The sequence below is a fragment of the Pseudoflavonifractor sp. 524-17 genome (genome assembly GCF_009935845.1).
GTDB lineage: Bacteria > Bacillota > Clostridia > Oscillospirales > Oscillospiraceae > Pseudoflavonifractor_A.
Genome location: NZ_QWEK01000014.1, coordinates 55,755 through 112,522, shown reverse-complemented (window position 1 = coordinate 112,522; position 56,768 = coordinate 55,755). Strand labels below are relative to the sequence as shown.

Sequence of the window (56,768 nt, the reverse complement as noted above, 5' to 3'; positions counted from 1 at the left end):
CTTCAAAAAATCATCGGCCAGGACGCATTACAGGGGCTTTCTCAGTCCTCTGTCAATAATGACAAAATACTTATGAAAGCGCTGCATAAGTACGCGATGGAACGTGACATTGTTTCAAAGGATTATTCTGCCTTTGTCGAAATGCCATCTGTAGGCGCGAGATAGGAAAAAGGCGCGTACTTTGACCATTGGAGAGAGATAGGGTCTTTGGGACTTATCACACAAGCCAGCAGATGGCCAAGTTTTTACTGCGTTTATACGACAGCGGCTACACCCTTGGTATCGTAGACCGGGAGACATTCAAATTTGAGCTGCGTTCCCCGGTGTTCCCATACGCGAAGGGTTCCGCTCACAATCAGGCTCCGGCCAAGTAAGGATTTATCCCGGCTGGACCGCGGCCATTTGAAGGTGGGCCATTTTACAGAGCGGACATCTACTACAACACCATCGGCCTTTGGACGGCACCAAAGCCGGAAACTCTGGAGCAGGAATATATATAGCCTACTATCAGGCCATGCAGAAGCATAAAAGGACAGCGTAGCCGAAGCTAGGCCGTTCAAATAGGTAACTTGTCATTTATGGCCCCCGCCTTGGGGCAACTTCCTTATGGGAGCTGCTTCGAGGGAAGGCCCTGACTGAAGCGGAGCGCGGTCAGCGCTAGAGGTTGGCAAACACGTCCATCTGCTTTTGCAGCTCGCCCACAATCTCCTGGTTGGTGTCCATCCCCGCGGTGATGCCGGCCATATCGTTCACCAGCATATGGGTGCTGCCGGCCGCGCCGGTGATACCGGAGGCCGCGCCGTCAATGGCGGCGGAGATGCTGGAGATGGAGGCGGCGATCTCATCCATAGCGTTTTTTAGCCGGCCCGCCCTGTCGTTGAACTCCTCCATAGCGTGACCAATATAGGCCGAGTCCTCCCGGTACTGCCGGCCGGCCTGGACAGTGCGCTCCAGCTGGTCTATGACGGCCTGGCTCAGATAATCGGCCAGCTCCCGGGCGCTGCTGGCCAGGTATTCCACCGCCCCCGTGACCACGCCGCTGACCTCCTGGATGTTGCTGGCAGTTTCGGTACAGGAGTTGGCCAGCTTTTGCACCTCTTGGGCCACAACGGAAAATCCGGCGCCCGCCGCGCCGGCCCGGGCGGCCTCGATGGAGGCGTTGACGGCAATGAGGTTGGTGGAGGATGAGATATCAAGAATGTCCTTGGTCAGCGCACGGATCCGCTCTACATTCCGGCTCTTTTCAATGGCCTGATCCAGCATGTCCATGATATCTGCCGTCTTGGACCGGATCAGCTCCTTCTCGCTGTGGGCGGAACGCTCCATCTCCTCGGCCCGCCCCCGCATTTCCGCAGAGTATGCCGTAATGGCGGAGCACTCCTCCGCCATGCTCTGGGTATCCCCCTGGGTGCTGGCGGCATTGGTGCTGATGGCGGAGGTGCTGCCTGCGATCTCCTCCAGGGCGGCGGAGAGCTGATCCGTGAGGCCGGAGAGATTCCGGACGCTGCTATTGGAGGTCTTGGTCCGCTTGCGCACATCGCCCACTACGCCGCTGATGCGCTCGGAGCTGTCCTTGAGCGTGCCCATGGCGTCCTGAATGGGAGTGAGCACATATCTGCGGATGATCCGAAACGCCACCGCCACCAGGAAGACCCCCACAATCAGGGTAAAGGCGCTGGTGATGAGGGAAATGATGTAAACCAGAGTGAGCGTTCCCCTGGCCGCCGCTGCCCGGCTGCTGACGGACGCGGAGAGCGTATCAACAGCCTCCTCCGCCACGCCGCCCCAGCCGGCCACGTCGCCATTGGCCATGGCGTAGGCGTCCTGGGTTTTGCTGTCCGCGCTGGCGCAGACCAGATGGACCAGCGCGTGCTTGAATTCCGTATAGGCGCTCAGCAGAGATTGATAGGCGCCCTCGTCCTCATGGGAGAGGAAGCGCTCGTAGGCGCTCAGCTTTTCGTCCAGAGCCGCCTCCTCCGCCTTGATCTCCTGAACCAGCTGGATCATGGTGGCATGATCCGCCGCCACAATGTGGGACAGGGCCAGGCGGTGTATGTTCATAATGGACTGCCGGATATCCTCCAGCCGCTCCTCGCTGACCATGTACTCATCCACAATGGTTCCTGCGTTGGCGTGGACATTGTTGATGCTGAATACCGCCAAAATGTTGGATAGTAGCGCAATCAGGCCCAACAGAACAATGGGCAGGGCCAGACGTTGCTGTAGTGTCAGTCTGCCGTTCATACCGTTTCCCCCCATATCCGTTTTGTTTTACCGCTCGCTCACGCCCTCAACCAGCCGGTCCAGCTGGATCTGGAGGGATGCGCCGGAGGGGTTCCCCTGAGCCATGCTGCCGGAAAACTCGGCCACAGGGTCCCAGAATTTTCCGCCAACCCGCTGGAGCTGGGAGTAATTGGACTGCTCCAGCAGGGCCGCGATAGCCGGAGACGCCTGGACCTCCGGAGAGTTGGCCGCGTTGATATTGGCCGGCCCCTGGCCCCGCAGCGCAAAGCGCAGGCGCTGGTTCTCCTCGCTGACAATCCACTCCGCCAGCCGCGCCGCCCAATCTGGGTGGCGGGAGTAGGCATTCACGCCGATGAGCTTGCAGCCGGAGAAGGAAGCCATCTGCACCTGCTGTCCCGCGCAGGTGTAGGTGGGCAGCTTGGCCGCCCCCATATTCTCCCCCCACGCCTCCTTCACCGCCACCGCGTTCCACACGCCGCTGACGCCGGCGATGACAGAGCCGTCCTGTACGCCGGATAGGAACTCCGTGTCCGTCCGGTTGGAGAAGGCCGGGCTGGCCGCGATGTCCAGCATGGCCTGGGCCACATCCACCCCGCGGATGGGGCCGTCTGTGCTGTTCCAGGTGCAGTAGTTGGTCAGGCCGTCCTCGTTCAGCCCTACTTCCAATCCGGTATTGCCGAAGAAGGCGTAGACATACCACGCGGAGGACCAATCCATGGCCACCAGCCGCCCGGCCTGGGCGGCCGTCTCCAATATCCGGTCCAGACGCTGGACGTCCGCCTGTGTGAAATAGGATTTGTTGTAGTACAAGAAATAGCCGTTATCCGCGGTGAGGGGATAGGCGTAGAGCGTGTTCCCCACACTGGCCGCCTCCACCGCGGCGGGGAGGGATGCGCTTTGAATGGCGGCTCCGTCCGGGATCGGGTCCAGCCCGCCGGCAGCGGCCAGCGCGGACACCTGGTCATCAGCGAAGGCGAACACGTCCGCGCCCCCCTCCAGATCGCCCAGCAGAACGTCCTTGCAGTTGGACTCGCTTTGAGGCTGGTAGGTGATCCGGAAGCTGGCCTGGCCGGCGTAATGGGCCTGGAATGAAGCGAAGATCTCCTGGAGCAATGCCTCATCTTCCTCCGCGCCCCACACTGTCAGCGCAATGGTCTCGTCTGCCGGCGGGGTATCCTTGGGGAGCTGCTCCTGCTTTTCACAGGCGGACAGCAGGGATAATAAGCAGGCGGATAATACAAAAACGAAAAGCCGTCTCATCATAGTCTACCATTCCTCCCATAAATTCGGAGGTATTATAGCATGTTATGCGATTAATTTCAACCAGAAAACCGGTAAGAATATCGGACCGGAGGGCGGCGTCATTTAGTTAAGCGCCACCTCAGCCGCCAACGCGCCAGCAACTATTTTTGGTATGGCGCGGATGGGAGTAGTATGCCTGTGCTCGCTACGTTAATGCTCGTCCTCTTTTCACCGGTGGTAAAATTATCTTGACAGAAGGACAACAACGTGTTATATTTTAAATGTCAACATCGTGTTATATATAGAGGAGGCGATTGCTGTGATACAACAAATATCCGATGCTGAACTGGAGATTATGAAAATCGTGTGGGGGAACCGGTCGGAGGTGACGCTGTTTCCCTATATCATGGACGGGCTGGCTGCCAGGGGGAAGCCGTGTCAAAAGAATACCCTGATTGTACTTTTGTCGCGGCTGATGAACAAGGGGTTTCTGAGCGCCAAGAAAATCGGACGCCGCAACGAATATACCACGCTTGTTTCGGAAACAGAGTACCAGACAGCACAGACGAAAAATTTCCTGGACAAGATTTATGAGGGCAGCGCAAAAGGTCTGGTTTCCAATCTGATTATGGGCGACCTGCTGACGGACGAGGAATACGAGGACTTGAAAAAGCTGTTGGAGAAGGGGAAAGAGCAGCAATGAACACAGTTTTGAAAATCTTCCTCTCTATGTCTTTTTCCGGCGGCTTGCTCATTCTGGTCTTGCTTTTAGGAAAGCAATGTTTGAAAAATAAAATCAGCCGGCAATGGCAGTATTACATTTGGCTTGTTGTCATTTTGCGTCTGCTGCTCCCATTCAGGTCGGAAGTAAATCTGCTGGGAAAGACCTATCAAACGGTCGATCAGGTAATCACCCAGGCCGCTCCTTTGCCGCCACAGCAACCTGCGATAAATACTCCGGGAAATATGCGTGCTCCTGCTGTCGATTTGGAGCAAAATAATGAAAATGCAAATAGTCCGTCAGAGGATTTGACCGCCGTCCGCCCGCTGCAAGATATTGGGATGCTGTTTATCAATCACCTCTGGCTGGCTTGGCTGGTGGTTGCGCTGGCACTGCTGATAGGAAAATTAACTGCCTATCAGGGCTTTATGCGGTATATCCATGCTGGATTGATCCCGGTTTCTGACATTGAACTTTTAGACCGGCTTTCTATCGCGGCGGAGCAGGCTGGCATTCAAAAACCGATAGAGCTAGGTATCAATCCGCTGATTTCTTCTCCGCTGCTGACTGGCTTTTTTTGCCCGTGTATCATATTGCCAAATGCGGACATTTCCGAAAAGGACTTTCGGTATACCGTCCTGCACGAACTGACGCACTACAAGCGGCGGGATATGTTCTATAAGTGGCTGGTACAGATTACCGTCTGCCTGCATTGGTTTAATCCCCTTGTGCATCTTATGAGCCGGGAGATTACTAAGGCTTGTGAGTTTTCCTGCGATGAAGCTGTCCTTACGAAAACTGGAGGCGGCAGCGCATCGGACTACGGGAAAACCTTGCTTGACGCTATGGCGGCAGTTGGGACATATAAAGAAAATTTCGGCGCTGTTACTTTAAGCGAAAATAAGGAGTTATTGAAAGAAAGGTTAGGTGCAATTATGAATTTTGAAAAGAAGTCAAAGACAGTACGGCTTTTGACTGGCGCGCTGACTCTGTGTATGATTTTGGGCGCGGCGTTCATCGGCATTTACCCTACTGCCGCCGCATCCGATCAGCCGTCCAGTAAGCCGCCAGTGTCCGGGAAGCAGAACGCTACACAGGCCGAAGCCAGCGATCAGAGCGGCAAGAACTATACCGCCCAAGCAGAGCGATACTATGAGGCTGATAGTTTGCCGCTGTTTGAAATCACTTTCCCACGGTTGGACGAAAATGCTCAAAAGAAGTGGCTTGAAAAATTCTATGCTGAGGGCGACTTTGCTTTCTTCTCTGTTGCTGTGCGTAGACTTGACACAAATTCTTCTCTCTTTGCCGACTTCGCAGAAAAGGCATATACCGATGAAGAAATTGCGTTTTTCTCCACTCTGACGGACTGCATGGACAAAGCAGAACTGGAGTTTTGGCTGGATCGGGCGTTGGAAGATGACAGATGGGATTTCCAATCCATGCTTTTTAATAGGCTGGACAAGAGCGATGAATTTGATGAACGGAAAGATAAAAAGGAAAAAGAATGGGAGGCAGCGCAGAAGGCGGAATACCAAGCCGCAGGCATTACAATGGACGGCAAGGATTATTATTATAAAGGGCGGTTGGTCAATATCTTTCTGGATATCCGGGCCAACAAATCTTTTTGCATACTGAATATGAACCCGGCGGGAACCGTCAATATCAAAATCATCCGTGATACGGATAACAAAATTGTAAGCGCTGCTTATATGACTGAGGCAGAGGTAACGGAACTGCTGGAAGATATGAGCGATGATGATGACGATTAGCAGGAAAGTGTTGGGGGTAGAGTTTAGCATCCCCAGGTTATTCCCGTCAATTATGAAATGATGGCAGATGGGGAGATCGTTTGGCTGGGAGAGTACACATTGTCCGGAGGGGACAGGATTTGGTATGATGTTTCAGCGGAAACAGGAAACGGTTTGCAGGTTGGCTTTGCCAAACCTGGAGACACCGATTTGAACACGACCTATTACTCGGCAGCGAACTTGCGCCAGGAAGGGGAAATGCTGAAATGTACTTCCAGTTTTACCTTTGCGCCGCCGGTAAAACCCGGAACCTATAAGCTGTTTCTCCGGGCAACAGATGGTGCTTTAGGAACTGTAAAGGGCAGTATTTCGATTGGATTTGTAGCAGATGTATCTTGATTTTCTCGATTGCCAGAGCAGCGGCATAATAAAAAAACCGTTGTTTTGGCGGCTGGGATCTGTGTGCCCAAACAAAATTGCAGGTGGCCTTGCGGCGGTTTTGAAATAACAAATTTCAAGGCCGCCGCTTTCTTGTAAAGCGAAAATTACCGGTGTCAGTGCCAGTGATAAAATGTAAGAAAACGCCGAGGAAAAAATGGCCAGACAATGTAGATACATTACACAAAGGAGAGAACGACATGGACTATGGCCAGGGCCCCAGCCGCGCCAACCGGGGCAAGCACTACGTCCAGGGCCACTACAGCCGGGCGGACGGGCGCTCTGAGATGGTAGGCCCCCCGCCCAGCCGCAGATTTCGGCTTACGCTGAGACGGCCGCTCCCATAGTGGATACCTTGGACCAGTACGGCGACAGTGATTTTCTCCGCGCCGTGTCGGGGAAACCGCCCTCTAAAGCGTGGATGGTCATGGATGAGCTCATGGATACCCTCCGCGTGGTGAATCCAAGAGCCTAAGCGGTGTGATGAGAAAGATAGGCAGGATTTAAATAAGCCTGGGGTCGCTTCCGGGTGGAAAAAGTTCCACCACCTTTTCCACCGCCAAACAGCCCAAATGCGCCAGTAAATACCTACCTGCACCCCGCCCAAGTAAGAAATAAAAACCGCTGAATCCCTTGAGATACAAGGCTTTCAGCGGTTTTTTATGGAGCAGGTGAAGGGAATCGAACCCTCGTGTTCAGCTTGGGAAGCTGACATTCTGCCATTGAACTACACCTGCACAAAAATTTTACTTTACAGAACAGCTTACGCAAAATAGTATAGCATACTGCGCTGCCTTTTGCAAGAGCTTTTTGCTCTGTTTCCAAAAATATTTTGCTTAACCAATGATAGTGAGAAGCAGTATTAGTATACGCTCAGCAGAAAAAAGACTATATGCCACCCTCTCAGGCTGAGGTGCAAGGCTATGAGCGTATTTCCAAGTATTCAAAGAGTGTGCTGCCCACCGCAGTCATGCAGAGCGTAGGCTGGAGCTGGTGAGTATTTTATACGTGACGAACTATAAAAAGTCAAGAGGAAATCGACAAAAATTTTTGTGAGTAAAAAGGCATAACAAAGCAAGCCCCTCAATGGGGCCAAAAATTTGAGAAGAGAATTTGTCAGCGAATGAACGTGGGGGCATAAGGGATGTTTTTGGTCTGGAGGGTGTAAATTACAGGCAGCAGTTCATGAGAGCGCGTCTGAGCTTTGAGGAGCCGTATTTCACCATGTGGCCGGTGGATTCGGACTGGCCAGACTGGAAATAAGCGGGGGTACACTCCCGGTTATCTTAACTTTTTCGCACTTTTGCAATTTGTATATATTTGCCGCGTTAGTACAGATTATATACAAAAATCGCTCAAATCATTGCGGCGCAATCAGTTGAGAAATATATATTTTAACGTTTTTTTAATGTTATTTCCCTGTTGGCTTCAAGATTTTAATATTATAATAGACGCAACAAGACCAGACAAAGAAGCGGAGGCGTCTGTTATGACAAGAGAGACTTATTTGCAGGAGCTGTGGAGCGCTCTGGTGGGGAGAATTTCTCAGGAGGAGCTGGAGCGCATCATGGCCTACTATGAGCAGTGCCTGGACGAGGCGGGCCCCCAGGGGGAGGCAGAGCGGATGGCCCAGTGGGGCAGTCCTGCGGAGCTGGCCGCCCGGCTGGCGGGGAGTGGTCTGCCGGTGCTCCGCCGCCGCCCCAGCGGGCGGGCGAAGGCGGCGGTGCTGGCGGGTCTGTGCGGCCTGCTGGTGTTGTCCGGCGCGGCGGGCTGGCGGCACTGGTCCCGCATCGCGGGGTGGGGGCGTTTCGGCTTTGGGGCGTCTGTCAGTACGCCAGCGGAGTCTATGCCTATTGCGATAACAGAGGTAATGGAGGGGACGGGGACAGCGCAGGAGGACGTAGTTTACTATGAGGAGTGGGGCCTCCCAAAGCCAGAGGAAGGACTGGCTCCCTTTGACCGGCTGGACGTGGACATCGAAATCGGGGACATTATCATCGTCCAGGACGGTGGGAACTACTTCGATATTCTGGTGGACACCGGGAACTCCAGCCGGTACCGCATCACCTACGAGAATAAGGATGGGGTGCTCACCGTGCGCAGCCAATCCGATAAGGGCCTGAATCTGTCGGAAATTCCCCGGGGAACGGTCTACATTATCGTACCCTACGGAACCAGGCTGAACCAGGCTGACCTGCGGACCGAGCTGGGCAGCATCAACGGGGAGTGCCTGTTTACCGGTACGCTGACAGCCAAGACAGAGCTGGGAGATATCAATCTGTCCAATTTTGAGACGGACAGCGGAGAGATTTCCACGGAAAAGGGGTGCGTTACCCTGTGCGACTACACCGGCGGCACAACCAAGGTGAAAAATGAACTGGGGGATATCTATCTCAGCGGTACATTCCTGGGAGAGACCGTGGCGGAGACCGAGCTGGGCGCTGTGATGGTGGATGTCGCCGGCGCCCGGGAAGATTATCTGCTGGATTTGGCCACGGATTGGGGGGATATCTCAATAGACGGCGAGCCAGTATCTGGGGGCCAGAGGAAGCAGGGCAGCGGCAGCAATTACATTCGGGCTGCCGCCGAACTGGGCGACATCTATCTGAATTTCGGCAGCTAAACAAGAAAGGATCCGGCGGAACCAGAGAAAAGTCTGGTTCCGCCGGGCTTTTTTCAGTCAGAGCGGCCGAAGGTCTGGAATTGCTCCTTGGTGCCGCGGAAGACATTGAGGTCGATGAGAGGCTGACGGCCGTCATAGCCCTCCAGGCGGGCGGTGTGGCTGTACTGCCAGAAGGTCCAGCGGTGGAGCAGAGGAGCGACGACGGGGCTGCTGATCCACAGGGGATAATCCCGGTATTCCGCCCCGGTGAGATAGAGTTGATAGGAGCGGTAGGTGGCGTAGAGGATGGGTTTTGTACCATAATAGTCCTCCAGCCGGGCCAGCAGGGGATCTAAAATGGACTTGACCAGGGCGGGGTCCGGCGGGGTCTGCAAGTATTTCCCATAAAACTCCAGGTCGATCACCGGCGGCAGGGCCCCTGGGGTGAGGGGAACTGCGGCGATGAAATTGTCCGCCTGCCGCTCGCCGGGGCTGTCATAGCTGAAGAAGTGGTAGGCGCCGGGGCGGACCCCTGCGGCCAGCGCGCCGGACCAGTTCTCTGAAAAACGCACGTCCTGAAGGCCGCTGCCCTCGGTGGCCTTGATGAAGGCGAAGTCCACGCCCTGTCCGGCCAGGACCGGCCAGTCCACCGCCCCCTGGTAGGTGGATACATCCACGCCGAAGACCTGCCACCGGCGGGGCGGGGCCTCATAAGGCAACAGAATATACCCCCGCCAGCGCAGAAAGGCCAAAGCCGAAGCCAGCAGCACAATCAGCACGGCGGCCAGCAGCAGCAGACGGCCCAGTATTCGCAAAAGTTTCTTCCAGATAGGCAAGACAGACGGCGCCCCCTTTGTCAATCGGCGGTATGGTCCGCAGCGGCCCTGTCCGGTGCGGCCTGGGGGTCGTATTCGGTCAGTGCCTGGGAGATATAGTGTTCCCCGTAGAGGATGTCATAAACCAGAGCGCGGTAGAGGGAGACCGTTTCACTGCTTGCGTCGGTGGGGGCGTCCCAAGCGTTGCCCTGTCCGTCCACAAAGAGCCGGTCCCGATAGAGCCGCATGTCCTGTCCGGTCTGCTGCACCCAGATGAACCACAGGGGCTTCCAGAGCCCGGCCCAGTCCAGAAGCCAGGCCCCCGTCTGGGTGACGCTGAGCTCCTCCGGGGCCTCCAGCGCCGCGCCGTAGTTGTTCCACACCACGTAGTCGGTCAGATGCATCTCCTTAAGCTGGGCAGCGTCCCAGTCCTCCGTGTTGGGGGAGGGGGTGACCCCCAGCGCAGTATAGAGGGTGCTGTCTTCCTCTAGGTAGAGTCCCGGCAGGTGGTCCCCCAAAAAGAGGAGGAGCACCGGCTCATCGCACTGGGAGAAGTAGTCCACCAGCCTGCCCAGGGCGGCGTCGGCGTCGTGAAGGCCGTGGACCAGGGCGTCCAGGGCGCCCAGGGCGTCCCCGGTGAGGGTGGGGCAGGCATAGTCTACCCTGGAGGGCGTGTCGTATTTGCCATTAAAATAGGGCTGGTGGTTTTCCATGGACAGGCCATAGAGGAAGAGGGGGCCGTCTCCTCTGGCCTCAAACTGGGCGATGAGCTGGTCCGCCAGGGTATCGTCGGAGAGGTATCCCCCGGCGTAGCGGCGCTCCACGGTGAAGTCCTGGTCGTAGACAGTGGTGTCAAAGCCGATGGCAGGCATGTTGCCGGAGCGGTTGTAGAGGCTGTCGTTGTAGGAGTGGACCATGACTGTCTGATAGCCCTGTCCGGCCAGTGCCTTGACCAGGGAGGGGACACGGTGATAGGCGGTTTCGTCGGAGAGAGTGGTCAGACTCTCCGACAAGCCGGGGAAGGCCGAGGGAATGCCGGTGAAGAGCTCCATCTCCACATTGCCGGTCCCCCCGGCATAGGCCGCGGACAGGAAGCGGCCCCCGGCGGATTCCTCCAGCAGGGCGTGGTAATTGGGAATCGGATCGGTATAGAACTGGAGGTTGGGAAGTCTTGTGATGTCAAAAAAGCTCTCAGATACCACCAGAACGATGTGGGGCGGCGTCTGTTCTTCGGGGGCTGTCTGAAGGGCCTGGAGCTGCCGGAGAATACGTTCCATGTTGTTCCGGCTGTAGGTATCCGGCTTCTCCATAGCGCTGCTGCACAAGGCGCTGTAGATGCCGGCAAGCAGGCCCAGGCGTTGGTTGCGGCCGCCCTGGCTCTCATTTTCCGGTCCGGCCAGCAGGGCGGCGGCGCCGGGAAAGAAGAGCAGGTTGCCCAGCAGGGACAGACTGAGCCCAGCCGCCGCCAGCCGGCGGCCCGGCGGCTGAGGGAGCGGGCGCCGGGACAGAAAAAGGGCGGCAATGAGAAGGAGCGCCGCTCCAGTCAGCCCCTGCCAGGTGGCGCGCCCCAGTTCCATACCGGGACGGAGAAAGGCGGCAATCTGGCCGGCCTGGCCGGTCATCGTGAGATCACTGGCCAGAATAGGGGTGCCGTTGACGGTTTCTTTCAGGTGGTTTGCCACCGAGAAGAGGATGCAGGGCAAGGTAATTGCCAGGGTTCCCCAGAAGACCCGCCGGGTCAGGGCAGTGAGAACGGCCTGAAGAAAAAAGAGCGCGCCGTAAGTAAAGAAAACCGCCTGTGTGTGCCGGTCCAGCCAGTCCAGGGCCTCTTGGGCATCTTGCAGCGTGATGAGCTGGCAGAGATAGGTCACCAGCAGGGGAGCGGCGCAGAAAAAGACAGCCATCAGCCAAGGGGGCGTCCTCCAGCGTCTGAGAGAGAGCTTTATGGTATTCACAAAGAGAGGGCCGTCCTTTCCGATGGAGTTGGCGAAAATCAGCGGGAGAAGACCAGCGGGGGCCTGCGGACCGGGCCTTCGGCGGGACAGGCGGCGGGGATGCCCAAGGTCATGGGACAGACCAGCTCAAAGCCCTCCGGCACCTGATGAGCGGCCTTGAAGGCGGGGGAGTTAAAGTAGTACTCGCCAAAGCCGATCCAGCAGCTCTCAATGCCCATGCTCCGGCCGGCCAGCATAATGTTGGCGGCGGCCAGGGTGCAGTCATAGCGGTAGTAATGAGACTTGGTGTCGCCGTAGACGATGATCAGATTGGAAGCGTGGTTGAGTACGCTGAAATTGTTGTTTTCCAGGCCGGGGCGGTACTGCTGGAGATGGGGCAGGCTGTCCAGCCGGGCCAGGAGATCGGCCTTGATAGCCTGGTTATGGGCCTCAATTTTCTCCTGCCCTTGGATCACCACAAAGCCCCAAGGCTGCTGGTTGCTGCCGGTGGCGGCCATGGTGCCCAGCCGGAGAAGCTGGTCGATAATGGCTGGCTCCAGGATCTGATTGGTATAGCTGCGAATGCTTCTGCGGGTGGAAATAGCTTCAATGACGTCCATAAAATGATTCCTCCATGAACCGTTTGAGCGGTAGTAAGCGGCGAAAATAATGGCGCTGAGACAGCTTGATTATAGCTTGAATTGCAAATTTTGTCAATCAAAAGGGCGGGCCGTTCTTTTCAGGACGGCCCGCGGGAACGGAGAAATCAGCGCTTTTTGACGGGAGCGGAGTGGATGGACACGCCGAAGGCGGCCTCCACCGCCTCGCTGATGCCCTCGGCGAAGGTGGGGTGGGGACGGATAGGGGTCATGAGCTGCTCGGCGGTGAGGCCCAGAGTAACCGCCGTATTGAGTTCACTGATCAGGTCGGTAGCCCGGTGGCACAGGAGCTGGGCGCCCAGAATCACATGGGTGTCGGCGTGGAAGACCAGCTTTATGAAGCTGCGCCCGCCCCCCTCGATAACGGTGCGGCCGTTGCCGCCCATGACGTATTTGCCGGTGAGGACGGGGATGTTCTGGGCCTTAGCCTCGTCGGCGGTGAGGCCGGTCTGGGCGATCTCGGGGGAGGTGTAGACACAGGAGGGAATGGGGGCGCTGGCCCGGCTGGGCTGGTGGCCGTAGAGCAGCTCCACGGCGCGGACGCCCTCGGCCTCGGCCTTGTGGGCCAGCTGAATGCCGCCGATGGCGTCGCCAATGGCCAGAATGGAGGGAATAGAAGTCTCATACTTCTCATTGACCGCCAGCATCCCCCGGTTCATCTCCGGCTCCACGCCGTCGAAGAGGCCGGCCGTGTTGGCCCGGCGGCCCATGGCGGCCAGGACCGTCTGGCCGGAGGCGGACTGCTCCTCGCCCTTATAGGTGAAGTGGACAGTAACCTGGCCCTCCGCCTGCGTCAGCTTGGACACCATGGCGGAGGTGTAGATCTCCACCCCCTGCTTTTTCAGCTGCATGGTCATGGACTGGGAGATCTCCCGGTCCAGATTGGCCAGGATGCGCTCCAGCGCCTCCACAATGACGATGCGGCAGCCCATGGCGGCCCAGACGGTGGCCAGCTCCACGCCAATGACGCCGCCGCCGATGATGACCATGGTCTCCCGGGGGGAGATGTCGTCCAGCAGCTCGTCGCTGGTGACGACGCCCGGCAGGTCCAGTCCGGGGATGGGGGGGCGGGAGGGAATGGAGCCCGCAGCCACCAGAATATGGCCGGCCTCATAGGTCTCCCCGCCGGCGGTGACGGTGTTGGGGCCGGTGATCACAGCCTTGGCGTGAATGAGATCGATTTTGTTGGACTTGAGCAGAGAGGCCATGCCGCCGCGCAGCGTCTCCACCACCTCGTTTTTCCGGGCGGCGAGTCCGGGCCAGTCGGGAGCGGCGCTGGTCACGGTGATGCCGGGAATGCCCTCCTTGAGCTCCTGGTAGAGCTGGGAGGAGTGCATCAGGGCCTTGGTGGGGATGCACCCCCGGTTGAGGCAGGTGCCGCCGGGCTCCCGGGCCTCAAAGACGGCGGCTTTTTTGCCCAGCTGAGCGGCTTTGACGGCGGCGGCGAAGCCGCCGGGACCGCCGCCGATGACAATCAGATCGTAATTCATAGTCTGTTACCTCCACATATCGTCTGGATAGAAATTTGGATAGGACAGGGCGGAAAAAGCGGCGTCCGCAGGGAACGGACGCCGCTTTGTGGTCGGTGCTTATAAGTACAGATTACGCGTCGAACTGGTAGCGTACCACCGGATTGCGGGCGGCCTTGGTCTCGTCGGGGCGGCCGATGACCGTATCGTGAGGCGCGGTATGGCAGGCATCGGGATTTTCATAGGCGGTTTTGAGAATGCCGGCCATTACCTCGCACACCTCGTCGATGACCTCCCGGGACTCGGTCTCGGTGGGCTCGAACATGAGCGCCTCGTGGACGATGAGGGGGAAGTACATCGTGGGGGGATGGATGCCGTGGTCCAGCATACTCTTGGCCACGTCCAGGGCGGAGACGCCGGTCTCCTTCTTCAGCTTGGCCAGATCCAGCACAAACTCGTGCATACAGATGCCGGGGTAGGCGCACACGTAGCCGGCCTGCTCCATCTTCTGCTTCATGTAGTTGGCGTTGAGGACGGCGGTCTGGGCGGCCTCGCGGACGCCGGAGTTGCCAAGCGTCATCAGGTAGGCCACCGCCCGCAGGACTACCAGGAAGTTGCCGTAGAAATTCTTCACCTGACCAATGGACTGGGGAGAGGCGGTCTCGCCCAGGGCGGAGGCGGGGAGGAAGGGCTTCAAAATGTCCTTGCAGCCCACCGCGCCGGAGCCGGGACCGCCGCCGCCGTGGGGGGTGGAGAAGGTCTTGTGCAGGTTCAGGTGGCACACGTCAAAGCCCATATCGCCGGGGCGGGCCACGCCCATAACGGCGTTCAGATTGGCGCCGTCGTAGTAGCATAGGCCGCCGGCATCGTGGATGATCTGGGTGATCTCCAGAATATTTTTATCGATCTTGCCGATGGTGTTGGGATTGGTGAGCATAAGGCCGGCGGTATCCGGACCCACCGCGGCCCGCAGGGCGTCCAGATCCACCATGCCGTCGGGGGTGGAGGCGATGGAGCGCACATTGTAGCCGCACATGGCGGCGGTGGCGGGGTTGGTGCCGTGGGCGGAGTCAGGGACGATAATGGTCTTGCGGCCGGCGTCCCCCCGGGAGGCGTGATAGGCCTTGATGAGCAGGATACCGGTAAACTCGCCGTGGGCGCCCGCAGCGGGCTGGAAGGTCATGGCGTCCATACCGGTGATGCCGCACAGATATTTCTCCGCCAAGGCGTAGACCGTCTGGCAGCCGGGGGTGGTGTGCTTGGGCTGGAGAGGGTGGATATCGGTAAACTTAAACAGATTGGCGATAACCTCATTGATCTTGGGGTTGTACTTCATAGTACAGGAGCCCAGAGGATAAAAGCCGTCGCACACACCGAAGGAACGGCGGGCCAGCAGGTTATAGTGGCGGGAGAGATCGTTCTCGCTCACCTCGGGAAGACGGGGGGCCTGCTTGCGCTGGAACGCGGCGGGGATGTCTGCCTCGGGGATCTCGGGCTCCCGGGAGGCCAGAGGGGAGTAATAGGGGGTGAGGACCTGATTGCCGCGGCCGGGCTTGCTCAGCTCAAAAATCAGTTTCATTTTCCGTAAGCCTCCTTGATGATGGCCACAGCTTCGTCCAAGTCGGCCTTGGTGCAGAACTCGGTGACGCACCACAGCACGCCGTCCTTTACCGGCAGGCCGCCCAGGATGCCCTTGAGCTCCAAGGCGTTGAGTACGCGGTAGGAGTCAGGCAGGGTGGTGACAAATTCATGGAAGAACTCGCCGGAGTGAACCAGCTTTATCCCCTCGATTTTGCACAGCTCATTGGCCAGATAGTGGGCCTTGGAATAGCTCTGCTGGCCTACCTCTGCCAGACCCCGGGGGCCCATCTCAGCCAGGTAGACCGAGGCGGTCAGGGCGCACAGGGCCTGATTGGAGCAGATATTGGAGCTGGCCTTCTCCCGGCGGATGTGCTGCTCCCGGGCCTGCATGGTGAGGACGAAAGCCCGCTCTCCCTTGTCGTCAGTGGTCTCGCCCACAATGCGGCCGGGAAGCTTGCGCATCATGGCGGTGGTGCAGGCCATGAAGCCCAGGTAGGGGCCGCCCCAGGACAGGGGCAGGCCGAGGGGCTGAGCCTCGCCCACGGCCACGTCGGCGCCGTAGTCCCGGGGGGACTTGAGCACGCCCAAGGTGGCGGGGTTGACGCCCATGACGAACTTGGCGCCGGCGGCGTGGACCGCCTCGCCCAACGCGCCGCAGTCCTCCAGCATTCCGAAGAAGTTGGGCTGCTGGACATAGAAGCAGGCGGAGTCGTCGGCCAGGAGGGATTTTAGAGCGTCCAGATCGGTAACGCCGTCCTTGGCGGGAACCATGACCACTTCGGTATTAGAGCCGAAGCAATAGGTCTTGATGACGCCGATGACATCGGGGTGAGAGGTCTCGGACACCAGGATTTTACTGCGCTTGCGGTCCCTGCACATGGCCGCGGCCTCGGCGGCGGCTGTGCCGCCGTCGTAGACGGAGGCGTTGGACACATCCATGCCGGTGAGCTCGCAGATCATGGTCTGGTACTCGAAGATGGACTGGAGGATGCCCTGGCTCACCTCGGCCTGGTAGGGCGTGTAGGCGGTGACGAAAATCTCATTGCTGGTAATGCGGGTGACGGCGGCGGGGATATAGTGGCGCTCGGCGCCGGCGCCCCGCAGAATGGTGCGGAAGCGGACGTTCTGGTCGGCCAGGGACTCCATGGTCCGGCGGATCTCCAGCTCAGACTTGGGGTTGGGCAGGTTGAGGGGGCCTTTGATCATCACCTCTTCCGGCACATCCACAAAGAGGTCGTCCATAGACTTCATGCCCAGCTCGGCCAGCATTGCCTGACGCTCGTCAGATGTGGAACACAGATAGCTCGACATGACTGATTACTCCTTCTCGGCGGCGCAGTGGGCCTCGTAAGCGGCGGCGTCCAGCAGCTCTTCCTCCTCAGTGACGTTCTCAACCTTGATGAACCAGGCGCCGTAGCAGTCGGCGTTGACCTTGGCGGGATCGTCCATCAGCTCCTCATTGACGGCTACTACAGTGCCGGAAACGGGGGAGAGGACATCGGAGACCGCCTTGACGGACTCCACATCGGAGAACGCCTCGCCCATGGTGACGGAGTCGCCCTCCTGGGGCAGGTTGACAAAGACGATATCGCCCAGCTCATCCTGAGCGAAGTCGGACAGGCCGATGACATAGGTGCCGCCTTCTTTGCGCACCCACTCGTGGGACTTGGCGTACAGCAGATCAGAAGGGAAGTTCATGGTAATTTCTCCTTTTATCATTAAAATTTAAGAATTCATGAGCAGGAACAGGGAAAGGGGTTACTGGGGACGCTTGTAGAAGGGGGTCTTGATGACCTCGCACTCCACCCTGCGGCCGCGGACATCCACGGACAGCTTGGTGCCCGGCTCCTTATAGGCCACGGGAACCATGGCCATACCCACAGCTTCCCCCAGGAAGGGGCAGTGAGTGCCGGAGGAGACGAAACCGACTTTCTCATCGCCGGCGTATACATCGCAGTGCTCCCGGATGATGCCCCGGCCGGTGACCTTCAGGCCCACCTTGCGGCGGGAGACGGGGCGGGCCTGCTCCAGCGCGGCCTTGCCGATGAAATCGGGCTTATCCATCTTGACAAAGATGCCCAGAACAGCCTCGTAGGGGTTGATCTCGCTGGTGAGCTCGTGGCCGTAAAGGGGCATGCCCGCCTCCAGGCGGAGGGTGTCCCGGGCGCCCAGGCCGCAGGGGATGAGCCCCTCATCCTTGCCGGCGGCCAGCAGTTTCTCCCACAGGGCGGGGGCGTCGGCGGCGGCGCAGTAGATCTCAAAGCCGTCCTCGCCGGTGTAGCCGGTGCGGGAGACAATGGCCTGGATGCCGTCCACCTCGCCCCGGGCGATGAAGGTGTAGTTGCCGCTGGGGATGGTCTTGGACAGCTTGGAGAGCACCGCCTCCGCCTTGGGCCCCTGGAGGGCCACCTGGGCCACAGAGTCGGAGATATTCTCCATGGTGCACTCCCCGGTGAGGTGGGAGGAGATCCACTGGGCGTCCTTGTCGCAGTTGGAGGCGTTGACCACAATGAGATAGGCCTCGTCAGAGCACTTGTAGACGATGAGGTCATCCACCACGCCGCCGTTGTCGTAGCACATCAGGCTGTAGCGGGCGAAGCCGTCCTGAAGGTCGGTATAGTCATTGGTGAGCAGGTTGTTCAGGTTCTTGAGCGCGTCCTTGCCCCGCAGGAGCAGCTCGCCCATGTGGGACACGTCGAACAGGCCGCAGGCGGTGCGCACCGCCATATGCTCGGCCACCACGCCGCTGTACTGCACCGGCAGAAGCCAGCCCGCGAAGGGGACAATTTTGCCGCCGGCTGCCACATGGCTGTCATAAAGGGGCGTTTTCTTCTCCATGATAAAGACCTCCTGTAATATAAAATAGACTTGGTAAGCTGAAAATTATACCGATGGTTTTCGGATGCCGCAAAAAAAGCGCATAGCAGGGTTGCTATACGCCTCTGTCTGTCACCTGAAAGTTTCCCCCGGCAGGCGGGGTTGCATCGTCGGCGCGGCGGCAGACCGCCTCCGCTTTCCAGAGCTCCGTCAGCAGCCGATCCTTTTGCCTGAGAGATTTTCTCGTTTTCCCCTTCGGCGGTGATACTTCACACTCTCTCGACTGCGTCATCCGGCTTTATTGATTTTTTCTACACCTGGTGGTGTATACTTATCGGTTTTCTTTTCTGTTCTCCAGTATAATACAATTTCCAGAAATGTCAATCACTTTTTTTCGATAAAGCAGGGCGGGATTATTGATGACCGCTGAGGGGCTGGGAGCATATGGGATTTGCACCAGGGCCAATCTGTGGTATACTGCTGCTGTGTCCAAATAGTTGGTCCATTCACGCAGATACAGACAGAACGGAGGAATGCTATGACCATATTGGATGGAATGCTGTCCTTTTTCGCCGGCCGCCCGGAGGAGGCGGCCTGGTTTACAGGGATTGTCCGCTTTGCCTTCCCGCTGCTGGCGGCGGCTATCCTGGCGGGGGCCATCAAAAGCCTGCTGCGTGTGAAGCACATGCCGGAGGTGTGGGCCTATCTGACGTTGCCCAACGGAGACAGCGTCCCCCTGACCCACTGGGAGAATATTTTGGGCCGGAGCGGCTCATCGGATATTGTGCTCAGCTACCCGGTGATTTCCCGGCAGCACGCGGCCCTGATCCGCCGGGAAGACGATACCTGGACGGTGTATGACCTGGACTCCAAGGGGGGCGTTACCGTCAACGGAAAGCCGGTGGAGGGCAGCGCGCCGGTGGGGTTTGGGGAGGTGCTCGGCCTGAGCGGAGTGGAGACGGTGCTTCTGCCGGTGTCTCAGGCGGAGAAGGAGGCGCGCCGCCAGCGCCGGCGGCGGCTGGAAAAGCCCCCGTCCCCCTGGCTGTCGCTGATTCTGCTCACGGTTTTTCAGGGGTTTACGCTGATGCAGCTCCTGGCTGCGGCGGGGGAGGAGGCCTCCGGGGCGCTGCCGATGTCCTTCCTGTGCCTGAGCGGGGTGATGTGGGTGTATTTCCTCGCCCTGCGCTCCGCGCGGCGGGTGGGGTTTGAGATGGAGATCATCGCCTTCTTCCTGTGTACGCTGTCGCTGGCGGTGACGGCGTCGTCAGCGCCTCGGGCCCTGTTTAAGCAGCTCATCGCCATGGTGCTGGGGCTGGGGATCTTTCTGGTGCTGGGCATTTTCCTGCGGGATCTGGAGCGGGTAAAACGGATCCGCTGGCTTATGGCCGCCGGCGCCATCTGTCTGTTGGGGCTGTCATTAGCGGCGGGCCAGGTGAAGTATGGCGCGGCCAACTGGATCAACATAGGGGGCGTGTCTTTCCAGCCCTCGGAGGTGGCCAAGATCTGCTACATCTTCGCCGGCTCCGCCACGCTGGAGCGGCTGTTCCGCAAGCGGAATCTGGGGCTGTTTATTGTGCTGACCGGGGCATGTATGGGCTGTCTGGCCCTGATGAGCGACTTTGGCACGGCGGCTATCTTCTTCATTACCTTTCTGGTTATCGCCTACCTGCGCTCCGGGGATTTCGCCACCCTGTCCCTCATCTGCGGGGGCGCGGTGTTTGGCAGTTTCGTACTGGTGAGCATTAAGCCCTACGTCCTCCGCCGGTTCGCCACCTGGGGCCACGCCTGGCAGAATGCCAGCGACGGCGGCTTTCAGCAGGTGCGTACCATGTCTGCCTCCGCCTCCGGCGGTCTGGTGGGGGTGGGCGCGGGCCGGGGTTGGCTCCACCGGGTGCCTGCCGCCGACACGGATCTGGTCTTCGGGATGCTGTGCGAGGAGTGGGGGCTGATCATCGCTGTGCTGGCGGTATGCTGTATCGTCACCCTGGCGGTCTTCGCTGTGCGGGCCTGCCGGGCCGGCCGCTCCAGTTTCTACCTCATCGCCGCCTGCGCCGCCACCTCCATGATGGTGTTCCAAACCTGCCTGAACGTGTTGGGGGCGGTGGACATTCTGCCCCTGACCGGGGTGACCTTTCCCTTTGTGTCCAACGGCGGGTCGTCCATGCTGTGCTCCTGGGGGCTGCTGGCCTTCCTGAAAGCCACGGACACCCGGCAGAACGCCAGCTTTGCCATCCGCCTGCCCAACCGGAAAAGGGAGCGGCAGCAGGAGGACCCTCTGGCCCGCCGCCCGGCGGTGCCCATCGAGGAGGAGCTGGTGGATTTCGACTTTGACTTCGGTCCCGGGTGGGAGGAGGACGGCCATGCGGAAGATTGAAAAGCGGGCGGTGGTCTGCCTGCTGCTGGCGGCGGTGCTGGTGCTGGGTGTGGTGCTGTTCTGCGTCCGCTTTGTGCGGAACGCGGGCCGCTGGGCGGGTTTTCCCGCCAACCGCCATCTGTATAACAGCAAGGGCCAGCTTTCTGTGGGCCGGGTGCTGGATCGGGACGGGGACGTGCTCTCCTGGGTGGACGAGGGGGGAAACCGCCGCTACTACGATGGAGAGATTGTCCGGCGGGCCACCCTCCACGCGGTGGGGGATCCGGCGGGGAACATTGGTACCGGGGCGCTGGTGGCCTTTGCGTCCAAGCTGTCGGGTTACCACCTGATTACCGGAGCCTACAGCCCCTTCGGAGCGGGAAGCGACCTGTATTTGACCCTGGACGCCCGGTACAACTACATTGCCTACCAAGCCCTGGGCGGGAAAAAGGGAGCGGTGGGAGTGTATAACTACAAGACCGGCGAAATTCTGTGTATGGTGTCCGCGCCCACCTTTGACCCCCTGAGCCCGCCGGTAATTGAGGATGGAGACGCCCAATACGAGGGAGTCTACCTGAACCGCTTCCTGTCCGGCACTTTTGTCCCTGGGTCTATCTTCAAGACAGTGACGCTGACCGCAGCGGCGGAGCAGCTGCCGGATTTGCCTCAGCGCACCTTTACCTGCACGGGCTCCACGGCGGTGGGGGGCGGCACGGTAACCTGCCCCCATGCCCACGGCGCCATGGACATCGGCGGAGCGTTCGCCAACTCGTGCAATGGGGCCTTTGCCCTGCTGGCGGAGGAGCTGGGGAAGGAGACTATGACCCAATACGCGTCAAAAGCCGGCCTGACCAGCTCCTACAGCGTCAATGGCATTCCCACGGCGGCGGGCCGGTTCGACGTGTCCCAGGCCGCAGGGGCGGATCTGGGCTGGGCAGGGGTAGGACAGTACAGCGACGCGGTGAACCCCTGCGCCGTGATGGTGTGGATGGGGGCCATTGCCAACGGCGGACGGGCGGCGGCGCCTCAGCTGATTCTGAAAACCGTGACGGCCGCCAAGCTGCCGGGGTCCCTCTATCTGAGAAAGCAGACCGGAACGCTGATACGCGCAGACACGGCGGCATGGCTGGCGGACCGAATGGCGGACAATGTGGCCATGACTTACGGGACCGGCCGTTTCCCCAATATGGACATCTGTGCCAAGTCAGGCACCGGAGAGGTGGGAGGCGGCAAGGCCCCCAACGCCTGGTTTGCCGGCTTCCTGCGCAATGAGGACGCGCCCTATGCCTTCGTAGTTCTGGTGGAGGAGGGCGGCAGCGGTGCGGAGGCTGCGGGAAACGTGGCGGCAGCGGTGCTGGATGCGTTGGTCAATGGGTATTGACGGCCCGCCCTACGCCTCCCGCTCAAAAAACGCCTTATTGTAGAGATAGAAGGGGTCCTCAGGCCGCGCCGCCCCGGCGCGTTTATTCCAGGCGGCGGCTTTTTCCCGGTCCCCCAGGCGGTACCAGCACAGGCACAGCTGGATGGCGGGAAGGTAGTCATAGCAGGCGGGGACGATGAATGCGCCGGAGCGGTCGTCCCTGGGGCAATTCAGGGCCTGCTCATACCAGCGGATGGCGGCGGGGTAGTCCCCCCGGTTCAGGAAGAGGGCGCCCAGGTCGCAGCAGACCTCCGCCCGGGGGGCGTCAAAGGCCAGGCTCTCCAGCAGGGCCCGCAGGGCGCGGCGGGGGCTGTGAAGGGCGGTATAGCAGGTTGCCAGCACCCGGCAGGCCTCGATGCTGTTCTCCCGCCAGCCCCAGCCCACGGTGAGGAACTGTTCCAGAACCAGGGCGGCGTCCTGAAAGCGGCTGTGGCCGGCCAGCTCCCGGCCGTAGTAGAACTGCTCCCGGGGGGTGAGGTTGCGGCCGGAGTCCACAATGCCCTGCAAAATACGCAGGTTGCGGTCCGGGTCGCCCTGCTTCTCCTTGCGGTGGGTGACGGCGGCCTGGGTATATACGACATTGCCGGCGGGGGAGATGGCCTCGTGAACCGCGCCGCTCCAGCGGAAAAGGGGGGAGCGGCGGACGATGCGCTCCCGATAGTAGGACAGGGCGGGGGCGCCGTCCTGGGCGGCGCCGGTGTGATAAGGGGCCATGACTACGTCCGCCTCCGGGAGCGCCTGTTCCTTGACCTGGAGGAAGCCCTCCCGGTCGGCGGGGAGGAGGATATCGTCAGCGTCCAGCCACATGCAGTGGGGCAGGGTGGCCTGGTCAAAGGCGAAATTCCGGGCGGCGGAGAAGTCGTCTATCCAGGGAAAGTCGAAGATTTGATCGGTGAACCGGGCGGCGACGGACTTGGTAGCGTCAGTGCTGCCGGTGTCCACCACAATCAGCTCATCGTACAGCCCGGCGGCGCTCTCCAGACAGCGGGCCAGGACGTCGGCTTCATTTTTTACAATCATACACAAAGACAGCGCTTGCACACAAACACCTCCGCACGTTTTTCCATCCTATGCGGAGACACCGTGGCGGGTGCGGAAAAACCCGCCGGATTTTAAGCAATCCGGCGGGTTTTCGGTGGGATTATGGCTGGGGTGCTGAGGCGCGGGGAGAGGCGGCCCGCCGGTCCAGGGTGACGGAGGAGCCGGAGAGGATGGAGGAACTGCCGCTGTCCACCTCGTGCTCAATGGTGACGGTGTCTCCGGGGTTGAGGATGACCGCCAGCTCGTTCTGTGTGGCGGAGATGGAGTAGAAGATCTCCTCCCCCTCCAGGCGGATGAAGTAGTGGGTGTCCCCGTCCAGCACAGCGGAGCGGATCTCCGCGATGACGCCGGAGGCGGTGGTCTGGGGCAGGGCCTCCTCGGTGGTGATGCCGCTTCGGGCCAGCAGCTGGATATACTTTTGCTCACATTCGGTGACAGTGGAGCCGGTGGCCACCACCTGGTACTGGGCCACGTTGACCATGGCGTAGGTCTTGACCAGATTGGTGGCGTCCTTCAGGGGAATGAAATAGGTGGGTTCCCCGGCGATATTGAGCAGTAGTGGGAAGGTGGCGGTATAGCCCAGATCCTGAACCACGCCCTGGGCGGAGAGCATAGCCGCGTTCTCCGTGGCGCCGGGGGCGACATAGAAGGTGGTCTCTTTGGTGCGCTGGTTGCACAGCAGGAAGCCCAGGTTGGACTGGTCGGAGTTGATGGAGGTGACGCCGGTATACATATACACGTCGTCGTTCAGGGCGATATAGTTATACCCGTCGGTAACTACTGTCACGTCCCGCTGGCCGAAGATGGAGTTAATGAAGCCGTTGACCAGCGTGCCGTGGTAGTTATACTGCTGCATGATGAGCTCAGGGACGTAGAGATTATCCACCCAGGTGGGGACCTCCTCCATATACTCGCACGCGCCGGTGACGGCGTTGACCAGCACAGCGCCCTTGACATCCGTGCCGCCGAAGAGGCCGATGGTCTTCACAATGCGGGGGGCGATCCACCAGGGGTCGCCGTTCTCGTCAATTTCAAACCGTGGGGTGCTGAACATGAAGGTGGGGTAGTGGAAGCGCAGGTGGCGCATGATATTGCGGTTGAGGGGCTCGGAAAAAGAGTACTTGATGCCCTCGCTCAGCCGGACTACCTTGGCCTCCTGGGTGACCATATCCACCAGCACATAGGCAGGCAGGCCGTTGTGCCGGTTGGTGAACCACTTGATAAGGTCGGCATAGCCAATGGGGGCCACACGGACAGGGCGGCCCTGGTAGTTGATCTGAGTGGAGTCGTTGGAGAACTCAAACTGGCTGACCATGTCGCTGAGGGTGCCCATCTGTCGGTCGCCCAGGTACTCAGCGGAGTCCCGGTCCAAAGTGGGGATTTCGCTGAAGGAGATCTGATTGATCTCCTGGGCGAAGTCGCCGGTGTGGACGGTGAGGAGATCCCGGTAGTCGGCGGCGCGGAAAATGGGCATGGAGATAATCTGTCCGATGAGTGCCACGGCAATTACCGCCAGGAAGAGGATGCCCACAGGAAGGCACTGGTTTTTGATAAAGCGGAAGTACTCCTGTACGGCGGCCATGCGCCCGGCGGAGGCGTCCGCGCTCAGATTAAACCCGGAGGTAATCAGGGCGCTGACCACATAGACAACACACAAAAGACCGAGAAAGCTGTAAAAGTCGCCGGACTGGGGGTTGATGGCGGGGAGGGAGACGTAGAAATAGAGGGCGCCCACCGCCAGGGTGACAATCAGGTTCAGGATAATTTTGCCCAGGGGACCTTTGGGGGCACGGCGTTTCTTGCCGTTGGATGACTGACTCAAAATACACGCTCCTTTTTCTATGTGAATGACAGCCGTTTGGTACCGCTCTAGTATACCCAATTTTTGGGCAGTTTGCAATGGGGGAGGGGGAGATTAAAATTTGATGAAGATGTGTGCTGAGCCGGTTGGTACAGCTTTTGAAGAAACCGGCCGCCGGATTGCGGCGGCCGGGCCAAGGACGCGAGGGGTCAGAGGGCGGCGCAGCGGCGCTCAATGGCGTCCTCCTTGGCCTTCATCGCCTGAAGGGTGCGCTCCAGGAGGGTATCCAGCTCCCAGCCGAGAAGCCCGGCGCCCTGACGGATAATGTCTCGGGAGCAGCCGGCGGCAAATTTTTTGTCCTTGAACTTCTTTTTCAGGCTGGACAGCTCCATATCCTGTACGCTCTTGGAGGGGCGCATGAGGGCGGCGGCCCCGATGAGGCCAGTGAGCTCGTCGGCGGCAAAGAGTACCTTTTCCATCTCGTGCTCCGGGGCGGCGTCGGCCCCGGTAAGGCCCCAGCCGTGGCAGACCACCGCCCGGATCAGAGCGGGCTCTGCCCCGGCGGCTTCCAGCAGTTCTCTGGCCTTGACGCAGTGCTCCTGGGGCCACTGCTCAAAGTCGATGTCGTGGAGCATCCCCACGGCGGCCCAGAAGTCCGCCTCCTGGCCGTAGCCCAGCGTATGGGCGTACCAGTCCATCACCTCTGCCACGGTAATGCCGTGGCGCAGGTGGAAGCTCTCTTTGTTATACGTCCGCAGCAGCGCCAGAGCCTGTTCCTGTGTAAAAGACATTGTGCAACACTCCTTTTCGCCCTATCATAACACAGCGGCGGAAAAAAGAAAAGCATTGCAGCGATTCCGTTGGTGTTTCTCTTTCGTTTCGTCCCGGTTTATGGTATAATGATGGCGTTACCGCAAAATAGTGGAGAAAAAAGCAGGCGGAAAAAGAAAAGGAGCGGAGGACTGTGGAAACTCTGGCGCAGCAGGTGGACCAATATCTGTGTGAAAATAAAGCCCGGTGGGTGCAACTGGGGAAGACCCTCCAGGGAATGCCTGAGATTGGCTTTTGCGAGCATGAGACCGGGGCGTATGTGGAGCGCTTTTTCAAAGAACTGGGGTTGGAGCCCAGTCAGGCAGTGGTGACTGGCCGGATTGCCACCCTGCGGGGCCGGTCCCACGATGTTACCGTGGCGCTGGAGGGGGAGCTGGACGCCATCTACTGTCCAGATCACCCCATGGCGAATCCCGAGACGGGCCTAGCCCACGCCTGCGGCCACAACATTCAGATCACCGCCCTGCTGGCGGTGGCCCAGGCGCTGAAGGAGACCAGGGCTATGGCGCGGCTGGATGGGGATGTCCGCCTCATCGCGGTACCGGCGGAGGAGTGCATCCCTGCGCCTTTGCTGGACATGCTGCAGAAAAATGGAGCCATTGCGCTGGACTCGGGGAAAAAGGAGCTCATCCGGCTTAACCTGCTGGAGGGGATTGATGTGGTGCTGGGCTGCCATGCCCTGGTCAACGACCGGGACCACCCGGACGCGATTATGATTAACTCCAGCTGCAACGGCCTGGCGGAGCTGCACTTTACCTTCCACGGCCAGACAGCCCACAGCATGGTCTGTCCCGAGCGGGGGGTCAACGCCCTGAACGCGGCAGTGCTGGCGATCAACGGAATCCAGGCCCTGCGGGAGTCCTTCGATCCTCAGGAGTATATCCGGGTGTCCTATAACCTGACCCAAGGGGGTGTGAGCCTGGGCAATGTGCCGGATTTGGCCCAGTTGGAGGTGGTAATCGCCGCGAAGACCATGGGGGCCCTGGACCGCCTGCGGGCCCAGGTGGAGCGGATCGCCCGGTGCAGCGCCGAGGCCCTTGGCTGCACAGTGGACAGCAAACCTGGGGTAAGCTACCTGCCCTATGAGGTAGATATGGCCCTGCTGGAGCAGGTGCAGGACTGCGGGGAGGCGCTCACCGGCGTCCGGCCCCGGATTCGGGAGCACAATTTCTTCTCCAACGACCTGGGGAACGTGTCCCAGATGATCCCCAGCGCCCAGGTGGTGTTCGGCGGCTTCCAGGGGGGACTGCACAGCGCCCAGTTCCACGTGACAGACGAGGAGATGGCCTATGTCCTCCCCGCCCGCACGCTGGCCGCCGTCATTGTCCGCCTGCTGGAAAACGGGGCGGGGAAAGCCAAGGCGGTAAAGACTCATTTCGCCCAGACCCGCAGAGAAGGGGAGCAATAATACAGAAGATTTTCTGCCGCGGACCTGCGCAAGGGTGACGCCCTGCGGGTCTGCGGCGGCTTTTGCTGTCTGGCCAAGGAAAATTTTTGGTGACAATGCGGGCGCGGATCTGCTATACTCTGATACGTTATGATCAAAAATTCAGCCGTTCCCCAGGTTGTGCGGGGGACAGGAGAGGAGAGGCCATGAGTGAGCGCCATACGGTGCAGGTGATCGCCCGGATTCGCAGCGACTTTCCCACAAAATTCGGCATCCCCCGGCAGAGCGGGTTGGTGGAGGAGCTGCGCGCCGCGGTGGTCTTTGAACCGGAGTTCCGCAACAAGGACGCCCTGCGGGGGCTGGAGGACTTCTCTCACCTGTGGCTGATCTGGCAGTTCTCCGGCGCGGTACGGGAGCGCTGGTCCCCCACGGTGCGCCCGCCCCGGCTGGGGGGGAATGAGCGAATGGGGGTGTTCGCCACCCGCTCGCCCTTCCGGCCCAACCCCATCGGGCTGTCTTCCGTGCGTTTGCTGGCAATCCAGCGCTGGCCCGATGTGGGCCACGTGCTCCTGGTGGCTGGGGCGGACTTGATGGACGGCACCCCTATCTACGATATCAAGCCCTATGTCCCCTATGCGGACAGCCACCCAGAGGCCGCCGGCGGCTTTGCCCCGGACCGGCCGGCCCCCCGGCTGGCGGTGGACTTCCCACCCGCCCTGCTGGAGCGGGTGCCGCCGGACCGGCGGGCCGCCCTGGCAGGGGTGCTGGCTCAGGACCCCCGCCCCACCTATCAAAACAGTCCCGACCGGGTGTACGGCCTGTGCTTTGCCGGTCTGGAGATAAAATTCCGCGTAGACGGGGACATTCTCACGGTCCGGGATGTGAGAAGCTGTATTGACAACCGTTGAAGGCGGTCTGGCCGGGTCCTCTGCCTTGCCGGACAGCAAAATCCTACGGTAATCCAGCATTCTCCGGTTGTGAATGCAGGTTCTGACCTGGGCACGGTAAATTGGAAAGGAGCTCCCCATGGCATATTCAATCTATCAGCTGTTCTGGTTTTTCTTTATTTACTCCATCGCGGGATGGTGCGCTGGGGTGGCGGCCGCCGCCCTACGGAAGCACTCGTTTATCAACACCGGCTTTCTCGGTTTACCCCTGTGTCCCGCCTACGGCGTGGCGGGGATCGTGTTCGCCGTCTTCCTCACCGAACTGCGGGACACTTTGTTCTTCCTCTTTGTGTGGGGCGCGGTGCTGTCCGCCTTTATTACCTTTGTCACCGGCTTCCTGCTGGAGCGGATTTTCCACCGCAAGTGGTGGGACTTTACCCGGCACCGCTTCCAGTTTGAGGGGTACATCTCCGTTCCGCTGCTGGCGGTGTGGGGCGTGCTGGCGGTAGTCTGCGTCCGGGTTGTCAACCCGCTGCTGGCCCGGCTGCTGGGCCTGATCCCCCGGATAGCGGGGGAGACGGCCCTGCTCATCGCCCTGATTCTGCTGGGGCTGGACTTTCTGCTCTCTCTGTTCTCCGTGCTTCAGCTGCGCTTCCGCATCCGGCGGCTGAACGAGCTGGAGGAGGATTTCCGCAATATCTCCACCAACTTTGGCAACGCCATCACCGGCCGGCTCCAGCGCCGCATGATGAAGGCCTACCCCAACCTCCAGGTAGAGCAGATCGCCAAGGCCTACTGGGAGAAGAAGGAGGCCCCGCCGTCGGTTTTCGCCTTTGGGTGCTGCTTTCACAAGTTGGTGTGGCTCTTTTTCATCGCGGCTTTCCTAGGGGATCTGATTGAGACGGTATTCTGCCGGTTCAGCATGGGCTTCTGGATGAGCCGGAGCAGCCTGGTGTGGGGTGCCTTCAGCGTGGTATGGGGGCTGGGCGCGGTGCTGCTCACCGCCGCCCTCTACAAATATAAAGACCAGCGGGAGGGGAAGATCTTCTTTGCCGGCACGGTACTGGGGGGCGTCTATGAGTACATGTGCAGCGTCTTTACCGAGCTGGTCTTCGGGGCCATCTTCTGGGACTACAGCCACCTGCCCTTCAACCTGGGGGGGCGGATCAACCTGCTGTTCTGCTTTTTCTGGGGCTTCGCGGCGGTGGCCTGGCTGAAGGGCATCTATCCCAGGCTGTCCGGCCTGATTGAAAAAATTCCCCCCCGGGTGGGAAAGATAGGCACATGGGTGCTGGTGGTCTTTTTGGTGTCCGATATGGCGGTGTCCTCCCTGGCCCTGGGGCGGTATCACCAGCGGCAGATCGACCCGGCCCCGCCCGCCGGCGCGGTTGCCCTGTGGCTGGACCGCTGCTTCCCCAATGAGCGCATGGAGCGGATCTATCCCAACGCCAAGCTGGTGGAGGAGTTGGACCGAGAAGAAAAATAAGGAGGGTTTCCCGTGGCGCGAGACCGTTCTGACCTGCTTTTGCGGGAGCCGAATCTGTACAAGGCGTTCCTCATCCTCGCGGCCCCAATCTTTGGGGCCAATTTTATGCGGGCCTTCAACGAGCTGGTAGATACCTATTTCATCGGCCAGACGGCCAACTCGGTGGCCGCCCAGGCGGGTGTGTCCATCGCGTGGCCCCTGATCAACATCTTTACCTCCTTCCAGGCGGGGTTCGCCGTGGCAGGGGTGGCGGTGGTGAGCCAGCTGCTAGGCGGGGACCGGCGGGAGCAGGCCAGGGAGAACGCCGGCCTGCTCACTGGGGTGGCGCTGATCTTTGGCGTGGTGCTGAATGTGCTGCTCTATTTTCTGGCCCCCGCGGTGCTGGCGGCCATGGGGGCCCAGGGGGACGTGCTGGCGTGCAGCGTGTCCTATGTGCGGGTGCGCTCCTTCGAGCTGCTGTTCACCTTCCTGTTCACCGCCTTCCAGGCCATCCGGCAGGCCCAGGGGGACACGGTGACCCCGGTGCTCCTCTCACTGGGGGCGGTGGGGCTGAATATCGTGCTCACCGCCGTCTTTGTCAAGGGGATGAATCTGGGGGTGTTCGGCGCGGGGCTGGCCACCACCATCGGCAATGTGGCCATCTGCCCCTTGTGCGTGTACCTTCTCTTCTCCCGGCGGCAGGCGCTGTATATTGAGCTCAAATATCTGCGCCTGCGCAGGGAGCCCCTGGCGGCCCTGACCGCCATCGCCACCCCCGCCGCCGCCAGTCAGGCGCTGAGCTCTCTGGGCTTTCTGGTGCTCCAGGCGGCGATTCTCAGCTATGGGGACCATATTGTGGCGGCGTTCAGCGTGGGCAACAAGGTGTCCAACATTCTGCTGATGCCCATGCTCGCCCTGGGGACGGTGCTGGCCGCCTACGTGGGTCAGAACATCGGCGCCGGCAGCGGCCAGCGGGCCCGGCAGGCCTACAAGGTCAGCCGCAATGTGGGGCTGGTACTGGCCATCGCCGGCAGTCTGGCGCTGTTCCCCTTCCGGGGGGCGCTGGCGGCGGGGCTGAGCAACGACGCCGCCACCCAGGCGGCCTGCGTGGAGTATCTCTTCTGGGTGCTGCTGACCCAGCCCCTGATGTCCCTCTTTCAAAATTATCTGGGTGTGTTCAACGGGTCGGGGCGGACCAAGTTTTCTTTTCTTATGTCAACCATGCGCCTGTGGGGGGTGCGCCTGCCCCTGATCCTCTTTTTCAAGACCTGCACGGATGTGGGTCCGGCGGGGGTGTGGTACGCCATGGTGATCAGCAATTTTGTCATTGTGCTGCTGGGCATGTTCCTCTTGCGCAGGGTGGAGTTTACCCCCTTTGCCGGTCTGAGCGCCCAGACGGCGGAGCAAGCAGAGTAGGAGGCTGGAAAAATGGCCAGAACAAACGGTATGGTGCTCTACTATAATGGGGGGAGCGAGGAGGAGGCGGCGAAAGCGAAGCTGGTCTTCGTCCGCCTGGGCCTGCGCATTAAAATGATCCCCCAGGAGCTGCTGGGGCAGGCGGTGGGCAGCTTTGCCGGCATAAAAACCCAATCGCCGGTGGGGGAGGGGACGGGCCTCATTCCCGACAGCATTATGGTCTTCTCCGGCGTGGGGGGCCGTGCGCTGGACCAGGTGCTGGCGGCTCTGGTCAAGGCGGGGGTTTCCCAGCAGGTGTACAAGGCGGTACTCACCCCCGGCAACGCCGCCTGGTCCTTCTGCCAGCTCTATGACGAGCTGGTAAAGGAGCGGCAGGCGGTGGAATCCGGAGGATCCGGCAATTCTCCCAGCTAGTCCCCTAAATTCCCGCCGGGCCTGCACAAAAAGATGAATTTTGCGCAGGCGAAAACTTTTCCCTTGTGCCCTGCGTCAAAATGGAGTAAGCTCTAATCAGGGTGAATTATGTCATCTTGATTTTTTGTGATTTTTTTAAGAAAAGAGGCCAATCATGGGATTTGACTATGACCAGCTGCTGGACCTGGTGGCAGAGGTGGGCTTCCGCATGGCGGAGGCAGGCGCCGAGACCTACCGGGTGGAGGAGTCGGTCTCCTATCTGCTGGCCGCCTATGGGATAGAGACGGGGGAGGTATTCGCCATCCCCAACTGCCTGATTGTGAGCTTTACCGACGCCACAGGCCACGCCCACACCAGAGTACGCCGCATTCCGGCCCACGGGCTGGACATCTCTCTGCTGGAGTCTTACAACGAGTTCTGCCGGGAAATCAGCCAGGCGCCCCCCCGGCTGGAGGAGGCGCTGGAGCGGATGGAGGCCATCCGGCAGCGGCATTACGTCTTCCCGCTGTGGGTGCAGCTGGCGTGCTATTTTGTGGGGGGCGGGTGCTACTCCCTTTTCTTTGGCGGCAATCCCCGGGACGCAGTGTGCGGCGGGCTGTGCAGCATTGCCATCGGCCTGTGCGTCACGGTGATGAACCGCCTGCGGGCCAACGTGTTCATCCGCACCATGGCCGGCGGTGCGGTGGCGGCGGTGTGCGCCCTGGCCCTAGTGGCCGCGGGGGCGGGGGACAACCTGGATTTTATTACCATCGGCGCGCTGATGCTGCTGGTGCCGGGGATCGCCTTTACCAACGCCATGCGGGACATTATGTCCGGGGACATGAACGCCGGCATCAACAAGAGTGTAGAGGCGCTGCTCACCGCCACCGCCATTGCCCTGGGCACCGGCTTTGTACTCAGCGTGGCCCAGGCGCTGTAGAAAGGCGGCGGATATGTACAGCTTTTATTACTTTCTGCCCTGCCTCTACGCCTTTGTGGGCTGTCTGGCCTTCGCGGTGACCTTTAATATCCACGGACAGGAGGTCCCCATCTCCGCCTTGGGTGGCGCGGTGGGCTGGCTGGTCTATCTTCTGGCCGCCCCCTTTTATCCCAGCGAGATTGTGCGCTACTTTTTTGCGTCAGTGGCCCTGTCCATCTACTGCGAGGTTATGGCCCGCATCCGCAAGTGCCCAGCCACCTCTTATCTGCTTATCTCCATCTTTCCCCTGGTCCCCGGTGCGGGGATCTACTACACCATGGAGTACGCGGTGCATAGCGATATGGAGCACTTCCTCAGCCGGGGAATGCACACCCTGGGCCTGTCCGGGGCGCTGGCGCTGGGGATCTTGCTGGTATCCTCGGTGATGCGGATGTGGGTGGTCTTCCGGCAGGGGAAACGGAGCAAATGACACAATAGGAGGGGATGACCATGCCGCGCTACAACTATGTGCTGTTTGATGCGGACAACACCCTGTTTGACTTTGACAGGGCGGAGCGCCGGGCCCTCCAGCAGGCTCTGGAGGACCGCGGCTACCCATTTGACACTCTGACCGAGGGGCTCTATCTGGCCATCAACCGGGTGCTGTGGCGCCGGTTTGACCTAGGGACCATCGGACGGGAGGAGCTGGCCCGCAGCCGTTTTCACTTCTTTTCCCAGGTAATGGGGGGACAGGATGACCCGGAGGAATTCAACCGCTGCTATCTGGACCATCTGGCCCGGGGGGCAGATCTGCTGCCGGGGGCGCTGGAGCTGTGCCAAGCCTTGGCATCCCGCTGTACCCTGGCCATTGTGACCAACGGAATCGCCTGTGCCCAGCGGGGCCGGTTCGGGCGCTCCCCCCTGAGAGAACTGATCCCGTGGCTCTTCATCTCGGAGGAGCTGGGCAGTCAGAAGCCCCAGCCCCAGTTTTTCCAGGCGGTATTTGAGAAAATGGGTCTCACCGGGACGGAGGGGATTGTGGTTGTGGGAGATACCCTCCTGTCCGACATCCAGGGCGGCGCCGGAGCGGGGCTGGATACCGTCTGGTATAACCCAAAGTGTGCGCCCAACGAGACGGAAATCCGCCCCACCTTTGAAGTACACGACTTTCCCAGTCTACAAGCGCTGTTGTTGAACGATACATAAAGCGAGGTTTACTATGTCTGATACCAGAAGAAAGGGCGCCCGTGTCCGCCGCCGCTCCTCCCGCCCCTCTCCCATTTTGCTGGCCGCGGGGCTGGTGGTGTGTACCGGGGTGCTGTCCGCCCCGGCGTTGAGCCGGGCCAGCGTGCCGGAGGAGACGGCGATGGCGATCCCGGCGGTGACGCCGGTAGAGCCCTCTATTGCCGCCCTGCCTGCGGTTTTGCCCACGGCGGCGCCGACGCCCGTCCCCACCGCGATCCCAACGCCCACTCCGACCCCCGCCCCGCCGGCCTTTGATTTCTCTCAGCCGGTGCCGGAGGGGGAGAGGGTGAGCATGGACTACTTCTCCGACGCACTCTTCATCGGCGACTCCCGCACGGATGGCCTTCAGCTCTACAGCGGCATAAAGGGGAGCACCTTTTACTGCTACAAGGGGATCACCGTCTTTGACGTGATGGAGGAGCACCCCAAGCAGGTGCTGAACCTGGACGGAAAGAAGTGCTCCATTCAGGAGGCGCTGAAAAATCACCGGGGGGAATTTCAGAAGGTCTACCTCTCTCTGGGGGTCAACGAGCTGGGCTATAACGACGATGAGAGCTTCTATCAGAAGTTCTGCGCCCTCATCGACTTAATCCGCGCCACCCAGCCGGAGGCGGTGATCTACCTGCAAAATCTGGTGCCGGTGAACCCGGAGCTGTGCGCCAAATACTGGGGCTCCTATGTAAATAACGAGAAAATAGCGGTCTATAACGGCATTTTTGAGCGCCTGGCGGCGGACAAGCAGGTCTATCTGGTGGACGTGGCCGGGGCGCTGTCCAACGAGGCGGGGATCCTGAACCGGGAGAACACCGTAGACGGCGTCCACTTTACCAAGGACTGGTACCAGACCTGGCTGGCCTATCTGATGAACCACACTGTAGTCGGCGCGGAATAGCGCTTAGAACCTGGATTCACAAACGGGGGGGCGCTGGATTGCCGTGGGAGTTTGCTGTCCCGCAAGGCAAAAAGCGCAGGAATGCTTTGTGCATTTCAAGATTAGGCTCTTATACATCATTGGACGGAAAGGAAGTTTTTATTATGCGTCATCTGACAGCGCATACGTTTGCCCCGCTGGCGGCGGGGCTGTGCCTGATGCTGTCCGCCTGCGGCGGGGGCGGCGGGGCAGAGGCGTTCGACCCCGCCGGCGTGGCCAAAGCCCTCCAGGACTCCGGGGCGTTTGAGCAGCCCCTGGCGGAGATGGAAAAGGACCAGGTGTGCCAGGCGCTGTACCATATTGACGAGGGCAGCCTGAACGAGTACGCGGTGTATACCTCCCTCACCGCCGGGGCGGAGGAGATTGCCGTGCTGGTGTTGGCGGACGGGGACGCCGCCGAGACGGCCTATACCGCGCTGGAACAGCGGGTGGCCGATCAGAGGGCCGCGCTGGAGTCCTACCTTCCCCAGGAGGTGGGCAAGCTGGACAATGCTATTCTGGAGCGGCGGGGGAACTCGGTGCTGCTGGTGGTGGCCAACGACGCCGCTGCCGCCCAAAGCGCCCTGGACAAGGCCGGAAAATAACCTTCGATCCGAAATGCAGGGCCTGAAAAACGGGAGGAGAAACAATGTCGCTGCGTGATTTGGAAGCAGGCCAGCTGCTGGATGAGCTGGAGCGCTATCTGGGCTGTCCGTGCCAGCGGTTTGGGCCGATGACAGACGACGCCCCCATTATGGCGGCCTATGAGGCGGCCCGCCGCCGGGGAGAGGGGGAAGGATTTACGCCGGTACTGATACCCGCGGACCCAATTTTGCTGGAGTGTCTTCTCATAAATACCGAGCCGGACTGTGAACAGGTACCCCAGGATCTGGAACGGACCGTCCGGTTCCGTCAGAAAATCCTGGCAACCCCGCTGCCGGACGGCGATCAGTGCATGGAGGAGCTGTGCAAAGGGGTGGAGCCCTGCGGGGCGCTGCCGGAGGAGGACCTGCCGGAGCTGGAGGACAGCGGGCTTATGGGCTACTGGGACTTTGGCGTCCCCCGGCAGACCGAGCCGCTGCTTTTGGCAGAGATTCCGGTAAAACATCCCTGGGAGGTCTTCGCCTGGCTGCCCTTCGGCGGGTGGAACGAGTGCCTGGACACCCTGACCCATATGGCGCTGCACAGGCGCTGGTATGAGCGGTACGGCGCGGCGCCGGCGGTGGTGACCCACGATGTGCTGGAGTGTGTGCTGCCCCGGCCGGTGCCCCGGGAACATGCGGCGGAGGTGGCCAGAGAGCAGTACGGCTACTGCGCTGACATTGTGGACCAGGGGATGGAACGGATAGAGCTGCTGGCGGCGCTGGTGTCCAAGTCATCTAATTGGTATTTCTGGTGGGATTAGGAAGCGCTTAAAGCCGGAAGAAGGACAGGCCGCAGAGGGACACGGCTGGAATTTCTGCCACAAAATCCGCTTTCCTCTTGCCAAGCGGGGGAAAATAGGGTAGAATAATGTACGCTTATTTTGAATTACCTGTTTGGAGGATGTGTTACCAATGATTACTGCCAGTGATTTCCGCAACGGCGTGACCTTTGAGATGGACGGCCAGGTCATGCAGGTCGTCGAGTTCCAGCATGTGAAGCCCGGCAAGGGTGCCGCTTTTGTGCGTACCAAGATGAAAAATGTCATCACCGGCGCGGTCACAGAGACCTCGTTCAACCCCACCGCCAAGTTCGAGCCCGCCTATGTGGAGCGCAGGGACATGGAGTACAGCTACAGCGACGGCGATCTGTACTACTTCATGGATGGAGAGACCTATGACCTGGTGCCCATCGGCGCCGATACCCTGGGGGATAACTTCCGCTTTGTGAAAGAGAATATGGTGTGCAAGATCAGCAGCTACAAGGGCAAGATCTTTGCCGTGGATCCCCCCACCTTTGTGGAGCTGGAGGTCACGGAGACCGATCCCGGCTTCCGGGGCGACACCGCCACCAATGTGACCAAGCCCGCCACTCTGGAGACAGGCACAGAGATCAAGGTGCCTTTGTTCATCAACCCCGGCGACAAGATTAAGATCGACACCCGCACCGGTGAGTATCTGGAGCGCTGCAAGGGGTAATTGCAGCTGTACAGGCCGTAAGAATAAGGAGGTTTTATCATGACGATTTCCGAGAAGGTGGCCTACCTGAAGGGTTTGGCCGAGGGCCTGAACATCGACGTGGACAAGTCCAAAGAGGGCAAGCTGATCTCTGTGATGATTGGGATTCTGGAAGAAGTTGGGATGACGCTGGAGGACCTGGAGGAGAGCGTTGAGGCCTTGGGGGAGGAGATTGACGCCATTTCCGATGATCTGTCCGACGTGGAGAAAGTCGTGTTTGACGAGGAGGACGGCTGCGGCTGCGAGGATGAGGACTTCTTTGAGGTGGAGTGTCCCAACTGCGAGGAGACGCTGGTCATTGATGAAGATGTGCTGGCGGCAGGGGTCATTCAGTGCCCCAATTGCAAGGAGAAGTTCGCCTTGGACGTGTCCGGGTGTGACTGTGGCTGTGAAGATGAGGACGATGGCTGCGGCTGTGAGCACGAGGAATAATACAAACCAGGTATAAAGAGGGCCGGGTCTGAGCATTCAGGCCCGGCCCTGAGTTTGTCGCAAACGCCTTATAGCGTTTTTATGCCCGCAGGGTATCATCAAAAACCAGCAGGCCAAAGCGGTGACAGTCTCTTGGTGAGGCCCGTCAACCGATGGCAGGGTAGGCGGTAAAGATTTCCCTTGAAATCCGTCAGGATTTCAAGGGAAATTTTACTGTTCATGGAAAAAAGATTTGTTTGGTCTGTTTTGTTTCGGAAAATTGAGGAAAAGGGGGTGTCATTTCTAAGCAAAACAAGGTATAATGGAGTGGAATTGACAAGCAGCCTTTTTTCGGTTGCAGCAAAGTGAAAACTATGTTGTTAAACAGCTGGTTTGAGTAACCAAAATGAGGAGTGCAGATATGGAAAAGATACTGATTGTTGACGACAGCCCCCTGCAGGCGGTGCAGTTAAAAGCCATTCTAGAGGACGAGTATGACATCACAATTGCCCAGACGGCGGAGGAGGGACTGTACCGCGCCAGCAATGAGGACTATGTGCTCATTCTGCTGGATGTTGTGATGCCGGGGATGGATGGGTTTACGCTACTGAAAAAATTGCAGGAGGAAATCATCACCCAGAGCGTGCCGGTCATTTTGATCACCAGCCTCTCCGATGTGGAGCACGAACAGCGGGGGCTTGTGCTGGGCGCGGTGGACTATATTACAAAGCCTTTCCATTCTGTAGTTGTAAAGGCGCGGGTCAACACACATGTCAAACTGTATAATTACCGCCGGCAGGCGGAGTGGCAGTCTATGACGGATCAGCTGACTGGAATCGCCAACCGGCGCAGATATGACCGCTACAGTATTACAAAGTGGCGGGAGGCTGCCCGAATGCAGGTTCCGTTTTCCATCTGCATATTTGACATTGACCGCTTTAAGGTATACAACGACACCTTCGGTCATCCCGCCGGAGATAAGGTGATCGCCGCAGTGGCGAAGACGGCGTCTTCTTGTTTGAAGCGCAGTACGGATTTTATCGCCCGCTACGGCGGAGAGGAATTTGTGGCGCTTGTCCTGGGAGATCACTCAGAAAAGGCGTTTAAGCATTGGAACAAGGTCCGGCAGGCGATAGAGAACCTGCATATTCCCCACGATCCGTCGGTATCTGAATGGGTCACGGTGAGTATTGGAGGCGTTACCGTTATTCCCCAGGTAGAAAGCTCCTATACCTCCTACTTAAAAATCGCGGATACGATGCTGTATGACGCGAAAAAGCAGGGCCGGAATCGAGTTATCTGGGCGGATGAACGGATGAGGCAGCTGTCGGAAAAGTGAGTCTCCTCATCTGTTTGAAAACCTGCTAAACACCCAAAGGACGGGTTTTCAAACAGACGCTAAGCCGGCCCATAGGAAAAGAAAAAAGAGACCTGCTGTCCGCGTAATGCAGACGGCAGGTCTTTTTGGGTGATCAGGATTCTTTTGAGACCCGCCCGATGGTCTGTAAAAGGCTCTTGCCGGCATCGCTGGTATCCTGGGTCAGCTCCCAGATCATGACGCCGCCCAAGGTCTCCTTGGCGTATCTGCTTTTCTCCGCGATGAGGTCCACACCGTTATAATAGACCTCCATACCGTTGTAAGTGACATGATCCCTGCAGTATGCATCGGGAACGGCGGCCAGAATGGCCGCATAGTCCGCCCAGCTGGGCCGTGCGTAAAAGGGAACGCCCAGCACTACCTTATACCCAGGCAGGCCCCGGGTGTCCTTCCAGTAAGTTCCGCAGTCTACGGCGAACTGATAAGGGGAGTGCCGCGATCCATCGCCGCCGTCGTAGGCCATAACATTGATGAAGTCCACGGCATTGAGTACCGCGTCAGTGTGGGCGGCTGCGTCGTAGTAGATGTTGCCGTCAGCGGTGGCGCCGCTGAGCACCGCTGCGGTGAGGAGCTTGCCCTGGGCGTGGAGCTTTTCAGACAGAATCAGCATCAAGGTCTCATACTGCCTGGCGCTGGTTCCATCCACCCGGGGATGCTCCCAGTCCATGTCCACGCCGTCAAAGCCATAGGCGTTGCACATGGCGAGGATATTTTCCGCAAACCGCTGTATCTTGGCGCCGTCAGCGGTGGCCGCCAAAAACACGTGCTCCAACGGACTGTCGTTATAACTCCAGCCGCCCACGGATAAGAGCACCTTGGCCCCGTTGGCGTGGGCGGAGCGGATCAGCGCCCTGGCTGTGTCTGGGTTGTCCAGATCCCGCAGACCGCCGTCTGCCGTAGGGATGGCGAAAGCGTAGCAAAGGTGGGTCACAATGCCGAAATCCACACACGAGAGCTTGTCCGCCTTCGAGGGCTGTACGGCCTCGCCGCTCAGGATGCCGAGATCTTCCCACACATCGCTGCGGTCAGGCAATTCCCCTTGCGTCCACCACTTGGCGCGGTACTGGCGGCCCTGATAGCGCACGGTATCGCCTCCGGTATAGACAGCGGCGCTGTCCCAGGCAGGAGCAGTTGGCTGTGCTGGGGCGGGGATGCCGGGGCCATCATCCTCCAACGGGATTGGGCTGTCACGGAGGGGAATCAGCCAGCCTGGGCTGGGACTGGGGAGAAGGGCACAGGGTTCGCTCTGGCCGTCATGCAATGCGCCAGCGGCATTCGCATCCAACGCAGGACCACTCCACAGCCAGATCCCGGCGGTGAGCAATACCCCAAGGGCAAAGCCGCCCAAGGCATAAAACAGCCTGCTCTTTCCTTTCATTGTACCACCTCCTGGGTTTTGACGGGATGTCTTCATGCGTATTATTATATCGCATGGGGCCGCAGGGCGCAACCAAAAGCGGAAACCGCAGAAGGTGTTTGGAACGTTTCCAGCGGCCGGCTTGGATCCCGAAAAACCGTGTCGGCCCTTGTACCCTGTGTGCATGATAGTTCTTGAGCCTAAAAATTGTAAGGACTGGGTGCAGCGGCCTAACAAGGACCCCCTGATGTAGTGTTATTTCCTACATCAGGGGGTCTGCGCCTATTGACCGTATTTACTGGGGCTGTTCATTTTTCAGGCCCGGCCTCCTGACGTGGACGCATGGAGCTGCGTACTGGTCAGCAGCAGCTGCTGCCGCCATTAGAGGTGGAAGACAGGGTGTTGGGCGGGAAAAACTCGTCCAGAGGGAAGCTGACGTGGCGGAAGATCTCGCAGGGGTCGTCGTCGCTGCTGGTGCCGCAGGCGCACTCCTTCTCCGGGACACAGTAGTCGTAGGCAGGCATGAGCAGCTGAGTGTCCCGCTCCAGACGGATGATAGAGAACTGCCCAAGGCTGACATAGAGCCGCCGGCCCTCATTGCCGAAGTGGAGATCGCAGCCAAAGCAGGCGCAGATGCAGGGGGGAATCTCGGTAAGCTCGCAGTCACAGGGCCGGCAGTCGCATACATCCACCAGCCGCATCCCCAGAACGATTGGATCCACGGCTTCTACAATCTATACCAAATAGGCAGATTACAAATGTGGAACCAACCTATAATTCAAGCAATCCATATGCAAGACGCGAAAAGAGGCCAAAGTGTATCCTTTGGTCTCTTTTTCTGGTTATTCAGGAAATACCTGCGACAGGTCTATGGCACAGTTCTCCAAGACATTCACTTGTAGCGTGTCGCCAGCCGCACCAAAATCTTTGGCTGCATATCGTCCGTCCTCCAGGACAAAGACCTGTGCCGACTGGTTGGCAGCATCTATAATCCAGTATTCCCGTACTCCGGCCCGCTGGTATAGATTAAACTTGGTAAAGCGGTCATGGCGGATGGTGGATGGGGAAAGAATCTCCATAATCAGATCGGGCGCGCCCTTGCAGCCGATATCATCCAGCTTGGAGGGGTCGCATACCACAGAGATATCTGGCTCTACCAATGTATCCACATCCTCCGGCCGGTCGCCGTCCAGCTCAAACAGGCGGACGGCAAAGGGAGCTGGGTAGACCTCGCATTTCTTTTCCTTCAGATAGTCGTAGAGCTGGGCTATGAGAGCGGCAACCGCCCTTTGATGTGCTCTGGTAGGCGGCGCCATCATCACTGGGGAGCCATCGATCAGCTCTATGCGGTCGCCTTCATCCCATGTCATAGCCTGGGCCATGGTGTATCGGTTCTCCTGTGGCAACGGCATAAAATCACTCCTTCATATGCGGCGGCTTTGCGGCTTCAAAATTGGGAAGAGAGTCCGCGGAAACGTGGACTCTTTTTTGCTCCTAAGGCTTGCACCATTCCTTATTTATCATATATCATCAAGTAAGAGTTTGTAAACATATTTCTACACAAATTTTTAATCTAGATTAGCGGAGGACTGAAAATGGTTTGTGCAGACGTGTCTATCTGTCCCAAATGTGGCGGAGAGTTGAAGTATTATGGGACAGTTCCAAGAATTGTACGGACAAAGAATCGAGCCACAGCTTGGGTTAAAATACGCCGGCTCCGCTGCTCCAAGTGTGGAGCGTTTCATAGAGAGCTGCCGGAATTGATATTTCCGTATAAGCAGTATGAGGCGGAAGTTATTCTTGGCGTTTTAGAGGGCCTTGTTACCTGTGAGACGATTGGTTTTGAGGACCATCCTTGCGAGCTCACAATGGCAAACTGGAAAGCGCATAAATCGCAGCTCCTTTTATGGAGGAATCCATATTTGAAAGGAGAGAACAAACATGAAACTTATACCTGTGGAGGCTGTACCTAAGCGGCGGGGCAAGCATCGCCTGCAAGACCTTATGGAGGAGTTTATGAGAGGCGACGCTGATGTTGTGAAAATCGACTTTAGCGAGCGCGATTATAAATCTGCAAAGGTCTGCCGGTCGTGTCTGGGAGTTGCCGCCAAGCATTCTGGCTACCCTATTAAGGTGTGGCTTCGTGAAGGCGTTGTTTACCTGAGCAAAATGTGATTCGCAAAGGATTGAGTCCTGAAACAGGGGCTCTTTCCTTTTGACCGAATTCTTTTTAACAAAAAGCCGTCGCTTATTTAGAATAGATATCGAAAGCGAGGTGAATGTCAATGGGAACTGCTATACGCCCCGAAGTCTCGGGAAAAAACAAATACTGGATTGAGCGACATCGCTATTACGAGCTCAAGCATTTCTGTCTCCAATATCCTATCTGGAGGCAGGCTCACGCAGCACTTGACAGTCTCAGCCACCGTCCGGCTGATCTGGCAATCTTTGTCCACAGCGGTCAGATCCATGGTGACCCGACTGCCAGATGTGCGGAGTCGAGGCTGTTCTTCAGCGACCGTATGAAGCTGGTAGAGCAGGCGGCTATCGGGGCCGACCCAGAAATCTACACTTATATTTTGCGGGCTGTGACCGAAGGGCTGTCCTATGACGCGTTGAAAATGCGGTATAACATCCCATGCTGTCGGGAGGTCTACTACGACCGGTACAGGCGGTTTTTCTGGCTGCTGGATAAGGCGAGAGAGTGACCATAAAAGGAGAGGGAGGCCTGTAACAGGGCCTCTTTCTCTTTATATTTTCCAGCACACAGGTGACAGGAGAACATGCTAAATTGGTATTTGAAAAATGCCCCGGGTTGAAAATTCTGAAAATTGTTTTGAGAGGTGTCTTATGGAAATTATTATTGTATTTATATCCATCGCACTCGGGATTGTGATTGGTCGACTTACCAAAACTAAGCGTCCGATCGGAACTTTGCGAGTGGATTGGTCCGACCATTCTTGCGAACCATACTTGTTCCTTGAGCTTGGTACAGACGTATACACCATTATGCAAAAGAAGTATGTTGTCTTCCAAGTTCGAGTTGAAGATTTCCTTCCGCACGAATAGCAGTGACTATTATGGAGCCAACTCAAAATGTGAAAGGAGAGATTTAAAATGGCAGAGATCAAGAATTTGCTGGACGAGGCAATCGAGGTGGAGCTCAACCAGTTAGTTTCCCTGTCACCCGACGATGAAAAGAAGCCGGAGGCAATTAAGAATCTCACAGCGTTGCACAAGCTCCGTATCGATGAGATCAAAGCCGCTGAAAGCGAGGCCGTCCGTGCCTGTGATGAACAGTTCAAACGGCGTCAGCTTAGCGACCAGGTCATCGACCGGTATGTGAAGATTGGTTTGACGGCTGCGGATTTGCTGTTGCCGCTGGTGTTCTACGGCGTGTGGATGAAGAGGGGCCTCAAGTTTGAGGAGACCGGAACATTTACCTCGCAGACATTCAAGAATCTATTCAACCGCTTTAGACCTACACGGAAGAGTTAAGGCTGCATAAGCGTAGAGACTGTGTAAAAACATGGTCTCTTCGCTTTTTTCGTCGATTTTACAGGGTGCTTTATGGGAAGGAGATGAAAAAGAGCTCTTTATATCTCTCGACTTAATACCGGAGGTGCTATATAATACTACAGTCACTTCCAGATTAACAGGAGGTAATGAAAGTGCGTGAGAAGGGAAACAAGATTATCAAACCGGAAGGTAGCGAATTGATGGACTACCTGAACAAGGGATATGCAATCTGCAACAAGTGCGGCGCGGTCATGGATCGGAGAGAAGATCCAGAAGGTGGATGTGATATTTATACCTGCCCATCGTGCGGATGGGAGATTGACGAGATGGACTATGAGTACGAGGATAGAGACGAAATGGAACTCGTACTCGACGAAAGAGGTAATGAGTACCTGATTTTCAGAAATGATATGCCGCCCGCTGGATGCAGAGCGTGTGGAGGAGCGTACCCTTACTGCAAAGCATCGTGCAAGATGTTTGACGACTAAGCATTATCTATGCGGAGAAGGAGTCCTATCACAGGGACTCTTTCTCTTTTTATTCGGAGGCAGTCATGCGATACCACTATGAGAAGCCGGCCATTTACCTGTCGATGTATGGGAAACGGTATATCTGTAATCATCCGGTGTATGACAGCTGTACCCTGTTTCAGATTGGTGAAAAGGGTTTAGCTGTGATACAGCAACGGTATGACCCGGATACAAAAAGTACGTTTTGGACAGAGGTAGATTCTTGGTTAACCGACGATTTATATTTGAATTCTAAGTTTAAAGAATTCTTTGATAAGCGGGCTGGAGCTTGCACGGACGGGCTTTGGCCCACGGTTACGATCAGGCAAATCATGTGGGCGCTAAAGATGAAACCACTTCTCAAGGAACGGTGGGAGACGGTGTTCGACAGGCGCGAGATTTAGCGCCAAATCCGCAGCCTCTATTATGGATACCAATACCTAAGAAAGGGGTTAAGGAGTATGGACGAGATGAAAATTGAATCGAAATTTATGACAGGGCTTGTGTCGAGGATTGCTGGGAAAGCAATTCGCGATAGGTTGGGCTACAATGTGAATATTCAGCTCAATGGACTGCGTACCGCTATTCTGGAGGACAGGACACATGTGCATCTGGATATCGATTTGGAACTTACCAAAGAGGAACTCAACAAACTAATGAAGAGCATTGGTTTCTAAGGGATTGGGCCGCTGACAGCGGCTCTTTCTCTTTTTTCGCAGATTTTACAACCTGCACTGAATTATGGAGGGGAATCAGATGGCGATTCTATTCTCTTTAATTTTGAGCCAGTACGATGGTTTTTATATTTTCTGAAAGGGGAACACGCAATGAAACCAAAGCTAATCCGAGAGGCTGGACGAGCTTTGACAAAGGCATCTCCAACCATCTTGACGTGCGTAGGAGCCATTGGTGTTGTGGCAACGGCGGTCTTGGCAGTCAAAGCAACCCCAAAGGCCCTTGAAATGGCCAGAGCCGACAGCCGGAAAAATCATGACGGCGACCCATACGCCGCGACGAAATTAGAGATGGTCAAATCGTGCTGGAAGTGTTATGTTCCAGCAGCGATAACTGGCACCGTCACTGTCGTCTGCATTTTCAGCGCTAACACACTGAACAGGAAACAGCAGGCATCTCTTGCAAGCGCTTACGCCCTCGTGAGCCACCAGTACAACGACTATAAACGCAAGGTCAAGGAGTTGTACGGCGCGAAGGCCCATAAGAAGATTGTGGAGTCGTTTGTCGCTGAAAAAGTTGACAAAGACCATATTATCTCAGCTCAAGGCATTATGGGCAACTCATCTCTCGCATTCGAAGATGCAGTCGAGGAAGAGCGCCTATTCTACGATTCTTTCTCGGGGCGGTATTTTACCTCAACAATCAGCAAAGTACTCCAAGCGGAGTATCATTTAAACAGAAATTTTGTTCTTAACGGAGGAGAAATCCCCCTCAATCATTTCTACGACTTGCTTGGAATTGATGATATTGCAGAGGGAGATGCCATCGGATGGGCTATCAATGACGAGATGTGCTGGATTGATTTCGATCATTCCAGAGCTATATTAGAGGATGGACTTGAATGCTACATCATTGATATGGTTTATACACCTGGGACTGTGGATGAATATCTTGATTAAATTCATTCCGCAGAAACGGCAGGCACTCTTATGGAAAGGAGGTTATGCTTTATGAAACAGAAAACGTTGTTTAAGCTGATGTCGCTTGCTGGTCTGGCTCTTGGAGGGCTTGGAACATTGCTGTCCAGTTGGGCAGATAGCAAGGAACAGGAGGCCATCATTGAGGAAAAAGTGAATAAGGCACTTGCCGACCGTGAGAACGAAGAAACTGAAGAGCCCTGACAGGGGCTCTTTTCTTTTGAGGGAGGGATGCTATGAGCAATGATATGGCAATACAGGCGCTTATCGAGTTTCTTAATGAAAGCGAGGAACCTCAGATCGGTTGGCCTGAGGATGAATTCACGGAGGTATCATTTTCACGCTGGGCCGCCGGGGAGCTAATCGCTGCTATTATGGACCATCCGATGGTTTCAGCTGAGGATACGATTGAGGAATTCGCAATTAAAATGCGTACCTTTTCGTGTGCCGGGCGAGATACACGTGCCGGACGGATATTTTCAATCGCGTCCCAATTTGCCTATGAAACTCTGGAATTGTTTAGAGAGGAGCATATGTTTTATGAATAAGCGGATATTCATCAACGCCTGGAAGGGTACTACCAAGGCTGTGAAGAAGTACAGCCCGCAAATCCTGACCGGTATTGGTATCGCCGGTATGATTGCTACCACGGTGACGGCCGTCCGGGCTACCCCTAAAGCGCTTCGGCTTATTGACGCCCAGGAAATTAGGGAAGGGAAGCGGCTTGATACCGCCGAGGTTATAAAGGCCGCATGGAAATGTTACCTCCCCGCTGCGGTGACGGGGACTTTGTCGGTGGCCTGTCTCATCGGGGCTAGTTCTGTAAGCCTTAAGCGCCACGCCGCACTTGCCACAGCCTATACCCTCTCTGAAACTGCTCTTAAAGAGTATCGGGAGAAAGTTGTTTCAGTTGTCGGCGAGAAAAAAGAGCAGGCCATCTGTGACGCCGTCGTAAAAGACAAGCTCGCCAACGATCCTGTCGATGACAAACAGATCCTCATGACTGGCGGCGGGAATATGCTCTGCTATGATGTGCTGTCAGGGCGCTATTTCAAATCGGACATCGAGAAAATTAGGAAGGTGGTCAACGACCTGAACCGAGATATGCTCTCCGAGCAGTATATCTCCTTGAACGACCTGTATTACGCCATCGGCCTGCCGGATATCAAGCTTGGCGAGGACTTGGGGTGGAATATTGAGAAAGGATATATTGATATTCAATTCGGGACTCATCTGGCCGCTAATGGCACCCCTTGCCTGGTGCTCGCGTACACCGTTGCGCCGCAGTACGGCTATAACATTCTTGGATTGTCGTAACCGCAGATTTTTCACCTTCTATTATGGGAGAACCATCCCGAAAATTACTTGAAAAGGAGAATTCACTATGGATGACATGAACATGAGCGCGAATGAGGTTGAGGGAATCGAGACTGGCACCGAGCTTGAAGAGGTCAACGGCAACTCCAATGGAGGTGCGCTATTTATGGGGATCGTTGGAGGGGTTCTTGCCTACGCCATTATCGGCGGGGTAAAGAAACTTCGGACGATCGCCGAGGAGAAGTACATCGCCAGGAAGCTGGCCAAGGCTAACGTAGAAGCGGTGCAGGAGGAGGCAACTGTGTTCGAGGAGACTCAGGATGAGGAGTCCGGTGAGGAAGACGAAGAGTAAGCCACGGGGTTCGCCAAGGGAAAGTACCTGTAACAGGGCGCTTTCCCTTTTTACTTTATAAAAGTTTGGAGGTGCGACAATGCCTGAATACCCTGATAATTCACACAGCAGAAGGGAGGCTCTGATTTCCCAAGAGAAAAAGGTGGATAAGGTAGTCATTGGCACAGCGAAGACCCGCAAGAAAAGCGAGATGCAAAAATTTGCCGGCGCTTTTCTCCCTGAAGATGTTACCAGCGTCAAAAGCTACATCCTGAGAGATGTCATCATTCCTGGAATCAAAAACGCCATGGCCGATGTTGTAAGCATCATGCTTTTCGGCGAAGCGGGCCGTGTTGGCGGACGAAAAGGCGGGGGCTCTAAGGTTTCGTACCAGCGGTATTACGACGATAAGCGAGAGGACCGCCGCGACTACGGGAGGCCGAGAGTCTCCGGCGGATTTGAGTATGATGACATCATCTTTGAAACCCGGGCAGATGCTGAGTTGGTCCTGGATCAGCTTGAATCTGTCATCAGCAGCTATGGGATTGCAAGCGTCGCCGACCTGTATGATTTGGCCGGCATTACTCCACCCCGTGGCTACACCACCAATAAGTACGGCTGGACGGATATTCGGACAGCAAAAGTAGCCCGTGTCCGTGACGGCTATATTTTGCAGCTTCCAAGAACAGTTCAAATCAGCTAAGGAGGAGCGTTATGTACGGATATTCTACATCGTTTGGGTATAGAGGCTTGGTCAACGGTGTTTGGATGCTGTTTCCGACCGAGGCCGAGTATCACGAGTACATGAGAGAACGTGCGGACTGAATGTCCCCTCAACCCCAAAATTCTGAAAAGGAGTACGACAATGAAAAAGAGCAAAATCATGACGTCTGTGAGCGGAACCTTACACAAGGCCGGTTTTCAGCTCCAGCGGAAGAGCCCCGAAATCCTTGTGGGGCTTGGTATCATCGGCGCCGTTGCAAGTGCGGTTCTGGCCTGCAAAGCGACTGCAAAGGCCGGAAAAATTATTGAGGAGACAAAGAATGCCCTCGACACCATCCATCAGGCGGATGAGCTTGGTGTGACCAACGCCGGCGAGCCCTATTCCAATCAGGACTGTAAGAAGGATCTGGTGGTTACTTACATCCATACTGGTGTCAAATTTGCCAAGCTGTATGCCCCCTCTGTTGCACTTGGGGCGGCATCCATTGCGAGTATCCTGGCCAGCCATAATATGATGAAGAAGCGCAACATTGCCCTGGCAGCGGCCTATGCAGCGGTGGATAAGTCCTTTACGGACTATCGAGGCCGCGTCCTGGAGCGCTTTGGAGAGCAAGTGGAGAAAGAACTCCGCTACAACATCAAGGCCCAGGAGATTGAGGAGACTGTTACAGACGATAAGGGTAAGGAGAAAAAAGTCAAGCAGATGGTAGATGTGGCTGACGCCGGATGGGATCCGGCCAGATATAGCCCTTACGCCAAGATTTTCGATGAGAGCCACCCAGACTGGAAAAAGGACGCCGAGATGAACCTTTACTACCTGAAGGCGCTTCAAGCGCAGGCAACGGATAAGCTGCGCGCGCAGGGTCATCTATTCCTCAACGAAGTTTATGATCTGCTGGGGTTCAAGCGTACGAAAGCGGGTGCCGCTGTGGGCTGGATTTATGATCCTAAAAATCCTGTCGGCGATGACTTTGTTGACTTTGGTATGTTCGAGGTCCGCCGTCCTGCGGCAGTTGATTTTGTGAACGGCTATGAACGTTCCTTCATCCTCGACTTCAATGTTGTTGGGGATATTACGTCGTTGCTGGCCAACCATCAGTACGATGAGTCCTTGATGTAAGGGAGCGCAGGACATGAAAAAATGTATCGCCTTCCTTCTTATGATGGTTTTTTCTCTGACCACGTTTTCCTATGCACTTTTCGTACCCATTGAAACACAGGAGGTTGCTGCTATTACTGCTGTGATTAGACCGGCCACACCAAAAATGAAATATATTCCCATTATCCCACCGCCGCCTATCAAGGAAACACTGCCGGTTGAGGCGAAGTTCTCTGTATCGGATGATGAAATAGCGCTGATAGCGCTGTTGACTATGGCGGAAGCCGGATGTGAGTGCGAGGAAGGGCAGCGGCTGGTGATTGACACTGTTCTCAACCGCGTTGACGACCCGCATTTTCCTGATAACATTTATGATGTTGTGTATCAACGTAATCAATATGCAGGAATACAGTCGCCCTATATTGACCGCTGTTGGGTCAAAGATGAACTGGTACAGCTTGTGCGCGAGGAAATTGAGAATAGAACCAACTACGATGTGATATTTTTCCGGACAAGGCGTTACAGCGATTACGGCGTCCCAATGTTCCAGATTGAACACCACTATTTTTCAAGTTATGACTAAAAGGAGGAGTAATCATGAAAAAAATTCTTCGGTCCCTGCTGTCCTATACGTTGGCGACGATGTCTGGCCTGTGCCTTGTCAGCGGCGTAGCCGTCCTATCGTCCGGGAGGTAATGGTCATGGAGAGCTTTGCGAACCTGGTCTCCATGATCGACTATGTTCTAGATACAAGACGGAAGCGCCATATCACCGGCGGGCTGCTGCTGAGCGCGGCCATGCTGTTCGGTGGGCTGGCCATCACTGTGATGAGTATCAAAGACGAGGAGAGTACCTATGATGAGTAAAATTTCCACATTCATTGCCGGGCTTGCCGTAGGCGGAGCGGCGGTCTGGTACTATGCCAAGAGAAAATATGCATTCATTGCCGAGCAGGAGATTGCTTCGGTGAAAGAGGCCTATGCCCAATCCAGGCCGCTACAGGAGAAGCCTGCTTCGACACCGGCAGTGAAGTTGGCGCCTGGAGTCGTACAGGATAAGCCCAGTATCGTTGATTACGCGAAGAGAGTACAGGAGGCCGGATATACCAACTATTCCAACTCAGTCGAGCCTAAAACGGGGGTGAGACCTGGTAAACTGCCCTACGTGATTTCTCCGGACGAGTTTGGAGAAAGCGAGGAGTACGCCAAGGTAAGTTTGACCTGCTTCGCCGATGGTGTTCTGGCCGACGAGTACGGCGAGGTCGTCGATAACGTGGAGGAAATTGTCGGTGACGCCCTAGAGCACATCGGCGAGTATGAGGAGGACTGTGTGTATGTCCGAAACGACGCCAGGCGGTGCGACTACGAGATTCTTGAGGATCTTCGTGAGTTCGCCGAGTTCCAGAAAGCCCTTCCTCCGAACCGCTGATAAGGAGGTCTGATCCTTGACCAGAGACGAACTAATCGATCAGTATTTTGATTGGATGTACCGGCTCGTGGTCGATGACCGATATTCTAATAAGTCCTATCGTAAGCTGTTTGTCAGACTGTACGATACGGAATTTGTATATACGATTCCGATGGACGGCAACCGGGCCGAAGACGGCATCGCGCTTAGGTATCGGTTCGGTCGCGAGTATGACTACTGTGACGCGATGGTCGCCGGCTTTCTGGACGACCGTTCGTGCAGTATCCTGGAAATGATGACCGCCCTTGCAATTCGCTGCGAAGAGCATTTGATGGACAACCCCGACATTGGTAACCGAACCGGCCAATGGTTCTGGAATATGCTGACCAGTCTGGGCCTTGGATCCATGACAGATGCGAGGTTTAATCGAAGCTATGTGGACGCAGTCCTTGAACGCTTCCTTGACCGCAACTATCGGCGAAATGGCGAGGGTGGTCTCTTCACCATCAATGATAGCCGTTTTGATATGAGGTCCATTGAAATCTGGTATCAGATGAACTGCTATCTGAACGAAATTATCAGGGAAGGGAGTTTCGTATGAAGAACATCACTCATCATATTTTTGTGACAGTCACGCCGTCCAGGGAATTCCTGGCCAAGTTCAACAGGCAAAACCGGAGCAACAGAGCCTTTAAGGCCATCGCTGTAATTGCAGCCGGCTGCGCTATTTTGTCTGAAATTGAGCGGCGAAAGCTGGAGGAGCAGGTCTATCGGCTCACCATTCGGATGAAGAAGTTGGAGCACAGCGAAGGGGAGTAAACAATGCTAGATTTCTTGATGATTTCAACGCGCATCGGTAAACGCGGCGTCATTGAGATCTATCCCAAGTTTATCATCAAGAAAAGCAGCGACCTCATGATTAGAGGCGGCGATTTCTATGCGATCTGGATTGAGGAACGGGGATTATGGTCGACTGATGAACAGGACGCGGTTGACCTGATCGACCGTGAACTGGACCGGTACGCGGAAAAGAACTGCAAGCGCCTCGACGAAAACTATCGCGTCATGCATATGTGGGATGCGGAGAGCGGCATGATTGACACTTGGCATAAATACTGTCAAAAGCAGATGAAAGACCAGTTCCATATGCTTGACGAAAATCTGATATTTTCCAACACCAAGACGGGAAAGAGGGACTATGCCAGCAAAACGCTGGCGTATCCTCTGGAGCAAGGGGATACGCCGGCGTGGGACAGGCTTGTATCGACTTTATATTCTCCAGAGGAGATGCACAAAATCGAATGGGCCATTGGTTCTATCGTGACAGGCGAGTCCAAAAGGATTCAGAAATTTATGGTGTTCTATGGCGCGGTTGGCACTGGAAAAAGCACAATCATTGAAATCGTCCAGCAGCTCTTTGATGGATATTACACTAGCTTCGACGCCAAAACCCTGGGTTCTTCCAGCAATGCGTTCGCGCTGGAGGCATTTCGCTCAAACCCACTTGTGGCGATCCAGCACGACGGTGACCTCTCCCGCATTGAGGACAACACCCGCATCAATAGCCTGGTGTCCCATGAACTGATGACCGTAAATGAGAAGTTTCGTTCGGCCTATTCCAACCGGTTTAAAGCGTTCCTTATCATGGGTACCAATAAGCCTGTAAAGATCACAGACGGCAAGTCGGGACTGATTCGCAGGCTGATCGATGTTTCTCCCACGGGGAACAAACTTCCGCCTGATGAATATCAGACCCTCATCAAGCAGATCCAGTTTGAACTTGGCGCCATCGCTTATCGTTGCCGGGAAGTATATTTGAATAACCCGGGCTACTACGACAGTTACATTCCCATCGCTATGCTAGGGGCCTCTAACGATTTTTACAATTTTATCATCGACTCCTACCATGTGTTCAAGCGGGAAGATGGTACTAGTTTGAAAGCAGCGTGGGAGATGTATAAGACCTATTGTGATGAGGCAAAGGTGCCCTATCCGCTGACAAAAATGGTGTTCAAGGAAGAGCTCAAGAACTATTTCCGGGAGTATAGCAATCGGTTCAACTTGACGGACGGAGGCCGTGTCAGAAGCTACTACAGCGGTTTTCGGACGGAGAAGTTTGAGGAACAGGTCCCAGAAGAGAAAACGGAACCGGTGCCCAGCAGACGCATCCGATTCGATGCCGCGGAGTCTATTTTCGATCAGGAGTGCGCCGCCTGTCCGGCCCAGTATGCCACATCAAAAGAGACACCGGCCCAGAAATGGGAGAAGGTTTCTCAAAACCTCTCACAGCTTGATACCAAACGGCTCCACTATGTCAAACTTCCAGAGAACCACATCGTCATCGACTTTGATATTCCGGACGAGCAGGGGAGTAAGTCCTTTGAACGGAATTTGGCCGAGGCGAGTAAATGGCCGGCGACCTATGCGGAAGTAAGCAAAAGCGGGTGCGGCATTCATCTGCACTACATCTACACCGGTGACCCGGCGAGGCTCAGTCGTATCTACGATGACCATATCGAGGTAAAGGTCTTCACTGGCAAAAGCTCGCTGCGCCGGAAACTGACCAAATGCAATAACCTGCCTATTGCTACGATAAGCTCTGGGTTACCGTTGAAAGGAGAAAACAGCGTGGTAAACACCAAAGTGGTTCAAAGCGAGAAAGGGCTTAGGGTGCAAATCAAGCGAAATCTCAACAAAGAGATTCACCCGGCAACTAAGCCTAGTATCGACTTCATCCACAAAATTTTGACGGATGCGTATGAGAGCGGCATGACTTATGACGTGACCGACATGCGCAACGCCGTCCTGGCCTTTGCAGCCAACAGTACCAACCAGGCCGACTACTGCATTAAGCTGGTGAACAAGATGCCGTTCAAGTCTGCCGACAATGCCCCCGCCGCTAATAATGACGAGGCAGACCTTGTCTTCTATGATGTAGAGATCTTTCCGAACCTTTTCTTGGTGAACTGGAAGTTTGCTGGCGGCAAAACAGTGGTTCGGATGATTAACCCCACGCCTCAGGAGATCGAGGGCCTGATGAAATTCAGGCTCGTCGGGTTTAATTGCCGGCGGTATGACAACCATCTTCTCTACGCCCGCCTGATGGGCTACACTAACGAGCAGCTCTACAACCTCTCGCAAAAGATCATTGGCAATGAGAAAAAGGTAAAAAGCAATAACTGCTTCTTTGGTGAGGCCTATAACGTCTCTTATACGGATGTTTACGACTTCTGCTCCAAGAAGCAGAGCCTGAAGAAATGGGAGATTGAGCTGGGTATTCATCACCAGGAGCTGGGGCTTCCCTGGGATCAGCCCGTTCCTGAGAGTATGTGGCAGAAAGTCGCGGAATACTGCGACAACGATGTCATCGCCACCGAGGCGGTCTTCAACGCCCGCAAAGCGGACTTCGTCGCTCGTGAGATTCTGGCGGACGTGGCCGGTATGACGGTCAACGACACCACCAACACTCTGACTGCTCACATCATCTTTGGCGGCAACAAGCGCCCACAGGACGCGTTTCGCTATCGTGACATGGGTGATGTGAGCCAGATCGAAGAACTTCCGTTTACGATGGGGGATTCCAAGTACGATCAGTATACAGCATTTGACAAAAAAGGGCGGCCCGTCTTCCCGGGCTACAAGTTTGAAAATGGAAAATCCATCTACCGTGGTGAGGAAGTCGGCGAGGGCGGTTATGTTTATGCGGAGCCTGGCATGTATGGAAACATCGCCTTGCTGGACATCGCTTCCATGCACCCCTCCAGCATCATTGCCGAGGAGCTGTTTGGTCCGGAATACACCAAGCGATTCCAGGAAATCCGTGACGCCCGTGTCGCCATCAAACATAAGGAGTTCGACAGAGCTCGTAAGATGCTGAATGGCGCATTGGCCAAGTACCTGACGGACGAAAGTGCTGCGGATGCCTTGGCCCAGGCTCTGAAAATCGCCATCAATTCTGTCTACGGCCTGACATCGGCCGGCTTCGAAAACCCGTTTCGGGACAACAGAAACAAAGACAATATCGTCGCCAAGCGCGGAGCCCTGTTTATGGTCAACCTCAAGCATGAGGTCCAGAAACGGGGCTTTACGGTTGCCCACATCAAGACGGACTCCATCAAGATTCCGGATGCCACGCCGGAAATCATCCGGTTCGTCATGGAGTACGGCAAGATATACGGTTATATTTTCGAGCATGAGGCCACCTATGACCGTATGTGCCTGGTCAACAACGCTGTGTACATTGCCAAGTACGCGACAGTCGAACACTGCGTCAAGTTGTACGGGGAGGCGTATGTCAACAGCAGTAAGGGCATCCTTAAGGATTGCAAAAAACATGGAGGGCAATGGACGGCAACCGGCGCCCAGTTTCAGATCCCCTATGTGTTTAAGAAGCTCTTTACTCACGAGGAGATCACCTTCGCCGACATGTGTGAGACCAAGTCCGTTACGGGCGCTCTGTATCTGGACATGAATGAGAATTTGCCGGATGTGACCTCATATGAAAAGGAGCACGCAGCCCTTTGGAAAGACATCTGCAATACGTCACTTCCGCATAATTCGGAAATGGAACAAAAATGTGCAAGAGCTGAAGAGTTAACCGAGCTCATTACAAAAGGCCACGACTACGTCTTCATCGGAAAGGTGGGGCAATTCTGTCCCATTAAGGATGGCTGTGGCGGTGGGCTCTTATGTCGGGAGTCTGAGGATAAGAAAACCGGCTGGAAGAAATATGACGCCGCAGCTGGGACAAAGGGGTATCGTTGGCTGGAGTCCGAGATGGTCAAGCAGCTCGGCAAAGAGGGCGACATCAACCGGGTTTACTACGACGCCCTCGTGGACGCTGTGGCCACTGATATTTCCAAGTTCGGCGATTTCGAGTGGTTTGTGTCTGATGACCCATATGTCAAGAACGACACGCCTCCCTGGTATGGTCCGGACGAACCCCATGGCGAGGGCCCCACGCCGTTTGATGTGAGGTGAGGCAGATGACGATTGCATTGATAATTGCGATTGTAAACGCTTTTGCCGCATTGTCGGCTTATATCACAAATCGCCATGTCTTGTGTGGCTTCCACATCACTATGGTCATTGTGTTCATCCTCTCGGCAATGGCTTGCGAGGGGAAAATTCTAAATCGCGTCAAAAAACTGGAAGAGGAAATTGAAAACTTGAAAAGGGGATAACGACTATGGTTCGCAAATTGGACAACCTCAGCATTGAGAATGCTCGTATCATCTTCCGGAACTTTTCCGGACGTGAAAGCAAGTACAACCGGGCTGGTGACCGCAACTTCTGCGTTATCATTGAGGACGCTGTGATGGCGCAGAAGCTGACCGATGACGGTTGGAACGTTCGCGTCCGTCCGCCCCGGGATGAGAATGACTTCCCCCTGTACTACATCCAGGTGGCGGTCCGGTTCGACAACTTCCCGCCCAACGTCTATATGCTCACCAGGCGGGCCAAGACTAGGCTGGACGAGGAATCCATCGGAACCCTGGACTTCGCCGAGATCCGCAATGTGGATCTTATTATCAATCCCAGCAACTGGGAGGTCAATGGTAAGTCCGGCGTTAAGGCCTACCTCAAGGTCATGTACGTCACCATCGAGGAAGACGAGTTCGCAGAGAAGTATGCCAGCGAGGAGTATCCGCAGGAGTAACGGGCCGTGGGGCGCTGGTTAGGAGGTAGCCGGCGCCCTTGCGTTTTTGAAAGGAGAATATATCGTTGTGCCTATTTGGAGGAAAAAGAAGTCGGAGAAGAAAACCAAACCTAAGCAAGCACCGCCCCCGGTTCCGGCAAAACCGAAGTTTGGGCCGAAACCTTTTGTTCCACCCCAAATTCCTGAATACTTTATTCCAACTGTTATGCCGAAACGTCCTCTGGAGAAGAAAGTCGCGCCCAAAAGGCAGTCAACCGACATCGAGAATGAGTTCCTAAAAACATTCAAGTCGCTTACTTACCGGCATCGCGGCTGGGATATTTGGAATGACTTTGTTGTCATGGCTGCCTGTGCTTTGTCTAATCCGGTGGATAAGGCACATTACGAAAAGCGGGAAGCTCGCTACCTCCGCATCATCAAAAAGTACAATAAAGAGGAACAGGACAAATTTCCCACTCTGTTTGCGCATACGGTCATGGCGTTGGAGTTTAACTCCGAGCAAGACTTCCTTGGCCGGCTTTATACTCAGCTTGGACTTCAAGATGAGGGACGCAAACAACATTTCACCCCCTATAGCGTTTGCCAGCTCATGGCCGACATTGCCATGGGTGATGTAGTTCAACAAGTCAAAGAGAATGGTTATATCACGCTCAATGACCCTTGTTGTGGTGCTGGCGCAACACTGATTGCCGGTGTGAACTGCGCTAAAAGAAGACTCGAAGAAGCCTGCATGAATTTCCAGAACCACATTTTAGTGTCCGGTCAGGACATCGACGAGACAGTAGCGCTCATGTGCTACATCCAACTGTCATTACTCGGTGTTGCGGCCTATATTAAGGTCGGAAACTCCCTCACTGAGCCTATGGCAACCAGCGATTCGCTCGAAAATTACTGGTTTACACCTATGTA

General features: G+C 56.9%; 60 protein-coding genes, 1 tRNA gene and 1 riboswitch (1 of these 62 only partly in view). Of the genes, 44 read left to right on the top strand and 17 right to left on the bottom strand.

The window, feature by feature from the left end; translation table 11 throughout:
* Positions 1–657: 657 nt before the first annotated feature.
* Together D1159_RS06170 and D1159_RS06165 are read right to left on the bottom strand one after the other, a co-directional pair.
* Positions 658–2,244 (bottom strand): methyl-accepting chemotaxis protein, encoded by a 1,587-nt coding sequence (locus tag D1159_RS06170; RefSeq protein WP_161844798.1) that lies wholly within the window; start codon positions 2,242–2,244, stop codon positions 658–660.
* 27 nt (positions 2,245–2,271) lie between these two features.
* Positions 2,272–3,507, bottom strand: coding sequence for an extracellular solute-binding protein (locus D1159_RS06165; RefSeq protein WP_161844797.1), 1,236 nt, complete (start codon positions 3,505–3,507; stop codon positions 2,272–2,274).
* A gap of 298 nt (positions 3,508–3,805) precedes the next feature.
* Between D1159_RS06165 and D1159_RS06160 the strand changes: the two genes are divergently transcribed.
* The 5 genes from D1159_RS06160 (at position 3,806) to D1159_RS19980 (ending at position 6,868) form a co-directional block, all read left to right on the top strand.
* Complete coding sequence (locus D1159_RS06160) at positions 3,806–4,189, top strand: BlaI/MecI/CopY family transcriptional regulator (protein WP_161844796.1); 384 nt, start codon at positions 3,806–3,808, stop codon at positions 4,187–4,189.
* Positions 4,186–5,976: a M56 family metallopeptidase gene (locus D1159_RS06155; protein WP_161844795.1), complete on the top strand. Its 1,791-nt coding sequence runs from the start codon at positions 4,186–4,188 to the stop codon at positions 5,974–5,976. Before D1159_RS06160 ends, D1159_RS06155 begins: the two co-directional genes overlap by 4 nt.
* A 99-nt stretch (positions 5,977–6,075) precedes the next feature.
* Entirely contained in the window at positions 6,076–6,354 is a 279-nt protein-coding gene (locus D1159_RS06150; RefSeq protein ID WP_161844794.1) for a hypothetical protein, read from the top strand.
* Positions 6,355–6,593: 239 nt separating this feature from the next.
* Positions 6,594–6,740: a hypothetical protein gene (locus D1159_RS06145; protein ID WP_161844793.1), complete on the top strand. Its 147-nt coding sequence runs from the start codon at positions 6,594–6,596 to the stop codon at positions 6,738–6,740.
* Positions 6,740–6,868: a hypothetical protein gene (locus tag D1159_RS19980; protein ID WP_279280006.1), complete on the top strand. Its 129-nt coding sequence runs from the start codon at positions 6,740–6,742 to the stop codon at positions 6,866–6,868. Before D1159_RS06145 ends, D1159_RS19980 begins: the two co-directional genes overlap by 1 nt.
* A gap of 188 nt (positions 6,869–7,056) precedes the next feature.
* On the opposite strand, the gene D1159_RS06140 is transcribed toward D1159_RS19980, so the two are convergent.
* Positions 7,057–7,130 (bottom strand) — tRNA-Gly (locus D1159_RS06140).
* Between the two features lie 752 nt (positions 7,131–7,882).
* Between D1159_RS06140 and D1159_RS06130 the strand changes: the two genes are divergently transcribed.
* A complete protein-coding gene (locus tag D1159_RS06130; protein ID WP_161844792.1) occupies positions 7,883–9,016 on the top strand; it encodes a DUF4097 family beta strand repeat-containing protein in 1,134 nt (377 codons plus the stop codon).
* Positions 9,017–9,069: 53 nt separating this feature from the next.
* Here the strand turns inward: D1159_RS06130 and D1159_RS06125 are convergent, their stop codons facing one another.
* The 8 genes from D1159_RS06125 to gcvT all read right to left on the bottom strand — a co-directional run bounded on the left by D1159_RS06125 (position 9,070) and on the right by gcvT (position 18,291).
* Positions 9,070–9,831, bottom strand: coding sequence for a GH25 family lysozyme (locus tag D1159_RS06125; RefSeq protein WP_243152140.1), 762 nt, complete (start codon positions 9,829–9,831; stop codon positions 9,070–9,072).
* A gap of 20 nt (positions 9,832–9,851) precedes the next feature.
* Positions 9,852–11,714 (bottom strand): LTA synthase family protein, encoded by a 1,863-nt coding sequence (locus tag D1159_RS06120; protein WP_161844791.1) that lies wholly within the window; start codon positions 11,712–11,714, stop codon positions 9,852–9,854.
* Between the two features lie 89 nt (positions 11,715–11,803).
* The gene (locus D1159_RS06115; protein WP_161844790.1) at positions 11,804–12,364 is read right to left on the bottom strand and encodes a nitroreductase family protein; all 561 of its coding nucleotides are present in this window, start codon (positions 12,362–12,364) and stop codon (positions 11,804–11,806) included.
* 146 nt (positions 12,365–12,510) lie between these two features.
* Entirely contained in the window at positions 12,511–13,893 is a 1,383-nt protein-coding gene (lpdA, locus tag D1159_RS06110) for a dihydrolipoyl dehydrogenase (protein WP_161844789.1), read from the bottom strand.
* Between the two features lie 112 nt (positions 13,894–14,005).
* Complete coding sequence (gene gcvPB / locus D1159_RS06105; RefSeq protein ID WP_161844788.1) at positions 14,006–15,451, bottom strand: aminomethyl-transferring glycine dehydrogenase subunit GcvPB; 1,446 nt, start codon at positions 15,449–15,451, stop codon at positions 14,006–14,008.
* Positions 15,448–16,764 (bottom strand): aminomethyl-transferring glycine dehydrogenase subunit GcvPA, encoded by a 1,317-nt coding sequence (gene gcvPA, locus D1159_RS06100; RefSeq protein ID WP_161844787.1) that lies wholly within the window; start codon positions 16,762–16,764, stop codon positions 15,448–15,450. Before gcvPA ends, gcvPB begins: the two co-directional genes overlap by 4 nt.
* Before the next feature lie 6 nt (positions 16,765–16,770).
* Positions 16,771–17,151 (bottom strand): glycine cleavage system protein GcvH, encoded by a 381-nt coding sequence (gene gcvH / locus D1159_RS06095; protein ID WP_161844786.1) that lies wholly within the window; start codon positions 17,149–17,151, stop codon positions 16,771–16,773.
* 60 nt (positions 17,152–17,211) lie between these two features.
* A complete protein-coding gene (gcvT, locus tag D1159_RS06090; protein WP_161844785.1) occupies positions 17,212–18,291 on the bottom strand; it encodes a glycine cleavage system aminomethyltransferase GcvT in 1,080 nt (359 codons plus the stop codon).
* 187 nt (positions 18,292–18,478) lie between these two features.
* A riboswitch (glycine riboswitch) is annotated at positions 18,479–18,562 on the bottom strand.
* A 246-nt stretch (positions 18,563–18,808) separates the two neighbouring features.
* On the opposite strand from gcvT, the gene D1159_RS06085 reads away from it, so the two are divergent.
* Together D1159_RS06085 and D1159_RS06080 are read left to right on the top strand one after the other, a co-directional pair.
* Positions 18,809–20,644, top strand: coding sequence for an FtsW/RodA/SpoVE family cell cycle protein (locus tag D1159_RS06085; protein WP_161844784.1), 1,836 nt, complete (start codon positions 18,809–18,811; stop codon positions 20,642–20,644).
* Positions 20,631–22,004 carry a penicillin-binding transpeptidase domain-containing protein gene (locus D1159_RS06080; protein ID WP_161844783.1) on the top strand — a complete coding sequence of 458 codons (1,374 nt, stop codon included), beginning with the start codon at positions 20,631–20,633 and terminating at the stop codon, positions 22,002–22,004. The genes D1159_RS06085 and D1159_RS06080 overlap by 14 nt, the downstream gene beginning before the upstream one ends.
* Before the next feature lie 9 nt (positions 22,005–22,013).
* On the opposite strand, the gene D1159_RS06075 is transcribed toward D1159_RS06080, so the two are convergent.
* From D1159_RS06075 to D1159_RS06065, 3 genes are all read right to left on the bottom strand, one after another.
* Positions 22,014–23,084: a glycosyltransferase gene (locus D1159_RS06075; protein WP_161844782.1), complete on the bottom strand. Its 1,071-nt coding sequence runs from the start codon at positions 23,082–23,084 to the stop codon at positions 22,014–22,016.
* A 100-nt stretch (positions 23,085–23,184) separates the two neighbouring features.
* Positions 23,185–24,906, bottom strand: a complete 1,722-nt coding sequence (locus D1159_RS06070; protein WP_161844781.1) for a CvpA family protein — start codon at positions 24,904–24,906, stop codon at positions 23,185–23,187.
* 188 nt (positions 24,907–25,094) lie between these two features.
* Positions 25,095–25,676 (bottom strand): hydrolase, encoded by a 582-nt coding sequence (locus tag D1159_RS06065; protein ID WP_161844780.1) that lies wholly within the window; start codon positions 25,674–25,676, stop codon positions 25,095–25,097.
* A gap of 173 nt (positions 25,677–25,849) precedes the next feature.
* On the opposite strand from D1159_RS06065, the gene D1159_RS06060 reads away from it, so the two are divergent.
* From D1159_RS06060 to D1159_RS05995, 14 genes are all read left to right on the top strand, one after another.
* Positions 25,850–27,124, top strand: a complete 1,275-nt coding sequence (locus D1159_RS06060) for an amidohydrolase (protein ID WP_161844779.1) — start codon at positions 25,850–25,852, stop codon at positions 27,122–27,124.
* A gap of 185 nt (positions 27,125–27,309) precedes the next feature.
* Positions 27,310–28,011 carry a tRNA (N6-threonylcarbamoyladenosine(37)-N6)-methyltransferase TrmO gene (gene tsaA / locus D1159_RS06055; RefSeq protein ID WP_161844778.1) on the top strand — a complete coding sequence of 234 codons (702 nt, stop codon included), beginning with the start codon at positions 27,310–27,312 and terminating at the stop codon, positions 28,009–28,011.
* 118 nt (positions 28,012–28,129) lie between these two features.
* A complete protein-coding gene (locus D1159_RS06050) occupies positions 28,130–29,476 on the top strand; it encodes a putative ABC transporter permease (RefSeq protein ID WP_161844777.1) in 1,347 nt (448 codons plus the stop codon).
* Positions 29,477–29,488: 12 nt separating this feature from the next.
* Positions 29,489–30,871, top strand: coding sequence for an MATE family efflux transporter (locus tag D1159_RS06045; protein WP_347563643.1), 1,383 nt, complete (start codon positions 29,489–29,491; stop codon positions 30,869–30,871).
* Positions 30,872–30,883: 12 nt separating this feature from the next.
* Positions 30,884–31,285, top strand: coding sequence for a DUF3783 domain-containing protein (locus tag D1159_RS06040; RefSeq protein WP_161844776.1), 402 nt, complete (start codon positions 30,884–30,886; stop codon positions 31,283–31,285).
* Between the two features lie 154 nt (positions 31,286–31,439).
* Positions 31,440–32,204 carry a threonine/serine exporter family protein gene (locus D1159_RS06035; RefSeq protein ID WP_161844775.1) on the top strand — a complete coding sequence of 255 codons (765 nt, stop codon included), beginning with the start codon at positions 31,440–31,442 and terminating at the stop codon, positions 32,202–32,204.
* Between the two features lie 13 nt (positions 32,205–32,217).
* On the top strand, positions 32,218–32,673 hold the full coding sequence (locus D1159_RS06030) for a threonine/serine exporter family protein (RefSeq protein ID WP_161844774.1): 456 nt from the start codon (positions 32,218–32,220) through the stop codon (positions 32,671–32,673).
* Between the two features lie 20 nt (positions 32,674–32,693).
* Positions 32,694–33,389, top strand: a complete 696-nt coding sequence (locus D1159_RS06025; protein WP_161844773.1) for a YjjG family noncanonical pyrimidine nucleotidase — start codon at positions 32,694–32,696, stop codon at positions 33,387–33,389.
* A gap of 13 nt (positions 33,390–33,402) precedes the next feature.
* The gene (locus D1159_RS06020) at positions 33,403–34,320 is read left to right on the top strand and encodes a GDSL-type esterase/lipase family protein (protein WP_161844772.1); all 918 of its coding nucleotides are present in this window, start codon (positions 33,403–33,405) and stop codon (positions 34,318–34,320) included.
* 143 nt (positions 34,321–34,463) lie between these two features.
* Positions 34,464–34,943, top strand: a complete 480-nt coding sequence (locus tag D1159_RS06015; RefSeq protein ID WP_161844771.1) for a DUF4358 domain-containing protein — start codon at positions 34,464–34,466, stop codon at positions 34,941–34,943.
* A gap of 44 nt (positions 34,944–34,987) precedes the next feature.
* Entirely contained in the window at positions 34,988–35,743 is a 756-nt protein-coding gene (locus tag D1159_RS06010; protein ID WP_161844770.1) for a DUF4253 domain-containing protein, read from the top strand.
* Between the two features lie 151 nt (positions 35,744–35,894).
* Complete coding sequence (gene efp, locus D1159_RS06005; protein ID WP_161844769.1) at positions 35,895–36,458, top strand: elongation factor P; 564 nt, start codon at positions 35,895–35,897, stop codon at positions 36,456–36,458.
* A gap of 39 nt (positions 36,459–36,497) precedes the next feature.
* Positions 36,498–36,929 (top strand): CD1247 N-terminal domain-containing protein, encoded by a 432-nt coding sequence (locus tag D1159_RS06000; protein ID WP_161844768.1) that lies wholly within the window; start codon positions 36,498–36,500, stop codon positions 36,927–36,929.
* A 400-nt stretch (positions 36,930–37,329) separates the two neighbouring features.
* Positions 37,330–38,247, top strand: coding sequence for a diguanylate cyclase (locus D1159_RS05995; RefSeq protein WP_161844767.1), 918 nt, complete (start codon positions 37,330–37,332; stop codon positions 38,245–38,247).
* 133 nt (positions 38,248–38,380) lie between these two features.
* On the opposite strand, the gene D1159_RS05990 is transcribed toward D1159_RS05995, so the two are convergent.
* The 3 genes from D1159_RS05990 to D1159_RS05980 form a co-directional block, all read right to left on the bottom strand.
* A complete protein-coding gene (locus D1159_RS05990; RefSeq protein ID WP_161844766.1) occupies positions 38,381–39,664 on the bottom strand; it encodes a glycosyl hydrolase family 18 protein in 1,284 nt (427 codons plus the stop codon).
* A 338-nt stretch (positions 39,665–40,002) separates the two neighbouring features.
* Positions 40,003–40,365 (bottom strand): hypothetical protein, encoded by a 363-nt coding sequence (locus D1159_RS05985; protein ID WP_243152139.1) that lies wholly within the window; start codon positions 40,363–40,365, stop codon positions 40,003–40,005.
* Between the two features lie 120 nt (positions 40,366–40,485).
* Positions 40,486–41,055: a Uma2 family endonuclease gene (locus D1159_RS05980; RefSeq protein ID WP_161844765.1), complete on the bottom strand. Its 570-nt coding sequence runs from the start codon at positions 41,053–41,055 to the stop codon at positions 40,486–40,488.
* 183 nt (positions 41,056–41,238) lie between these two features.
* Between D1159_RS05980 and D1159_RS19545 the strand changes: the two genes are divergently transcribed.
* From D1159_RS19545 to D1159_RS20180, 22 genes are all read left to right on the top strand, one after another.
* Complete coding sequence (locus D1159_RS19545; protein ID WP_243152138.1) at positions 41,239–41,616, top strand: DUF6431 domain-containing protein; 378 nt, start codon at positions 41,239–41,241, stop codon at positions 41,614–41,616.
* Positions 41,585–41,818: a hypothetical protein gene (locus tag D1159_RS05975; RefSeq protein ID WP_161844764.1), complete on the top strand. Its 234-nt coding sequence runs from the start codon at positions 41,585–41,587 to the stop codon at positions 41,816–41,818. Before D1159_RS19545 ends, D1159_RS05975 begins: the two co-directional genes overlap by 32 nt.
* 347 nt (positions 41,819–42,165) lie before the next feature.
* Positions 42,166–42,351, top strand: a complete 186-nt coding sequence (locus tag D1159_RS20185) for a hypothetical protein (protein ID WP_347563642.1) — start codon at positions 42,166–42,168, stop codon at positions 42,349–42,351.
* Between the two features lie 409 nt (positions 42,352–42,760).
* Complete coding sequence (locus D1159_RS05965; RefSeq protein WP_161844762.1) at positions 42,761–43,141, top strand: hypothetical protein; 381 nt, start codon at positions 42,761–42,763, stop codon at positions 43,139–43,141.
* 173 nt (positions 43,142–43,314) lie between these two features.
* A complete protein-coding gene (locus D1159_RS05960) occupies positions 43,315–43,650 on the top strand; it encodes a hypothetical protein (RefSeq protein WP_347563641.1) in 336 nt (111 codons plus the stop codon).
* A 482-nt stretch (positions 43,651–44,132) separates the two neighbouring features.
* Positions 44,133–44,348: a CTP synthase gene (locus D1159_RS05955; RefSeq protein ID WP_161844760.1), complete on the top strand. Its 216-nt coding sequence runs from the start codon at positions 44,133–44,135 to the stop codon at positions 44,346–44,348.
* Positions 44,349–44,498: 150 nt separating this feature from the next.
* Complete coding sequence (locus tag D1159_RS05950; RefSeq protein ID WP_161844759.1) at positions 44,499–45,305, top strand: DUF6353 family protein; 807 nt, start codon at positions 44,499–44,501, stop codon at positions 45,303–45,305.
* A gap of 51 nt (positions 45,306–45,356) precedes the next feature.
* The gene (locus D1159_RS05945) at positions 45,357–45,527 is read left to right on the top strand and encodes a hypothetical protein (protein WP_161844758.1); all 171 of its coding nucleotides are present in this window, start codon (positions 45,357–45,359) and stop codon (positions 45,525–45,527) included.
* 32 nt (positions 45,528–45,559) lie between these two features.
* On the top strand, positions 45,560–45,871 hold the full coding sequence (locus D1159_RS05940) for a hypothetical protein (protein ID WP_161844757.1): 312 nt from the start codon (positions 45,560–45,562) through the stop codon (positions 45,869–45,871).
* Positions 45,864–46,640, top strand: coding sequence for a DUF6353 family protein (locus D1159_RS05935; protein WP_161844756.1), 777 nt, complete (start codon positions 45,864–45,866; stop codon positions 46,638–46,640). The genes D1159_RS05940 and D1159_RS05935 overlap by 8 nt, the downstream gene beginning before the upstream one ends.
* A 67-nt stretch (positions 46,641–46,707) precedes the next feature.
* Positions 46,708–46,992: a hypothetical protein gene (locus tag D1159_RS05930; protein ID WP_161844755.1), complete on the top strand. Its 285-nt coding sequence runs from the start codon at positions 46,708–46,710 to the stop codon at positions 46,990–46,992.
* Between the two features lie 79 nt (positions 46,993–47,071).
* Complete coding sequence (locus tag D1159_RS05925; RefSeq protein WP_161844754.1) at positions 47,072–47,674, top strand: hypothetical protein; 603 nt, start codon at positions 47,072–47,074, stop codon at positions 47,672–47,674.
* A 162-nt stretch (positions 47,675–47,836) separates the two neighbouring features.
* Entirely contained in the window at positions 47,837–48,814 is a 978-nt protein-coding gene (locus D1159_RS05920) for a DUF6353 family protein (RefSeq protein WP_161844753.1), read from the top strand.
* A gap of 13 nt (positions 48,815–48,827) precedes the next feature.
* Positions 48,828–49,376 (top strand): cell wall hydrolase, encoded by a 549-nt coding sequence (locus D1159_RS05915; protein ID WP_161844752.1) that lies wholly within the window; start codon positions 48,828–48,830, stop codon positions 49,374–49,376.
* A gap of 118 nt (positions 49,377–49,494) precedes the next feature.
* The gene (locus D1159_RS05910; protein ID WP_161844751.1) at positions 49,495–49,659 is read left to right on the top strand and encodes a histidine kinase; all 165 of its coding nucleotides are present in this window, start codon (positions 49,495–49,497) and stop codon (positions 49,657–49,659) included.
* Positions 49,649–50,221, top strand: a complete 573-nt coding sequence (locus D1159_RS05905; protein ID WP_161844750.1) for a hypothetical protein — start codon at positions 49,649–49,651, stop codon at positions 50,219–50,221. The genes D1159_RS05910 and D1159_RS05905 overlap by 11 nt, the downstream gene beginning before the upstream one ends.
* A 16-nt stretch (positions 50,222–50,237) precedes the next feature.
* Entirely contained in the window at positions 50,238–50,801 is a 564-nt protein-coding gene (locus D1159_RS05900; RefSeq protein ID WP_161844749.1) for a hypothetical protein, read from the top strand.
* Positions 50,798–51,019 carry a hypothetical protein gene (locus tag D1159_RS05895; RefSeq protein WP_161844748.1) on the top strand — a complete coding sequence of 74 codons (222 nt, stop codon included), beginning with the start codon at positions 50,798–50,800 and terminating at the stop codon, positions 51,017–51,019. Before D1159_RS05900 ends, D1159_RS05895 begins: the two co-directional genes overlap by 4 nt.
* 3 nt (positions 51,020–51,022) lie before the next feature.
* A complete protein-coding gene (locus D1159_RS05890) occupies positions 51,023–55,180 on the top strand; it encodes a DUF5906 domain-containing protein (RefSeq protein WP_161844747.1) in 4,158 nt (1,385 codons plus the stop codon).
* 5 nt (positions 55,181–55,185) lie between these two features.
* Positions 55,186–55,383: a hypothetical protein gene (locus D1159_RS05885; protein WP_161844746.1), complete on the top strand. Its 198-nt coding sequence runs from the start codon at positions 55,186–55,188 to the stop codon at positions 55,381–55,383.
* Between the two features lie 5 nt (positions 55,384–55,388).
* Positions 55,389–55,859 (top strand): hypothetical protein, encoded by a 471-nt coding sequence (locus D1159_RS05880; protein WP_161844745.1) that lies wholly within the window; start codon positions 55,389–55,391, stop codon positions 55,857–55,859.
* Positions 55,860–55,926: 67 nt separating this feature from the next.
* Positions 55,927–56,768: the 5' portion of an N-6 DNA methylase gene (locus tag D1159_RS20180; protein ID WP_347563640.1), read on the top strand. The gene runs 79 nt beyond the window's last position; the window shows 842 of its 921 coding nt (coding positions 1–842); its start codon is at positions 55,927–55,929; its stop codon lies beyond the right edge, outside the window.

Coding starts and splice junctions, on each gene's coding strand:
- D1159_RS06065 (WP_161844780.1), bottom strand. CDS start 25,676: ATGTCTTTTACACAGGAACAGGCTCTGGCGCTGCTGCGGACGTATAAC.
- D1159_RS05950 (WP_161844759.1), top strand. CDS start 44,499: ATGAAACCAAAGCTAATCCGAGAGGCTGGACGAGCTTTGACAAAGGCA.
- D1159_RS06120 (WP_161844791.1), bottom strand. CDS start 11,714: ATGGCTGTCTTTTTCTGCGCCGCTCCCCTGCTGGTGACCTATCTCTGC.
- D1159_RS05910 (WP_161844751.1), top strand. CDS start 49,495: ATGGAGAGCTTTGCGAACCTGGTCTCCATGATCGACTATGTTCTAGAT.
- D1159_RS06020 (WP_161844772.1), top strand. CDS start 33,403: ATGTCTGATACCAGAAGAAAGGGCGCCCGTGTCCGCCGCCGCTCCTCC.
- D1159_RS06145 (WP_161844793.1), top strand. CDS start 6,594: ATGGACTATGGCCAGGGCCCCAGCCGCGCCAACCGGGGCAAGCACTAC.
- D1159_RS06040 (WP_161844776.1), top strand. CDS start 30,884: ATGGCCAGAACAAACGGTATGGTGCTCTACTATAATGGGGGGAGCGAG.
- D1159_RS20185 (WP_347563642.1), top strand. CDS start 42,166: ATGAAGCTGGTAGAGCAGGCGGCTATCGGGGCCGACCCAGAAATCTAC.
- D1159_RS06165 (WP_161844797.1), bottom strand. CDS start 3,507: ATGATGAGACGGCTTTTCGTTTTTGTATTATCCGCCTGCTTATTATCC.
- D1159_RS06080 (WP_161844783.1), top strand. CDS start 20,631: ATGCGGAAGATTGAAAAGCGGGCGGTGGTCTGCCTGCTGCTGGCGGCG.
- D1159_RS05965 (WP_161844762.1), top strand. CDS start 42,761: ATGGCAGAGATCAAGAATTTGCTGGACGAGGCAATCGAGGTGGAGCTC.
- D1159_RS05945 (WP_161844758.1), top strand. CDS start 45,357: ATGAAACAGAAAACGTTGTTTAAGCTGATGTCGCTTGCTGGTCTGGCT.
- D1159_RS06170 (WP_161844798.1), bottom strand. CDS start 2,244: ATGAACGGCAGACTGACACTACAGCAACGTCTGGCCCTGCCCATTGTT.
- D1159_RS06130 (WP_161844792.1), top strand. CDS start 7,883: ATGACAAGAGAGACTTATTTGCAGGAGCTGTGGAGCGCTCTGGTGGGG.
- D1159_RS05930 (WP_161844755.1), top strand. CDS start 46,708: ATGGATGACATGAACATGAGCGCGAATGAGGTTGAGGGAATCGAGACT.
- gcvT (WP_161844785.1), bottom strand. CDS start 18,291: ATGGAGAAGAAAACGCCCCTTTATGACAGCCATGTGGCAGCCGGCGGC.
- D1159_RS06000 (WP_161844768.1), top strand. CDS start 36,498: ATGACGATTTCCGAGAAGGTGGCCTACCTGAAGGGTTTGGCCGAGGGC.
- lpdA (WP_161844789.1), bottom strand. CDS start 13,893: ATGAATTACGATCTGATTGTCATCGGCGGCGGTCCCGGCGGCTTCGCC.
- D1159_RS05955 (WP_161844760.1), top strand. CDS start 44,133: ATGGACGAGATGAAAATTGAATCGAAATTTATGACAGGGCTTGTGTCG.
- D1159_RS05895 (WP_161844748.1), top strand. CDS start 50,798: ATGAAGAACATCACTCATCATATTTTTGTGACAGTCACGCCGTCCAGG.
- gcvPA (WP_161844787.1), bottom strand. CDS start 16,764: ATGTCGAGCTATCTGTGTTCCACATCTGACGAGCGTCAGGCAATGCTG.
- D1159_RS05915 (WP_161844752.1), top strand. CDS start 48,828: ATGAAAAAATGTATCGCCTTCCTTCTTATGATGGTTTTTTCTCTGACC.
- D1159_RS05975 (WP_161844764.1), top strand. CDS start 41,585: ATGAAACTTATACCTGTGGAGGCTGTACCTAAGCGGCGGGGCAAGCAT.
- D1159_RS05890 (WP_161844747.1), top strand. CDS start 51,023: ATGCTAGATTTCTTGATGATTTCAACGCGCATCGGTAAACGCGGCGTC.
- D1159_RS05925 (WP_161844754.1), top strand. CDS start 47,072: ATGCCTGAATACCCTGATAATTCACACAGCAGAAGGGAGGCTCTGATT.
- D1159_RS06030 (WP_161844774.1), top strand. CDS start 32,218: ATGTACAGCTTTTATTACTTTCTGCCCTGCCTCTACGCCTTTGTGGGC.
- D1159_RS19545 (WP_243152138.1), top strand. CDS start 41,239: ATGGTTTGTGCAGACGTGTCTATCTGTCCCAAATGTGGCGGAGAGTTG.
- efp (WP_161844769.1), top strand. CDS start 35,895: ATGATTACTGCCAGTGATTTCCGCAACGGCGTGACCTTTGAGATGGAC.
- gcvH (WP_161844786.1), bottom strand. CDS start 17,151: ATGAACTTCCCTTCTGATCTGCTGTACGCCAAGTCCCACGAGTGGGTG.
- D1159_RS05990 (WP_161844766.1), bottom strand. CDS start 39,664: ATGAAAGGAAAGAGCAGGCTGTTTTATGCCTTGGGCGGCTTTGCCCTT.
- D1159_RS06015 (WP_161844771.1), top strand. CDS start 34,464: ATGCGTCATCTGACAGCGCATACGTTTGCCCCGCTGGCGGCGGGGCTG.
- D1159_RS06085 (WP_161844784.1), top strand. CDS start 18,809: ATGACCATATTGGATGGAATGCTGTCCTTTTTCGCCGGCCGCCCGGAG.
- D1159_RS05885 (WP_161844746.1), top strand. CDS start 55,186: ATGACGATTGCATTGATAATTGCGATTGTAAACGCTTTTGCCGCATTG.
- D1159_RS06010 (WP_161844770.1), top strand. CDS start 34,988: ATGTCGCTGCGTGATTTGGAAGCAGGCCAGCTGCTGGATGAGCTGGAG.
- D1159_RS05920 (WP_161844753.1), top strand. CDS start 47,837: ATGAAAAAGAGCAAAATCATGACGTCTGTGAGCGGAACCTTACACAAG.
- D1159_RS06025 (WP_161844773.1), top strand. CDS start 32,694: ATGCCGCGCTACAACTATGTGCTGTTTGATGCGGACAACACCCTGTTT.
- D1159_RS05940 (WP_161844757.1), top strand. CDS start 45,560: ATGAGCAATGATATGGCAATACAGGCGCTTATCGAGTTTCTTAATGAA.
- tsaA (WP_161844778.1), top strand. CDS start 27,310: ATGAGTGAGCGCCATACGGTGCAGGTGATCGCCCGGATTCGCAGCGAC.
- gcvPB (WP_161844788.1), bottom strand. CDS start 15,451: ATGAAACTGATTTTTGAGCTGAGCAAGCCCGGCCGCGGCAATCAGGTC.
- D1159_RS05905 (WP_161844750.1), top strand. CDS start 49,649: ATGATGAGTAAAATTTCCACATTCATTGCCGGGCTTGCCGTAGGCGGA.
- D1159_RS05995 (WP_161844767.1), top strand. CDS start 37,330: ATGGAAAAGATACTGATTGTTGACGACAGCCCCCTGCAGGCGGTGCAG.
- D1159_RS05980 (WP_161844765.1), bottom strand. CDS start 41,055: ATGCCGTTGCCACAGGAGAACCGATACACCATGGCCCAGGCTATGACA.
- D1159_RS06115 (WP_161844790.1), bottom strand. CDS start 12,364: ATGGACGTCATTGAAGCTATTTCCACCCGCAGAAGCATTCGCAGCTAT.
- D1159_RS06155 (WP_161844795.1), top strand. CDS start 4,186: ATGAACACAGTTTTGAAAATCTTCCTCTCTATGTCTTTTTCCGGCGGC.
- D1159_RS05935 (WP_161844756.1), top strand. CDS start 45,864: ATGAATAAGCGGATATTCATCAACGCCTGGAAGGGTACTACCAAGGCT.
- D1159_RS06050 (WP_161844777.1), top strand. CDS start 28,130: ATGGCATATTCAATCTATCAGCTGTTCTGGTTTTTCTTTATTTACTCC.
- D1159_RS05880 (WP_161844745.1), top strand. CDS start 55,389: ATGGTTCGCAAATTGGACAACCTCAGCATTGAGAATGCTCGTATCATC.
- D1159_RS06035 (WP_161844775.1), top strand. CDS start 31,440: ATGGGATTTGACTATGACCAGCTGCTGGACCTGGTGGCAGAGGTGGGC.